Genomic DNA, 57,016 nt, shown 5'->3' on the forward strand with positions numbered 1-57,016 from the left:
AGCGTCTGCTGATCGAAAGTTCGCCCAAGGGCCTGGCATCCGACTGGCAACTCTGGAAAGCCGGTCAGGGTTGGGCCGTGGACAGTCAGAAGGGCGGTGTTGGAAGCTATGATGCCATTCGCGTCTACCTCTGGCTGGGCATGCTGGACAAAGGTGCGCCGGGGCGCGCCGGGTTGATCGAGCACTTCAAACCGATGCTGGACCTGACGACGCGGCTGGGCCATGTGCCGGAAAAAGTCGACATCACCACCGGCCTCGACAGCGGCACCGCCCCGGTCGGCTTCAGTGCCGCATTGCTGCCGTTGCTGGCCGCAAGCCCGGACAGTGCGGGTGCCCTCAAGGCTGAGCGCCAACGCCTGCAACAACAGCCGCCCTTGGCGGATGCCTATTACAACCAGTCGCTGACGCTGTTCGGGCAGGGCTGGGACCAACAACGTTATCGCTTCGATAAAAACGGGAACCTCGTGCCAAACTGGACTGCCGCATGCGCAAAATGACCGGTTTTGGGCTGCTGTTGAGCAGCGTTTATGGGGTCGCCCTGGGTCAGCCTCTCAGTCCGCCCGACCAGCAGCAATGGCTGCTGGAGCAAGTCCGCATTGGTGAGGCTCTGTACCGCGAAGACCTGGTGCATGACTCGTTGGCTCGTCTGGAGCAGATCGCCCCGGACAATCCGCTGGTGAAAGTCGTTGAAGTCCGCCAGGCACTGCTGCAAAAGAACCAGCCGGAGGCCGAACGCCTGGTCGCCCAACTGCGCCAGCAGGCGCCAGGCACTGCGGCCCTGCGTCAGGCCGAGAGCTTGCTGAAAATGCACGGCACCGATGGTCAGAGGGCCCTGCAGGAGGCGCGTTTGCTGGCCGTCGCCGGCCGTTCCGAAGACGCGGTCAAAGCCTATCGGCAATTGTTCGGCGATGACATGCCGGATTTTGCCACGGCTTTGGAGTATCTGAACGTGCGTAGCGGCATCAAGGTTGAGCGCCCGGTCGTGATAGAGCAGTTGCGCGAATTGGACCGGCAGTATCCCGGTAATGCCTCGCTGCGCCAGACCTTGGTCGGCCTGCTGTTTGCCGAGAAACGTGATCCCGAGGCGCTGGACGTCCTGCATCAATTGGCTGGCGATCCGAACGCAAGCAACAATGCTGCCGAACGCGAATACAACTATTGGCTCAAGCAACCGGTAGGGCCCGAAACCGCGCAGGGCTGGCGGACTTTTCTGAAGTTCTATCCTTACGCCAGCCTGCACGCGGACGCGACCCGACAGTTGCAAGGGCAGGAGCAATACCTGGCTGATCCGGCCTGGCAAGCCGGAGTCAAAGGCAAGGCATTGCTCGAAGCCGGCGACAACGTCGGCGCTGAAGCCAGTTTGCGTCGGGCGATCAAGGGTTATCCGCAAGACTCCAGCCTGCTCGGTTCGCTGGGTATTTCGCTGATGCGCCAGAACAAGAACGAAACGGCCTACAACACGTTCGTCCAGGCCTCGGCCATCGAGCAGGACACCTACTGGATGACCAAGTGGCAGGATCTCAAGGCTGCCAACTACCAGTGGATGCTGTTGCAAAAGGGTGATGAAGCCCTTGAGCGAAAGGATTATCCCGCCGCGAAAAAATGGTACCGGCAGGCGGACAAAGCCAGGCCGAACGATCCTGCGTCGCTGATTGGCCTGTCCTATGTTGCCCGTGGCGAATCCGATGACATCACCGCAGAAGCCCTGTTGGTGCAGGCGCGCAAGCTCGATCCGAGCAACGCAAGCGTGGTGCGTGCGATGGTCCGCCTGTATCAGTCGCAATCAGCGGAAAAGGCCGAGCACTACCTCGACAGCCTGACGCCCAAGGAGCAGCAGGAGTTCCAAAGCGTGCGTCGGGGGCTGACGCTGGATCGCCTCAACGCGCAGGCCGATGACGCCACCCGACGCAGCGATTGGGCGCAGGTGACGGTAGCCTTGAGCAAGGCTCGAGTACTGGACCCGGACAATCCCTGGCTGGTGTACCGCTTGGCCAACGCCCAGCGCGAACTGGGCCTCAATGCCGAGGCCGATCAAAGCTTCCACTGGCTGTTACAACGTCAGGGCCAGAACACCGAGGCGCGCTATGCCCATGGGCTGTTTCTGGCCAATGCTGAACGTGACGGCGATGCCATGGGCAGTCTGCAACAGATTCCCCGTGCCGCCTGGAGCGACAACATGAATGAGCTGTGGGCACGTCTGCAGCGTCGCCAGTTGCTCGCGAAGGCCCGGACACTGCGCGACGGCGGCCATGAGGCTCAGGCCGAAGCGCTGCTGATGCGCGCGCCGACCACTGATGACTACCTGACCCTGGCCGACTGGGCCCAGCAGCGTGGCGACCTGGCGCAGGCCGAAAGCCGCTACCGCAAGGTGCTGGCCAGCGCGCCGAAAAATACCGAGGCCCAACTGGGCCTGAGCGAAGTTCTGATCGCCCGCGGTCAGCCGAACGCCGCCAAGGCCAGCCTTATGGCAGTGACTGCGCCAGTACCGGTCGATGTGTCGTTCCAGCGCCGCTTGGCCAATGCCTGGGCGTCGCTGGGCGACAAGACGCGTGCGAACGCGCTGTTCGCGCAGTTGCTCAAGACCCCGCAAAGTGATCCGCTGGTCTATCGGGATGCGGCACGTCTGCTGTCCCGAGAAGAACCGCAGCGGGCTCTGGATGACTATGCGCGCAGCATGGCCGCGGCAAAGATGATCGAGCCGCAACAGGCCGAACCACGTGACAACCGTGCCATGACCTTGGCCAGCCGTGCCAAGGACAGCGATGGCTGGTTGCAGCGCAGCATCCGCAGCGACGTCGACGAGCTGTACCAAAAGCAGAACCCGACGGTGAACCTGTACCATGACCTCGCCTGGCGCACCGACAACAGCTCATCGGGAGTCTCGGACCTGACCACCCAGACCACCATCCTGCGCATTGACGCGCCGGTGGCGCAAGGACAGGGTTTCGTTCAGGCCGAAGACATCAATCTGGATGTCAGCAGTTTTTCCAGCACCGACCAGTTCGGCTTGTGCGCGGTGGTGCAGGGTGGCTGTGCCACCGCTTCGCAGAGCGTACGCGGCACCCTGCTGGGCATGGGCTGGCACGATGATCGCTGGGCCTTCGACCTTGGCCATACGCCACAAGAATTCACGGTGTCCAACTGGGTGGGCGGTGTCACCTACAGCGGTGACTGGAGCAGCGTGGGCTATCGCCTCACGGCATCGCGGCGGCCCCTGACCAACTCACTGGTGTCGTATGCCGGTGCGGTCGACCCGGTCACCGGAACCCAGTGGGGCGGCGTTACGGCCAACGGTTTCACCCTGGGCCTGAGCCATGACGAAGGCGGCGCCGATGGCGTGTGGGCAAGCCTGAGCAGTCATTGGTTAATAGGCCAGAACGTTGAGAACAATCAGCGGCGCACAGCCATGGGCGGCTATTACTATCGCCTGGTGGAACGCGCCGACGAACGTCTGCGCACTGGCCTGACCCTGATGTACATGGGCTACGACAAGGACTTAAGCGAACTCACCCTCGGCGAGGGCGGATACTACAGCCCGCAGCAGTACTACTCGGTCAGCGTGCCGGTGAACTATGCCTGGCGCAACGCTGACTGGTCGGCCTTGCTCGAAAGCTCGGTGGGCTGGTCGTTCGCGAAAATCGACGGCTCCGACCTCTACCCTAAAGACAACCGCGAAGCCGACCTGCAAAACCTGCTGGCGCAATCGAATCGGACCCTGGCGGACAGCCCGTCGCTGACCAAGAGTGGCAGTAGCAGCAACGGCATCAACTTCCGTGTTCAGGGCCTCGTGGAGCGTCGCCTATCCGACAACCTGGTACTGGGGACCGGTATCACCTGGCAACACAGCGAAGGCTACGCCCCGAGCCGCGCCTTGCTTTACTTGCGCTACACGTTTGACCCTTGGCAAGGCAACCTGCCGCTACCGGTGCAACCGATCTCGCCTTATGCGGATATGCGCTAGGTGGAAAAATAACGCTGAAGATTGATTTTTCGCTCTGCGACTTTTCATGGGCGGATACCCGGTGGTGATTGCCGAGAAAGGCTACGGCATTCCTTTGCAGGTAGTAGTTGGTAAGAAATTTCTGATCGATGAGACAGAAACTTTTCCAAACTAACACCATAAGGAAGTGGTACGGGAGATCCCTGAAGTGGGATCTGTCGCACAGAAATGCAAAAAACGACTCAGAAACGAAAAAGCCCAGGGAAGGATCCCTGGGCTGTGCGCAGTATTTCAATTAACTGACGGTGATAAAAGGGTCCCAGCTGTTGGGTTGGCCGATCTGGTTCAGGTTACGGTCCAGCAGGATGAATGTGATGGTGTACCAGAGTTTCCCTCCGCTTTCGGCAGTGGCCTGCCAGAGGGTGTAGGTCACATCGGTTTTGGAGATGCCGTGGGGGGCACCTTTGTCCAGATAAGGCACCGGGATACCAGGGATGTTAAAGGAGTGCGGGGTCGATATGGAGCCCGGATACTTAGGGTCGTTTGGTGGATTGCCTTGGCGGACGCCGGTGATCAGTGCGACGCGGTCGAAGTTGCGCGACAGAGTAGTGGCACGCCAGCGAATGTTGTCGCCGGGATTGACGTCGATCCACAGTTCGTTGCCGCTGTCGGCGGTGCCGTCGCTGGTGGAGGCGTGGCTATCAATCTTGTCGCGACTCACCAGCATGGCGATCGCGCCGCCTACATCGTTGGGGTGGGCGCTCAGGTAATCGGCATCAACAGTTACAAGTACGTCAATGGTTTGGGTTGCTCCAGACATTTTGCTGCTCCTTGGTTGGTAATGGCAGTTGAGCACCGCGCCATTAAAGGGCGTCCGGGCCACCCGGTCCTTGGGTGCGGTCTCGGGGGGAAGAATGGATGACGGCCTTAGGGTGTCAAGTTTTGGGTTTTTGATGTTGACGAAGCGGTGGAGAAAGACGGCTGACGCATCTTTTTGATTTGTTTCGGATCCCGGCAATTTCGTACTTGGCGTCGGGTGGTTTTCCGTTGGTATCAATGGGAAAAGGCCTACAGCAGGTGTCAGCAATCACTTTCAATTTGGCTCAACCCTCAAGGTCAACTCCATCAGGGCCGCCTCTAGGCGAGCGCTTAGTGATTTTGGAACGCTTTCAATCCTCGCTGTACCGCGGGCCTGGCTTCGATCGCGTCGAACCAGCGTGATAACCGTGAAAGCACTGCCCAATCCAGCCGGTCATGAATTGATGCCGCAATGGTGAAAGCAGAGATGTCCGCCATGGAAAACTGATCTCCGGCCATAAAGTCTCCGGTAAGGAACCGTTCTGCATAGACAAGTTGTTCAATGACGCGCTGATCGATGACTGTGGCCGCATCAATTAATCCCGCTTGGCGCAGGAAAAATGCGGCATGGCTGGGCCCGATTACGTCCGTTACGAAAAAGAAGTAACGATCAAGTACCCGGTCGCGCTTTGGTCCACTATGCGCTGGTGCGAGCCGACCGGGAGCTTTCGCATCAGCGAACTGAATGATTGCGTTTGATTGGTTAATGACCAGCGGGGGTGTCGATGTATGGTCGACCAGGGTTGGGACTTTTCCTGCCGGATTGAGCGCCATACAGCTCTATTTTGGGGTTCATCAGGCACTCCTTGGAAATGAATGGATAATCATTGGATGCTAAGTGAAAAGCGGCGTATGCGTATGTCTTCAAGACCAGGCGCATACGCCCATAGTGATCACCCCTCGAACGCTTGCCGGTTAGCGCGCACGAAGTCACCCACCGTTTGAGGTGCTTGTCCGGTGATTTGGCCGATAACCCCGTCCTCACCGCTAAAGATTCCGTTCTGGTAATCGATCGCGACTGCAAGGAAGTGCTGGATCACAAACTCCGGCAGATCGCAGGTCTCCAGATGCTGGCGATACTCTTCCAGGGTCGAAGGGCTGTAGGTGATGGTGCGGCCTACGATGCCGCTGATTTCGTCGGCAATCTCTTGATGGCTCAGCTCGACAGGGCCGTACAGCGGATAGGTCTTCCCGATATGGCCAGACGGCTGTGAGAGAACGGCGGCAATCAGTCGCGCTTGGTCTTCAGCGGCGATTGGCGCATGTCGTCCGCTACCGTATGGCAGCGTGATCTTGTTCTCCTTCACGATCTGATCAAGCACCCAAGGAAAGATCAACCACTCGGAAAAGAACGTCGGGCGGATATGGACGGTGGGCACTCCAGACCAGTCGAGTACGCGCTCCGCGATCCAGTGGTCGCGCGCGGCGTGGCTCAATGAATCTTCCCGAGCAGAAATCTGCGACATTTCCACCACGACCTCGACACCGGCTCGCCGGGCGGCATCCGCAAAATAGGCGGTCGCCTGAATGTAGCCAGGACGCACGGGATAGCACAGGTATGCGCCTGTGATCCCCTCCATCGCACGAATGATGTCGTCATGTTCAAGGAGGTCGCCAACAAATATTTCGGCGCCCTCGCTCTGGAGCGCTGCACTGCGCTCGTCCTCCTGGTGCACAAAAGCCCGAACCGCATGGCCTCCGTTGAGAAGGTGGCGAATGGTGTAGACGCCAGTTTTTCCCGTAGCGCCGGTGACGAGGTATTTACGTTGCAGCATGGTGAATACTCCAAAGTAAAGGAACACACATTGCTTGCGCCGATATCACGTATCAGGCGTTACCAATTCACGAATGTTGCGCAGTAGTGCCATCTGGAGGTGCAGTCAGCTATCGAAAGGCGCGTGATCAATCAGGTCGCACACATTCGGGCAATCAAACCCGTGCACGTGACGACGTCCGACATCGGCGAGCCCAGTGCCTATCGCAGTGTGAGGTTTCTTCCTGGCCACTTCAGCGACCGCTTGGGTAAACGCGGCTTTCATTCCAATGCGGGGGTAGAGGGCCAGCGTATCCTCGACCAGTGATGGCGTGATTTCCTCCAGCCGTAATCCCATCACGTCGACATGGGCGCCCATGTAGATCAGGGCGATCTCTGGCTGTTTGCGGTCGGCGATGCCGGCGCTAGAGTGAAGTGCGATCGCATCCCAAACCAGCTCGGCTTTCGATTCCGAGTAACCGTTTTCCAGCAGGAAGCGGCTGGCAGCGTCGGCGCCGTCGACCTCAAAACGTTGGTCGGCTGCAAATTCGTACGTCAGACCCAGGTCGTGCAGCAGTGCGGCGAGATAGACTGCCTCGCGGTCGTATTTCATGCCTCGCTGCTGGCCGAGGAATTCGGCAAACCACCACGTGCGATGCACATGGTGCAGGAGCACTGTCGAGTGAACGCGCTCGACGAGGAAGGAGGCCTTGCGAGCGAGTTCGGAGTCTGGAGCGCTGAAGCCGCCGATGATCACAGGTGTACTCATGTTTGCTCCCGGGGGATGAAGTTGGCTTGCAGTTCATTCTAAATAGGCGTGAATGGCAGAATTGACTATTTTCAGATGATTTGTGCCAATGTGCGTGTCAGGTCAAGGCGGGAGATCGCGGTGAGAATTACGACGAAATCAAATCATTCCTTTATCGGCGTGGCGCAAAAACGAGTGGTGATTCTGGGTTTGCCGCCCGTGGATTCGCTTGATGTGATCGGCCCGGCAGAGGTGTTTGCCTATGCCAACAATCTGTACCGCGGTGACTCTGCGCCCTACGCACTCGAACTCGTTTGCGCGGGTGCCAATGAACACCTGGAGAGCAGCACCGGCATCGCACTTATGGCGCACAAGACGCTTGAACAGGAGCGTCTTGAAAACAAGGCGATAGATACGTTGATCGTGACGTCGGGCTGGAAAGCCATGGATCGGGTGGATCAGACCGCCATCGAGTGGATCCGCACGCGAGCCAGAAATGTCAGGCGTGTGTGTTCGATCTGTGTCGGGGCCTTCGCCTTGGCCGAAACAGGGCTTCTGGATGGTCGAAAGGCAACCACCCACTGGCGGATGGCACGCAACCTGGCCGATCGCTATCCCAACGTGCGGGTGGATCCCAACCCGATTTGGGTCAAAGACGGCAACCTGTACACCTCGGCAGGCATATCGGCGGGAATCGATCTTGCGCTCGCATTGGTCAGCGAAGACCTGGGTGACGACATCGCTTTGGAAATCGCGAAAAATCTGGTTCTGTTTCTGCGACGTCCAGGCGGTCAGGCACAGTTCAGCGTCGCACTCCAGTCGCAGCATGCTACAGGCTCGAACCTGGATGAGTTATGCGTGTGGATCAGTGAACATCTACATTCGGAGCTTACGGTCGAGATACTTGCAGACAAGCTCGCCACAAGTGTGAGGACCTTGATTCGCATGTTTCAGAGGGAATTCAAGACAACGCCTGCGAAGTACGTCGAGGACGTCCGGGTCGAAGCGGCCTGTCGGCAAATAGAGCTGGGAAGGCGGTCGATGGAGGAGGTTGCGCGCCGATGCGGCTACCGCAGTGTCGACGTGCTCAGAAAAGCCTTCGTGCGACGCATGGGGGTGAGTCCAAAGGAGTACGCACAACGTTTCGCGCCAGTTAACGAGCCCGCTTAGGCATGTGCCCTATGTTCCTGATTCAAAGTCGCGGGTGCATGTTCGAACCATCATCGGGGCCTTACGTGAAGATAGTCCATCCCATCGTTTCCGGGCGTACTCTGCCTATCGCTTCCTCGATGAACATTGGCAAGTAAAATGTAAACGCTGCTCAGCACTAATGTGACTTGTAATGGTCAATAAATCCCGCACGACCGTCCGTGGTCGTACTGCTCGGAGCCAACCGGATCCGCATCTGCATTTTGATCAAGGACAGTGTAAACATGCTCGCCGCAATATAATCAGCAACCGCCTCCACCTGGTTCCGTGAATCGGGACTCGCCGTACGTTTACCCCTCAATCCAACTCAAAGATTCCAAGCATGAACCTACGCAAAATAGCAGTGGGGCTGTCGTCCCTTGTTTTGTTCTCGACCGGTGCGGCAGAAGCTCGCAACCTTCTGGATTTCCTCAAACCGCCCAGCCAGCATGAGGAGCAAGGGCACCGTTCAGGCTCAATCAGCCAGAACGCGGCGATCGAGCTTTACTCAAGCAAACAGACGCAGGCATCGTTTGATGGGTGCGCAGACCTGTTCCCGGCAGCCAGGCCGATCAGCATGGCCAGTGTGCCGGCAACGATGAAGCCCTTGGCCCTGTGTTCCGACAACTTTGCGGTGCTGTACTCGCAAACCAGCAAGACTCCGTTGGTTGTGGTCGAGCGTCTGAATTCAGCTCTGCTTGAGGATGCCAAGGGGGAAGAACGAACCAATCAGTTCTATCCAGACCCACGCATTCCCAAGAGCGGGCGGGCAGAGTTGAGCGACTACCGTGGCCAACATCCGGCAGTGGATCGCGGCCATCAGTCCCCGGCGGCCGATGCACCGAGTCCACATGCAATGGCCCAGTCCTTTGCGCTGTCGAACATGGTGCCGCAAAACCCGACCAATAACCGGAAGATCTGGAGCAAGGTCGAATCTGATGTCAGGAAGTTCGCGAAGCGCGCCGATGGCAATGTCTTTGTCTTTACCGGCCCGCTCTTTGACGCAGGCCATGCCACCATTGGCGACAACAAGGTCTGGGTACCTGACCGCCTGTTCAAGCTGGTCTACGACGCTTCGTCCAAACGTGCCTGGGCGTATGTGCTACCCAACGCGGAAACCCGCATTGAGAAGCCGGTGGACTACGAGACTTTCGTGAAGATCACGGGACTCAACCTGCTGGGCAATCTACCGGTCTCGGGTTCAGTGGTTCGATCCTGATCGACGAAAGTCCGCTTCCCTGACGGGAGTGTGGAAAACAGCCTGACTGTCGTAAAAACGACCTGTTTACGCTGAACGCGAACCCCTGTGACTTTTCTGTTGAACGACTGTTCAGCTTCGTCTATGTTCGTTCCACCTTCTCCCCCGGCTGGTTGCGGGCTTGCGTTTCTTCTATTCGAACGAGGCACTGGCATGCGGTTTTCACCCTTTGTTGAGCGGATCTCAGGCCAAGGCGTTGCAGCCTGGGATATTCACAATGCGGCGTATGAAGCCCAGTGCCGGGGCGAGGATGTGATCATCCTGAGCATCGGCGACCCGGATTTCCCTACTCCAGACTTCATCACCGATGCCGCCATTCACGCGCTGCGTGAGGGCGACACTCACTACACCGAAATCGCCGGTCGCCTGGCCTTGCGCGAAGCCATCGCCGCCCGGTACAGCCAGCTGTTTGACCGTGAGCTGCAAGCATCAAATGTCATCAATGTGGCGGGAGCGCAGAACGCGCTGTTTATCGCCTCGATGTGCCTGCTCACTGCCGGCGACGAAGTGATTGCTCTGGACCCGATGTACGTGACCTACGAGGCGACGCTCAAGGCCTCCGGTGCGACGCTGGTGCGCGTGCCCTGCGCGGCGGATTCGGGTTTCAGGCTCGATGCCGCCGTGCTGGCCAAGGCCATCACCCCGCGCACCCGGGCGATTTTCCTCTCCAATCCGAACAACCCCACCGGGGTGGTGCTCAACCGCGAAGAGCTGCAAGCCATCGCCGACCTCGCCATTACCCATGACTTGTGGGTCGTGGTGGACGAGGTCTATGAGAGCCTGGCGTTCGAACGCGAGCACCTCAGCCTGGCGGCCTTGCCGGGCATGGCCGAGCGTTGCGTGGTGATCGGCAGCCTGTCGAAATCCCATGCCATGACCGGCTGGCGGATCGGCTGGATCGTCGCCGATAAATCCCTGGTGGCGCATGCCGAAACCCTGATGCTGAGCATGCTCTACGGCTTGCCGGGATTTGTCATGGAGGCTGCGCTCAAGGCAGTGCAAGCCCATGAGGATGTGACCCACGGCATGCGCGAAATCTATCGCCGTCGTCGCGATCTGGTGGTGGCGAGCCTGTCTGATTGTCCGGGGATTTCAGTACTTAAGCCCGATGCCGGCATGTTCGTGCTGGTGGACGTGCGTGGCACCGGTTTGTCCTCTCTGGAATTCGCCTGGCGTCTGTTGCGCGAGGCGGGCGTATCGGTCCTCGATGCAGCTGCTTTCGGCGAGCCGGCGCAAGGCTTCGTGCGGCTCTCGTTCACGCTGGGTGAAGAACGACTGGCCCAGGCCTGCCAGCGTATTCGCGATTTTGTCCTGGTGTTGAAGGGCGAAGCGCCGAGGCCGGCGATCACCCGTGTGACCAGCGAAGCGGCCGTTGAGCCGGTCGCGGCCAAGACCATGATTGAAGTCGATGGCCTGCATAAACGCTTCGGCAACATCGAGGTCCTCAAAGGCGTCTCCCTGACCGCCCGCGAAGGCGATGTGATCTCGCTGATTGGCGCCAGCGGCTCGGGTAAAAGTACCTTGCTGCGCTGCATCAACATGCTCGAAGTGCCGGACCAGGGGCGCATTCTGGTGGACGGCGAAAGCATTCATCTGAACCACTCGCGTCCCGGCGCGCCGCTGGTATCCGACGCCAAGCAGCTGGTACGGATCCGTTCGAGCCTGGGCATGGTGTTCCAGAACTTCAACCTCTGGCCCCATCGCACGGTGCTGGAAAACCTCATCGAAGCGCCGACTCAGGTCCTGCGTGAAAGCCGTGCGGAGGCCACTGAACGGGCCGAAGCCTTGCTTGAACGCGTGGGGCTTTCAGCCAAGCGCAACGAGTACCCGGCGTTTCTCTCCGGGGGACAGCAACAACGGGTGGCCATCGCCCGCGCCCTGGCCATGCGGCCCAAGGTCATGCTGTTCGATGAACCCACCTCGGCACTCGACCCGGAACTGGTCGGAGAAGTGCTGCGGGTGATCCGCTCTCTCGCCGAAGAAGGCCGGACCATGATCCTGGTGACTCATGAGATGGCTTTTGCACGTGATGTCTCTTCCAAAGTCGCCTACTTGCATCAAGGGTTGATCGAGGAAACCGGTTCGCCGGACGAAGTGTTCGTACACCCACGCAGCGAGCGTTGTCGGCAGTTCGTCAACGCTCATCAGACTCGCTAATAACATAAAAAAAACGGGGAACAATCATGGGAAATCGACGTTTGGCAAACTGGTTAACCGGCGTGGCCTGCGTAATGCTGGCCGGCATGAGCGCGGCTCAGGCCCAGCCGATCAGGTTCGCGGTCGCAGCAGAACCCTATCCGCCGTACACCGAGAAGCAGGCCAACGGTGAATGGAAAGGCTTTGAAGTCGACCTGATCCACAAGCTGTGCAGCGAAATGAAAGCCGAGTGCGAGATCAAGGAAGTGGCGTGGGACGGGATCATCCCGTCTCTGCTTGCGAAGAAGATCGACGTGATTTTCTCCTCCATGTCCGTGACCGAAGAGCGCGAAAAACAGATCGCGTTCAGCAAGGCCTACTACGATTCGGCAATCGCGGTTGTCGGGCCCAAGGGCACTGCGGTGAACAAGTATCCGGATGATCTCAAGGGCAAGATCATCGCTGTGCAGAACTCGACGGTGAGCGCCAGCTACCTGAAGGCTTACTACGAGAAAATTGCTGAAGTGAAGTATTACGACACCCAGGACTCGGCCAACGCCGACCTGATTGCCGGTCGTGTCGACCTGATGATGGCGGATGGCACGGCCATGGCGGCATTCGTCAAGACGCCCGATGCCAAGGACCTGGCCTACCTGGGCACGGTGCCTTATGACCCGATCTTCGGCAAAGGCGTGGGCGCCGGTCTGCGCAAGGATGACACTGCGCTCAAGGCCAATCTCGACAAGGCGATCCAGAAGTTGCTGGCAAGCAAGGACTATGACGACCTCTCCCAGAGCTACTTCGGGACCAGCGTGAAACCCGCGTTCTGACCGCAATACCGGACGTCGGCCACCCGAATGAAAACGGTGCGCCGACTGCCCTCTGTGGGAGCGAGCTTGCTCGCGATGGACGTCAGTGCGCTGCGGTTCATCTGAAGGCCCGCGTTATCGTTAGCGTTTTTTCGCGAGCAAGCTCGCTCCCACAGGGATCGCGGCAGGCGGTTGGTTTGCGATAACGGGAGAGTGAAATGCCAGCAATGTTCGAGTTGATCGATTTCAGCGAACAAGGATGGGGCGGTGCGCTGTTGAAGGGGCTCTGGATGACCCTGCAGATATCGGCCGGGGCCTTTGTGGTCGGGCTGTTCATCGGACTGGTGGTGGCCTGCCTCAAGTTGAGCGCCCCCAAACCGATCGCGGCGCTGATGCGCGGCTACACCACGTTGTTCCGGGCGGTTCCGGAACTGTTGCTGATCCTGTTGCTGTACTACGTCGGCTCCATGCTCCTCAATTCGCTGATGGCCCGGATGGGTTACTCCGCTGTCAATGTCAGCGGCCCTCTGGCGGCAATCCTGGTGCTGGGCTTGGTGCAAGGCGCCTATGCATCGGAGATTTTTCGGGCGGCGATCCAGGCGATTCCCTTTGGCCAGATCGAGGCGGCGAGGGCGTTCGGCCAGAGCGGGTTCGGGCTGTTCCGGCGGGTAACGCTACCGATCATGGCGCCCTATGCGATGGCCGGGATGGCCAACCTGTGGATCAACCTGATCAAGGACAGTGCATTGATCAGCGTGGTCGGCACTAACGAGCTGTTGTACACCGCCAAGCAAGGGGCGGGTTCGACGCGTCACTACCTGTTGTTCTACCTCACGGCCGCGGCGATGTATTACGCGGTGACATTGGTGTCCAACTATCTGTCGGGACGGCTTGAGCGACGCACTCGTCGCTGGATGCCCTTGGCTGAGTGAATGAAATGATTCCAGCGTGGATAGTTGAATACGCGGCGCTGTTGGGCCGAGGGCTGCAAACGAGCATCACCCTTCTGTTGATTGCCAGTGCATTCGGTTTAGTGCTCGCGGTGCTGGTGGCGCTGGCCCGGATCTCGAAGAATAAAGTCATCGCCAAGGCCAGCCTGTTCTACACCAGCGTGTTTCGCGGTACACCGTTGCTGATCCAGATCTACATCTTCTACTACGGGCTGGGCAGCCTGTTTGCGCAGTTTCCGCTGATTCGTGGCAGTTTTCTCTGGCCTTATCTGCGTGACGGCTATTGGTACATCGTGTTCGCCCTGGTGCTGTCGGTGGGCGCCTATGTTGGCGAAGTGATTCGCGGCGGCCTGTTGGCAGTGCCAAAGGGGGAAATGGAGGCCGCCTCGGCCTTTGGCATGACCCCGCGTCAGTCCCTGCTGCGGGTGCGCTTGCCCCGGGCCATGCGGTTGCTGTTGCCGACATTGGCCGGGGAGACCGTAATGTTGCTGAAGTCCACGGCACTGGCCTCGACCATCGCGGTGATCGACTTGCTGGGCGCCGCCAACGTGGTCCGTGCCCAGACCCTGCAAGTCTATCAACCGTTGCTGCTGGTGGCTGGGGTGTATGTCTGCCTGACGTTCCTGATCGAGGCGCTGTTCGCCTTTGCCGAGCGGCGCGGGACGCCGCTGCGCAGGTCGGTGTAATGAGCGCGCCACGGGTTGACCGGTCGTTACAGGGCATTGGCCTGTGCACCTTGGGTTACGCGTTCCTGTCTTTGCAGGATGCGGGCATCAAGTGGCTGGTGGCCGACTATTCGGTGATCAGCATCCTGTTCTGGCGCGGCCTCGTGGTAGTGCTCGCCTGTCTGCTGGCAGGGCGCCTGCGGCTGGTTCAGCGGGCCTGGCGCTCGCCGAGCCGGCGCTTGCTGGTGGTGCGCGGGCTACTGTCGATTGTTGCCTGGCTGCTGTATTACACGGCTGCCCGGGACCTGACGCTGGCAGAGATGACCACGCTGTATTTTTCAGCACCGATCATGGTCACGGTGCTGGCGGTCGTCATCCTCAAGGAGCGTGCCAGCGGCTGGCAGTGGTTCACCCTGATCATCGGCTTTGTCGGCGTGATCATTGCCTGTCGCCCCAGCAACATGGCCGACCCGTTGCCGATCGTTCTGACGCTGTTGGCGGCGATGTGCTGGGCGTTCACCTACATCCAGTTGCGGCAGGTGGATGACCAGACTTCAGTGTTGGAGCAGATGCTGATCACCAATGTGGTGTTTGTCATTTGCATGATGCTGGCGTTGCCCTGGACCCACACCCCATCGCCGACCTTGGCCTGGCTGGGGATGCTTGGCGCCGGGCTGGTGGGCGGTATCGGGCAGTTTCTGCTGTTCGCCAGTTTTCAGCGGGCCACGGCGATCTTGCTGGCACCGTTCGAATATACCGGGTTGATCTGGGCATTCGCGCTGTCGAACCTGGTCTGGGGCACGCTGATGGATGTGTCGCTGATGATCGGTGCCGGGTTGATTGCAGTCAGCGGCACCCTGGCGATGATCTTTGGCCGCCACCCGTCACAGGACGTCGTTGGCGCTGAATGCTCCGTGACGCAACCCCTTTATCCAGCAACGACAGATAGGGAGGCCGTTGGCGGGGCTGAAGGTCTCGGGGTTCAGGCACCCTTCGATCCAGAGTCCGTCGAGCATCGGGATCAATGGTCATGAGGGGAGGGCAAGTGTATGGCGCAGGATATTTCGTTCAGTGTCCGGAACAATAATGGCGACGCGGTGCGGGTCGGCGCCTGGCGTTTCGAGGGTGATGGCAGCGGGCCGAAGGTGCACTTGCAGGCGGGGGTACATGCCGATGAAATCGCCGGGATGCTGGTCCTGCATGTGCTGATGCAGCGGCTTCAGGTCGCCGAGGCCGAGGGCCGCCTCAAGGGCCGTGTGACGGTGGTGCCGCAGGCCAATCCCCTGGGCATCGGGCAGTTTCGCCAAGGGCGAATTCTCGGTCGGTTTCACGACGCCACCGGCCATAACTTCAACCGTTCGTTCGACCAGTCGACAGCAATGGCTCGACCTTCGACCAATGTCCAGGAATGGCAAAAAAGCCTGGTACAACTGGCGGCCACGGCGGATCTAATGCTCGACCTGCACACGGATGACGAGGCAATACCGTACCTCTACGTTCACCGCAGTTTCTGGCCACGTGGCCGCGAACTGGCGGCGGCGATGAAGATGGATGTGGCGATCATCTGGGATGACGGTGGCGATGGCTCCTTCGAGGAAACCATCATTGCGCCCTGGCTGCGCGATGGCGTCACCGATCAGCGCATGGCCGCGACCCTGGAATTGCGCGGGCAGGGCGATGTCAGCGATCGGCTTGCCGAGCAGGATGCTGCGGGCCTATACGCCTGGCTTTGCGCGTGTGGGGTCATCGATGAGGCGCTGTCGCCAGGCGATTGGCCCGTCGAGGCAATGCAAATGGGCCATATGGAGACCATTCTCGCCCCACAGTCCGGGGTACTGATCTTTGAAAAAGCGCTCGGCGATTTCGTCGAAGAAGGGCAGCGGTTCGCACGGATTCTGGGGCGGCCGGGTGATCGGTCTTCCGAAGTGGTGCTATTTGCCGAGCAGGCGGGGCGAATGGTGACACGCTATCGGGACCGGCTGGTGCCTCAGGGCATGGTGGTGGCGAAATTCACCGGAACCCGGGTGTCGCGCAACTGGAGCGGCGGATTGTTGGACCCGAACTAGCACTGGCCAAGGAGCCGATGGCCCTCGAACCGATTGTCTTGGGAACTGACGCCATTATGAAACTTCGACTTCAGCTCTGAGCGTTCAGAAACAGTGAGAACAGCTCGGACTGAGATTTAATGCCGAGTTTGCTGTACATGTGCTTGCGGTGGACCTTCACAGTCTCGGCGGAAATCGCCAGCTTGCGCGCGATCTCCTTGTTTGAGCAGCCGCTGAGCATTAGCCGGCCGACTTCCAGTTCGCGGGCGGAGAGCGGGGTATCCAACTGCTGGTCAGTGGAGTCCAGCCAGCTCTGCCAGCTTGGCGTCGCCGACGCGTTCTGCTCCAGCACCTCCCGCTCGAATGCCATGCGCTGACGCATCAGGGCGGCAACCCAGGACTGGATGAGTGTGAGCAGGGCTATCTGCTCTGGACTGAAGAGACCCTCACTTCCCAGCGACAGGCTGAGGGTGCGTTCCGCGTCGAGTTGGACGTTGATATGTACTTCGTCGGCAACGACATTGAGGCGGAAGTAGCGTTGGTAGTAGTCGGTGTGTTCGAAGCACTCCGGCGCCACATCGGCTAGCCACAACAAACCGTTCTGCGGTGCTTCTCGGTTGGCCAGGTAAAAGGGGTCAAGTAGATACAGGCCTTTGAGGTAATCCTGAAAGAGCGGGTCCGGCCCGCCATCCTTGCCAGGGCATTCTGCGAGCACCTGCGGCCGGCCATTGCTGAAAATCAGCACGACCCAACTGTCCACCGGTATGTATCTATCCAGCAGACGCACCAGGGCCAGCCAGAAATCAGGACGGTCAAGTGCCTCAATCAGCCTGCCAATCGCCTGGTGCCAGGCCATATCCTGCAATGTAATGCTCACGTTTCTACCCATACGGGGTTACCCCATCGATGTGATTACTTTCCGTTTTATGGCTCTCCATACTCCATCCAGCCCTGGCGGGTGCTGTTCAGTTTGGCGATTGCGAGCCCACATACACGTGAAAGGATCACCGATGAAGATTGAACTCGTACAACTTACCGGTCGCGATGGCGATACCGCTTATAACCTAGAGCGTACCTTGCAGGCCATCGCTACCTGCGCAGTGGATACCGATCTGCTGATATTTCCAGAGACCCAGTTGATGGGATTTGCCAGCGCGCAACAGCTCGCCGAAGTTGCCGAGCCCCTGAACGGGCCAAGTGTGCAGGCCGTGCAGCGCGCCGCACGCGAACGGAACGTCTCGGTGGTGGTTGGCATGGCTGAGAACGACTCCGGCATCTTCTACAACACCTCCCTGCTGGTAACCCCACAAGGGATTGCCTTGAGCTATCGCAAGACTCACCTTTGGCCGTCGGAACGCGGCCTGTTCCAGCCGGGAGACCGCTATGCCACTGCGCTCTGGAAGGGAGTCCGTGTCGGCATCCTGATTTGCTACGACATTGAGTTGCCGGAAAGTGCTCGAGCCCTCGGCCAACTCGGCGCCGAGCTGATCCTGGTCACTAACGGCAACATGGATCCCTACGGCCCTGTCCACCGCACCGCGATCATGGCTCGCGCTCAGGAAAACCAGGCATTCGCGGTGATGGTGAATCGAGTCGGCGACGGCGATGAAGGCCTCGTTTTTGCCGGTGGGAGTGCAGCGATCGATCCCTTCGGGCGCACCCTATTCGAAGCTGGGCGCGCAGAGTGCCGTCAGGTGGTAGAGCTGGATCTCGACCTGCTGCGCACCGCTCGCCGCGACTATGACTACCTCAGTGACCGCCGCCTGCTCCTGACCGGCGAGCAGATTGAGCACGGTGATGGTCGACGTGAACTACTGATCCCCTGAACCAGGCGCGAGGGGTATACCACACCACAGCGATTGTTCCGTCTTGATTCCGATTTCGACCCTGCCACAACAATAATTCACACACTAGCAGGAGCAGTGCTCGTGTCCATGGACCCGACGCTAACGCTCTGGAGCATCCCGATGAAACCGACTCGTTACATGCAATTCGTGCTGGTCACGCTTTTCAGTGTAGGCCTGGTCTGCGCCGAGGCCGACGAGCCTGCCACACCCAGCGTGCACATCTACAACTGGTATGACTACATTGCCCCGAACACGATGAAAGACTTCCAGAAAGAAGCGGGCATCAGCGCTGTATACGATGTGTTCGACAACAGCGACGTCATGCAAAGCAAACTGATGGCCGGCCGCAGTGGCTATGACGTAGTGGTTGCCAGTGGCGACCTGCTACCGAATCTGATCAAAGCGGGTGTGCTCAAAAAACTGGATCGCTCAAAGTTGCCCAACTGGTCGCACCTCGACCCTGACATCCTCGCCAAGTTGCAGAACAACGATCCCGGAAACAGCTATGCGGCCCCTTATCTGTGGGGTACGACTGGCATCGGCTATGACGCGGACAAGGTTAAATCGATACTCGGCCCAGATGCGCCAGTTAATTCTTGGGACCTGATTTTCAAGGAAGAAAATCTGGCCAAACTGAGTCAATGCGGTGTGGCCATGCTGGACGCCCCTAGCGAGGTCATTCCCATCGCGTTGCACTACCTTGGACTGCCCTACAACAGCCAGAACCCGGAGGATTACAAAAAAGCCCAGGAGCTGCTGCTGAAACTGCGTCCCCATATCGTCTACTTCGATTCTTCCAAGTTCATCTCTGATCTAGCCAATGGCAACATCTGCGTCGTGCTGGGCTGGGCTGGTGGTGTCGCCGATGCGCAAAAGGCCTCCGAGCTGGCTGGCAACCATCGCAACCTCGTCTATAGCATTCCACGCGAAGGTGCCCCGGTGTGGGTGGAGAGTCTGGTGCAGCTCAACGATGCGCCGAACCCGGAGCAAGGGTTGGCCTTCATCAACTACATGCTGCGCCCCGAAGTCATCGCTGAGTCATCCAACTACCTGAGCTATCCGAACGCCAACAAGGATGCCACCGCGCTTGTCGAGAAAAAAGTCCGCGACAACCCCGGGGTGTATCCGTCCAAGCAAGTCCTTGACACGCTATTTCCGCTAGAACCACTCCCGCTGAAGACGGAGCGCGTGCGCACCCGTGCGTGGAACACGATCAAGACCGGCGCTTGATTGGCTGACTCGGCTCTGCTGATGACAAGCCACGCCCCTTCATGCAACAAATCAAACATGAGAGAGATCATGAAAGAGACGATGAAACCACGTGCCCGCGACCTGAACATTCAGTTCGGCCAACTGCAACCCGGCCCCCTCAATGCCATCACCGATGTGCCCGGTGTACGGGTCGGCCACAGTAATGTGCGAGGACGCACCGCCAACGGCCGCGACATCCTGACCGGCGTCACCCTGATCGAACCGCGTGCCGGTTCCACCAGCCAGCAACCGTGCTTTGCCGGCGTCCATGTGTTGAACGGCAACGGCGACGCCACCGGTCTGGAATGGATTCGCGAGGCGGGTCTCTTGACCAGTCCCATCGCCTTCACCAACACCCACAGCCTGGGCGTGGTACGCGATGCGCTGGTTGTGCTGGACCGTGAACAGCAGCCGGATGACGGGCGCCTCTACTGGAACATGCCGGTGGTGCTGGAGACCTTCGACGGCCTGCTCAACGACATCAACGGCTTCCATGTGAAGATTGAACATGTGGCCGAGGCCCTGCGTTCGGCCAAGAGCGGGCCGGTAACGGAAGGCTCCGTCGGGGGCGGTAGCGGCATGATCTGTCATGAATTCAAGGGCGGCATCGGCACCGCATCACGGCGTCTGAGCAGTGCTCAGGGCGGCTGGACCGTTGGGGCCATCGTCCAGGCCAACCACGGCATCCGTAATGAACTGCGCGTCGACGGCTACCCGGTCGGACGCTACATGGAACAGGCCGACTCGCCGTTCCTCAAGGCGTCGCTGCCGTACCCAGGCATGGGCTCGATAGTCGTTTGCCTGGCCACCGACGCGCCGTTGCTGCCGCACCAATGCACGCGCCTGGCGCAACGTGCCAGCCTCGGCCTCGCCCGCACCGGCGGCGGCAATGAAGACCACAGCGGCGACATATTCATCGCCTTCGCCACCGGCAATCAGCATGTGCCGCCGGCCGCTTACGAGAGTAAGCGTGCGCCGACTACCGATAACCTGAGCATGGTCAACAACGACCACATCAGCGAGTTGTTCCTGGCCGCCACCGAAGCGGTGGAAGAAGCCATCATCAATGCCTTGCTGGCCGCTGACACCACCGAAGGCAACGGCCATGCCGTGCCGGGCCTGGATTCCGAGACGCTGCTCAAAGCCTTGCATCAGGCCGGCTGGCCGGGAGCCGCTCATGGCGAACGTTTTGAATGACTGCTGTTGGTTGTGGATTCAACCGGTTGAATCCACAACCCAAACTGGTCATACATGACAGGCAGAAAACGGCCGAAGGCCGACCCGGTAGGGTCGGCCCGCTGCCATAAGTCGCACGTTGCCGCACAGGCAACCGCCGGTGAATCGGTGCCTGCTGCGTCTCGTCCGAAATCCAGCGGCCGGAATGTCGACCGGCTAACCTGCGAGTGCCGCTTCGATTGCCGCCTGCTTGATCCCCGACCCCCCGTTCAACCCGAGGCAAGGGATGCCCATCACCGTGAACTCGACCGTTATGACATCGCCTTGCTTGCCCGCCGGATAGTCGCCAGGCGCGTGATGGACGGCGACTACCGCGCTGTCGGGGAATGTCTGGGCGTAGAACTCTGCAGCATCCTGCGCAGAGCCGTCGTACCAGAGGCAAATCGTGTTTTTGCTGACCATTTTGCGTCTCCAGAATCAGGTCTGATACCTTCATTCCAGCCGCACAGTCAGCCGGGCTGAACGTTGGCAAATCAACAGGCAAACCCCAAGTATTGTACAAAGCGCCGGTTTTTCAAAAATCGGCCAAAGGAGATCCTGATGGCCACTGCACATGTTTTCATCGCCACCAGTCTGGATGGCTTCATCGCCCGACCTGATGGTGACATCGACTGGCTGTTGCAGCGCGATGATCAGACCGAGGATCATGGCTACTCAACCTTCATCGCCGATAAGGATGTGATCGTGATGGGGCGGGGAAGCTATGAAAAGGCGCTGACCTTCGACACATGGTTCTACGACCGGCCTGTAGTGGTGCTGTCAGAACAGCTGGCCGATTCGTCGGTGCCCGAGGCGCTGAAGGGCAAGCTGCGTTTTTCCAACCTCAAACCCGGGGCCGTGATGGAGGAAATGGCGAGGCAAGGCGTGCGTCGGGTCTATGTCGATGGCGGGCAGTTGGTGCAATCATTCCTGCGCGATGGGTTAGTCGCCGATATGGTGATTACCACTGTTCCTGTGCTGATCGGGTCGGGAAGGCCATTATTCGGGGCCCTTCAGCAGGACATTGAATTGAAACTGGTATCCAGCCGCTGCTTTCCTTCGGGTTTGGTGCAATCCACCTATCGGTTGACCCCATGACCCGCCCGCGTGGACGTCCGATCCAAGGACACATACAGACGAAATATCGAAGGTCGTCGCACAAATTGGATTCGAGTTTGACGTGCGCGCTGACGTTCTGAGAATTTGGGGATACTTCCCAAAATCGTATGAAGACTTTCCGCCTGTATGACAGTCTGGGATCGGCTGTCTGCTAAACCCTTCGCCCCAGTAACTACAATATCTAACCTCGACACGGGGGGCGCTTTGGGTCGTTGCGTCCACCGGTTGAATCCACAACCCAAAGCAGTCATCGAGAAGAGACCGATAGGGATACGCTAAAGTTATGCGGGGCGTCGATCAATTTTGATCCACTGTTCGTGCTGCTTCCGTCCCTGGAGGGCCCAATGCGGCCTATCACCACGTGCCTGGTGGCGCTGTTTGTTCTTTGCCTGACTCTTGAAGTGCCAGCCCAGACCAACGACTGCCCAGCTGGCGAGAAACAAGTTTGCCTGGACGGCTGTATCTGCCTGCCAGGTCTGGGGCAGATGCCTGATGGCATCTACCAGATCGCGGCACCTGCCCTGGCGCTGTGGCTAACCCAAGCTCGCGCTGAAGCAGCCAACGCCGACATCCAGCCCATTCCACCGCACATCCGGGAGCAACTGCTGCGTTGGTACGCCCCCAGTGTCCTTGATGCCGCGCGCTACAAAGTTAGCGACAACGGCCAATTCAGCACCGCCACAGCCATGCTGCAAAACCCCGATGTCGGTGCCGTGACGCTGATCGACATCATCCTCTTCCGGGACGCTCAAACCGCAGAACAGGACATCGCGCTCTGGGCTCACGAACTAAAGCATGTGCAGCAGTATCAGGAATGGGGGGTGGAAGGATTTGCCCAGCGGTATACACAAGATTTCAATGCTGTGGAGGTGCCAGCTTATGCCATACAGTCTGAGGTCAGACGGTCGGTGCGGGAAGGGACTCACTGAATATTGCCAAGTTGAAGAGGGGCAAATCCCGCGTCTTGTCCGCAAGCACTGTGTGTGGTCACCACCCACTCTGACTTCACGCTTGGAGGATGGGGTGGTAAAAAATGATACTGGTCGCGGTGGCCGATGCAGCGGGAACTTCAGGGTACGAGTCAGGTCCATTGGCAGCCTGTACCGGAGATGCCGAGCAGCGCTGTGGCCTGTTTTACAGCAGTGCCGTCCGAGATCAGTCGAGTCCGCCCCCTGATGCCAACCAAGAGTTTTATGCCGGGTCTCATCCTGGTGTTCTGCGCCGTCGCGTCGCTTTGTTCGGTTGCTGCCGAGCGAAGTTCGCCCTCGCAAAGTAACAGCGCATCAACCACCCTGATCGAAACGGCCTCGCGGCAGTATGGAAATGGCCAGTTGGACCAAGCCGCTGCCACGCTGGAGCGTGCCCTGCATATCCAGCCGAACAATCCCGCGACACTGCATTACCTCGGTGTATTGCGTCTTCAGCAGGGTCAGTACCAGCAGGCTGAAACGTTGGCGGTGCGCTCGAACTTGGGGGTTGGTCGCAACGTCGCGTTACGCAACCGCAACTTCCAATTGATCCAGGCGGCGCAGCAGGCCCAGTCTTCGAGTACCCCGGCCAACGCCAAAGAGGATCTGGTCACAGTACAGAAGGGGCTGGAAGAGGAGACCCCAAGGCGCCGCGAAGCAGAAATGGCCGTTGCTGAACAATCCACTCTGGATACTGGGCGCGACACTGGCAGACCTCGGCCCGAAGGAAGATTGCAAATGGCTTCCGTCGAGCCAGAGCCCGCGTACGACGAGGTTGAGATTCCCCGCGGCCATTTGCCGCCTCCGGGTAAATGCCGAATTTGGTTTCCTGATCGCCCGCCGGGGCATCAGCCCGCACCCGGCAGCTGCAAGAAGCTGCGATATCGGGTTCCGTTAGGAGCCTACTTGGTGCGCGGTTGAGTTTCTGAGTATCCACCTCTGAACGACTTAGCCAATCTGTTGCATCGACCGGTTGAATCCACAGTCCCCTTTTCATTCAGTGCACCGCATCGGGCGTTTTGTATTCCTGGATAACCGAGATATCAGCTGTCACCGCCATGCACCGATTCCCGGCAACTTGTTACCTAATCTCTCGCCGTGGTGCAAAAAAATACCTCAGGACTCACCAGTCCACAGATCGGCTGGGGGGCTGTTTTTTCGCTTTTTTATATTTGATCCCGTGTGTTGTGCGACTTTCAGGCGTTTTGGAGTACCTGGACAAAGGCGGATGGAGAGTGGTTGGCCACAAAGTTGCATACATGTATGTACAAGTCTATATGCCCGCCATAGATGGATATTAAAAGGGAACACCCGATAAAGCTGGGGGGCATTCATGATGCCGGCGTGTCCGCGCCATAAAGATCCGAGAGCAAACTGTTATGAAAACCAAAGTATTTCCAGGATGGTACGTAGTGTTCGCGGCACATTTGCTGCTGGCACTTATCTTTGGCGGCGCCTACTCCTTCGGGGCGTTTTTTTCGCAGATCCAGTCCAGCTTCGATGTGGGGCGTTTTTCCGTGGCATCGGTGTTTTCACTGACGGCCTTCATCTACTACGCGGTCGGGGTCTTCTCCGGATCTCTGGCGGATCGCATCTCGACCCGGGTCGTGGTCTGCGCCGGCATCATCTTGCTGGCGCTCGGTTTTTTTCTCGGTAGCCTTGCCTCCGGCTCGTTGCAGCTGTTCCTGGTGTGCTTCTGCTCCCTGGTCGGATTGGGGGTCGGTCTGGTGTATGTACCGACGGTGGCAGCGGTCCAGCGCTGGTTCATCAAGAACCGCAGCAAGGCTTCGGGCATAGCGTTGGCGGGAACCGGTGTCGGGACTTTTGTTGGACCGACAGCTTCCGGGCTGCTGATGCAGCATTTTTCCTGGGAGTCGACGATGCAGATCTTCGCCGTGGCCATTCTTGTCGTTGGCCTGCTGGTGGCGTCGCTGGTGAGGAGCAATCCCCAGGAGCTGGGCCTTTTGCCCGATGGTCTCGCCCCCTCTGCAAGCGGCGGGCGTCAGGCGGCACCCAGCGGTATGCGCTTGGCCGAAGCGGCGAGTACGGGGCGATTCTGGTGGTACTTCGGGGCGATTTTTTTGGGCTCGGTCGGGTTGTTTCTCGCGCTTGTGCACATCAATCCCTACGCCCGCCAGTTTGGCATTTCCGCCACCCAGGCCAATCTGTTGATCGGGCTTATCGGTGTCGGCAACGTAGCCGGCCGGTTGTTCCTGGGGAGTATCGGTGACCGGATGGGCGCGCGTCGCCTGTTGATCGTTCTGACCTTCGCGCTGGCGCTGCTTAATCTTCTGTGGCTCGGAGCCCATACATTCGTCACGCTGGCGCTGTTCGCTATTGGTTTCGGTGTGGCCAATGGTGGCTGCATATCCCTCTATCCGTCGGTGGCTGCCAACTGGTTCGGCACGGCGAATCTGGGGGCGATCCTGGGCGCGCTGTACATTTCGGTCGGGGTGGCCGCCCTGATCGGAGGGAGCGTCGCAGGGCTGTTGTTCGATCTTTACCAGAGTTACGCGGCATCGATCATGCTGGGGGCGCTCTGTGCGCTGCTGTCAGTGGTGTTCATTCTGATTGCCGGTCGCCAGTTGCCTCAGATTGCTGTCCGGGCCCCCTCGGCAGGGTCTATTTAACCGCATACACCTTGCGCACATACCGCGTACTTTTCCAGGCGCATGGCGCACCTTGGGGCACGAATACGCTGTCACCGGTGTTGACCGTCAGGCTCGTTCCGTCGGGACCCAGCAGGGTGACGCTGCCTTCAATCAGGTGCATCAGCTCATTGAGTTTATGCGGCCGGCCATGGCGTTCGTAGGGTGTCGAATCCCAGACACCGACGCGCAGGTCGGTGGTGCTGTCTTCGAAGGCATTGCGTGACCGGCACTGCGGGGTAGGTCCGATCAATATTTGTGGCTCCGGTGCGGCCGATGGCGAGAGCATCGCCAGTGGGTCGAGCAGGGTCAGGCCGGGAGTCGGTTTCACGGTGTTGACGGCACAGAATGCCCAGCGTGTGCCGGGTTGCGCGTCAACTCGCAGTGCCGTCCCGCGACCGATCACCGCGCTGGCGCCGACACCCAGTTCCAGCGTCTGCTCTTGGGTTTTCAGCGTGACGTGGCCGATGTGGACCACGACCACTTCGGTGTGCGGGAAATCATCACAGTCAAACACTTCGCTTGCATCGACGATACCGGCAGACACGCCATCTGCGCCGGTATGAGCGACCTGACGAGCGTCCATAAATGGATCGGCAGCACTCAAGGACGTTGCTTTGAAAGAGTTGGCAACACGGCTGCCGTCGGCGCGAGCCAACAGCAGAACGGTAGGCTGGGACATACGGGTGACGCTCCATGGAAATGGGGTATAGAGGGAGTTGGATAGCGCTTGCTTGATCGAGCGCAGTGGTCAGCCGATAGCTTGGGTGACGAGCGCGAACTGCCGGATGCCGTTGACCGAATGCGGCGGTGTGCCCCGGGCCATTTGCGCCACAGTGTCGACCTGCTTGAGGCCGACCGACGCCAGCCACTCGCTCAAGCCGCTGTCTGCCGGAATATCGATGCGCACGAAGGCATCCGGTACGTGGGCCAGTAACTCGGCGATCAGGTGTTTGGCCTGTTCGATGTTCTCGGCGACCACGGGGCCGATACCGCGACCACGGCCATAGGGGCGCAGCAAGGCGAAGGCGCACACCTGGCCATCGCGCTCGATGACAACCGAATGCTCGACCACATTGAACAGGTCGTTGAGAACCGTTTGCCGGTCCAGCCCGGTGCCCGCATTGGCCAGTTCCAGCACGCGGGCCTTATCGGTGTCACGTAGCGGGCGACAGGTTTCACCGTCAGCCAGCGGCACAGGTGCAGGGGCTTGCGCCGGGCCCTGGTGTTGCTGAATCCGACCGAACTCGACAAAGCCCTGACTCGCGTAAAGCGGTGCACCGGCGAGGGTCGCGTTGAGTACCGGGGTGCGTGACTGGCAAGCATCAAGTGCCTGCTCCATCAGCTTGCGACCGATGCCCTTGCCTTGATAGTCGTCGCTGACGATCACCAGGCCGATGGTGGCGAAACCGCCTTGGGGACAGGCGAACGCCGTACCGATCAGACGCTCGCCATCGAGCGCTACAAAGCCGTCGCTGATTCTCAGCACCATGGCCCAGTCGTCCAGCCGATGGGGCCACTTCAATTGCACGGACAAGGCATGGGCCGAGGGCAGGTCGGCGGTTGTCATCGGGCGATAGACATAAGCAGAAGGGTGCGGGGCGGACATGGCGAGTCTCCGTTGGACAGTGTGCGCGATCAACCGCTTTGCGGCGCGATGGTGCCTGTATCCCATCTGCGTGAAGGCCTGACAAGAGGGGGCCGAACATTCGGCAGATTCCGCACGCGCAAGGCCCACAGACCACACTTACTACTAAATTGCCCGGCAAGGTCGGCAGCAAATGCTTGGGCTTTTTTTCTACGATGGAAGCCTGAGTTCACGACTCTCCGTCCCTTTTTTGGAGTGCTCCATGGATAGCTTCGATCCTCGCCTTATCGCTGTGCGCAGCGCTCATTTCATTGCCGGTCAATACCGCGATGCTCAACCGGGGCTTGAGGTGGTGCGGCCGTCGGATGGCCAGGTCTACGCCCAGTTGCCGATTGCCGATGCTGACTTGGTGGATGAAGCGGTCAACGATGCCTGGCAGGCTTTCCATCGCAGCGATTGGGCCAGCCGCCCACCCCGGGAGCGGGCGCGGGTCATGCGTCGCTGGGCCGATCTGATCGAAGCTGACGCGGCCGTCCTGGCGCCGCTGGAATCAGTGGGCTCGACCCGTCCGCATAAAGATGTGATCGCCTGGGATATTCCCTACGTCGCCGAGGGCATTCGTTTCTTTGCCGAACTGGCGGACAAGCACGGCGGCCAGGTTGCCGCCACCCAGACCGATCGACTGGGCATGCAAATCGCCGAACCTTACGGCGTGATTGCCGCCATCGCGCCGTGGAATTTCCCGTTGAGCATGGCCTCCTGGAAAGTCGCGCCGGCGCTGGCCGCAGGCAATGCCGTGGTGCTCAAGCCTTCAGAGCTGACGCCGTTTTCCAGTCTGCGTTTTGCCGAGCTGGCGTTGCAGGCGGGGATGCCGGCGGGGATTTTCAACGTGATTCAGGGCGATGGCCGGGTCACGGGCGATGCCTTGTGCCGTCATCCACGGGTGGGCAAGGTGACCTTTACCGGTTCCACTGCGACCGGTTCGAGCATCATGTCCACCTGCGCGCTGGTCGGTCCGAAACCGGTCACCCTGGAGCTCGGCGGCAAGAGTCCGCAATTGGTCTTCGCCGATGTACCGGATATCGCCAAAACCGCTCGCACGGTGGCCTTGGCCATTACCGGTAATGCCGGGCAGGTGTGCGTGTCCGGGTCTCGGCTGTTGATTCAGCGTTCGATCATGGAACCGTTTGTCGCACACTTGCAGGCGTATTTCGAGGAGCTGCGCCCCGGCCCGACCTGGTCGTCCGAGAGCACGCTGTCGCCGATCATTTCCCGGCAGCAGGCCAGCCGCATCGATGGCATCGTCCAGCGCTCGCGTCAGGCCGGTGCCGAAGTGCTCACCGGCGGCGGGCTATTCGAAGGTCTCGGTGGCGCCTATTACCAGCCGACCTTGCTGACCGGGCTGGACAACCAGAACCCGGCGGTCTGCGAAGAAATCTTCGGCCCGGTGCTGACGGTGCAGGCGTTCGATGATGAAGAGCAGGCGCTAAGTCTGGCGGCGCATGCGACTTACGGCCTGGCGGCGGGTGTGCATACGGCCGACATCAATCGCGCCTTGCGCCTGGTTCGGCGGCTGGAAGCGGGGACCGTGTGGGTCAATCGTTACGGACGCAGTAACGACTACATCCTGCCGACCGGTGGCTACAAACGTTCCGGTATTGGCAAGGATCTGGGGCGCGAAGCGTTCGAAGCCAATTTGCGCTTCAAGAGTGTGCTGATCGATATCGTGCAGTAACGCGCCGGTCATAAGCCCCCGACGCAACCCGTAGCAGCTGCCGAGCCTGCGAGGCTGCGTTCGGCTGCGGAGCAGTCGCAAAATCAGAACTCGCGGTACATCAGACAGATCCTGCACACCGGGTTTACGACTGCTCCGCAGCCGAACGCAGCCTCGCAGGCTCGGCAGCTGCTACGGGGTGTACAAGTAAGCCGCGAACTGCACCCAAACGGGCGCTTCCTCAGGGAAGCGCCCGTTTTCGTTCTGCCCGGCGCAGGTTCTGCGGTGAATCGGTGTGCGCTTGAGCCTTGCGGCGTTATAAAGGCCCATAAGGGCGCATGAATACGGGGTTTGCCCAAGGCTGGAGCGCCCCGCAAAGTCTGCTGAGGGCGGGCGCTAAAACGGTGGTTTGTATCGAGCAGAGGTCGCTTTTAACGCCATCTGCTGATTTCACGGTGGTGTAATGACGGTGTGCTGCAGCGTTGCATCACGGCTCCCGGAACGGAGCGAATGCTTGTCACGCCATGACCTCAACGAACTTCAGGACCGCACTCAATGAGCTTTCTTCGCCCCAAATTCATTACGTTCGACTGCTACGGTACGCTGACCAATTTCCACATGGGTACGATGACTCGCGAACTGTTCGCCGATCGTGTGGTGCCCGAGCAGATGGAGCAGTTCGTCAAGGACTTCTCGGCCTATCGCCTGGACCAGGTCATGGGTGACTGGATGCCGTATGACGAAATCCTCAAGACCGCCCTGGCGCGGACCTGCAAGCGTTGGGGTATTGAATACCGTGGCGAAGGCCAGCTGTATTACGACGCCGTGCCGACTTGGGGCCCGCACCCGGACGTACCGGCCGGCCTGTCGAAAATCGCCGACAAGATCCCGCTGGTGATTTTCTCCAACGCCAGCAACAGCCAGATCATGTCCAACGTCGATAAGCTCGGCGCACCGTTTCACAAGGTTTTTACCGCCGAACAGGCACAAGCCTACAAACCGCGCCTGGCCGCGTTCGAGTACATGCTCGACAACCTCAACTGTGGCCCGGAAGACATCTTGCATGTGTCGTCGAGCTTCCGTTACGACCTGATGCCGGCCCACGACATGAAGATCAAGAACAAGGCCTTCGTCGCCCGTGGTCACGAAGTCCCGGCCAACGCTTTCTACGAGTACCGGCAGATCACCGACATCGGTGGACTGGCGGCGCTGGTCGGTCTCTGAATCGTCATCGTAACGGCACTCTTTTTGGCATAAGGCGGGTTAGACATGGGCAGTGAATCCTACTGGCTCGACACTGCACCGGCGTTCACCGGTGCTCAGTCCGGCGCGTTGCCCGGGCAGGTCGACGTGGCCATCGTCGGGGGTGGTTTCACCGGCCTGGCGGCGGCTCGGGCGCTGGCCTTGAAGGGCGCCAGTGTGGTGGTGCTGGAAGCCGGCAGGGTGATCGGCGAAGCCTCGGGTCGCAACGGCGGTCAGTGCAATACCGGCGTGGCTCAGGATTACGCCGGCCTGAGCGCCAGCCTCGGCGCCGACAAGGCGCGGGCCTATTACAAGGCTTACGAGAGTGCCGTGCACAGCGTGGTTTCGCTGGTGGAGCAGGAGCAGATCGCCTGCGACCTCAAGCGTAACGGCAAGCTCAAGTTGGCCGCCAAGCCGATGCACTACGAGGGCCTGGCGCGGACCTGCGAATTGATTCGCCGGGAAGTCGATGCCGATGTCGAGTTGCTGTCTGCCGAACAGATACGCGCTGAAGTCGACTCGGCCCAGTTCCACGGAGGATTGCTGCAGCGCAACGGCGTGCAGATGCATGTCGGGCGCTTCGGCGTCGGTCTGGCCGAGGCGGCGGCACGTCACGGTGCGTTGATCTATCAAGACACGCCGGTGACGGACTGGAAAGCCCAGGCCGGCGGCTATCGGGTCAACACCGCCAAGGGTTCGCTGCACGCCGGGCAAGTGCTGCTGGCGACCGGCGCCTGTCAGCACGGCGGGTTGGGCTGGTATCGGCGGCGGATCGTGCCGGTGGGCAGTTTCGTGATCGCCACCGAGGTCCTTCCCCAGAGCCTGATCGACCAGTTGTTGCCCGGTCGGCGGGCCTATGTCACCAGTCGGATGATCGGTAACTACTTTCGCCTGACCCCGGACAACCGTTTGCTGTTTGGCGGCCGTGCGCGGTTCGCCATGTCCGACAGCGTCTCCGACGCCAAGAGCGGCAAGGTGCTGCGGGCGGCGATGGTGCAGATGTTCCCGGCGTTGGCCAAGGTGAAGATCGATTACTGCTGGGGCGGATTGGTGGACATGACCTCCGACCGGCTACCCCGTGCCGGTCAGCACGGTGGGGTTTATCACTCCATGGGCTACAGCGGCCATGGGGTGCAGATGTCGGTGCACATGGGCCAGGTCATGGCCGAAGTGATGGCCGGCAAGGTCGAGGCCAATCCCTGGCGCGAACTCGACTGGCCGGCGATTCCCGGGCATTTCGGCAAACCGTGGTTCCTGCCGCTGGTGGGCGCTTATTACCGGTTCCAGGACTATTTGCATTGAGTTGAAGTTGTGGCGTCACCGTCGTTTGCGTTTCAAAACGCTCCGGACAACCGCGAGCATGAGCCTTCTCATTATCGACAGGTACAGCTTAAATGAATGATGACAAGATCGACTCCAAACTGATCTCCGGCCAGGAAAGCCTGAGAGTGTTCGAAGGCCTCAATCGCGGCATGTCACGCCGCAACGCGTTGCAATTGCTCGGTGTCGCCGGGGTGGCTGCAGCGGGTGCCGGTAGCCTGTTCGGCGCCGCCGGCAAACTGTTTGCCGACGAAGCCGCGAGCCCCGGCAAAGGCAAGCCGGGCGGGCGGATTCGTGTCGCCGGCATGTCCAGCTCCACCGCCGATACCCTGGACCCGGCCAAAGGTGCGCTGTCCACCGACTACGCACGCCATTATATGTTCTACAACGGCCTGACCCGTTTCGACAGCCATCTGGTGCCGCAACTGGAGCTGGCCGAGCGTATCGACAACACCGATGCCACGCTGTGGACCATCACCTTGCGCAAGGATGTGACCTTCCACAACGGCAAAACCCTGAGCGCTGCCGACGTGGTGTTCTCGCTGTCGCGGCACAAGGATCCGTTGACCGGTTCCAAGGTCATGCCGCTGATGGAGCAGTTCGCCGAGATCAAGGCCACTGGCCCCAACGAAGTGCAGATCCGCCTGAGCGCACCGAACGCCGAACTGCCGTCGATCCTCGCGGTATCGCACCTGCTGATCGTTCCCGAAGGCACCACCGACTTCAACCAGGGCATCGGTACCGGGCCGTTCAAGGTCAAGGAGTTCAAACCGGGTGTGCGTTCGATTGCCGCGCGCAATACCGGCTACTGGAAACCGGGCCTGCCTTATCTGGACGAGATCGAGTTCATTGCCATTGCCGACGAGCCGTCGCGGATCAACGCGCTGCTCTCGGGCGACGTGCACATGATCAACGAAGTCAACCCGCGCTCCACCACGCGAATCAAGGCCAGCGCCGGTCACCGCGTCGTCGACGCGCCATCGGGCAACTACACTGACTTGATCATTCGTCAGGATCAGATGCCCGGCAAAAGCGCGGAATTCACCCAGGCCATGAAGTACCTGATGGACCGCGAGCAGATCAAATCCGCGGTGTTCCGTGGTTATGCAGTGGTCGGTAACGACCATCCGATTGCCCCCGGTTCGCGCTACTACAACGCTGACTTGCCGCAGACCGTCTACGACCCGGAAAAAGCCAGGTTCCTGTTGAAGAAGGCCGGTATGGACAGCATCAACATGCCGCTGGTGGCATCACCTGCCGCCACCGGTTCGGTGGACATCGCGGTGCTGCTGCAGCAATCGGCGAAACAGGCCGGGCTCAAGCTCGACGTCAACCGTCTGCCCAGCGATGGCTACTGGTCCAACCACTGGATGAAACACCCGTTGAGCTTCGGCAACATCAACCCGCGGCCGAATGCCGACGTGATGTTTTCGCAGTTCTTCCAGTCGAGCGCGCCGTGGAACGAATCCGGCTGGAAGAACGACCAGTTCGACCAGTTGCTGATGCTCGCCCGGGGTGAAACCGACGACGCCAAGCGCAGCAAGATGTACGCGGACATGCAGACCCTGGCGCATGACCACTGCGGTATCGGCATCCCGGTGTTCATCAGCAACATCGATGCGGTCGACCAGCGCGTCAAAGGCTATGGCAGCAACCCGTTGGGCGGCTTCATGGGCTACATGTTCGCCGAGCAGGTCTGGCTGGATGCTTGATGGGCCGATGATGTTTGTGCCGCCGCGACATTGCAGGAGAACAGGGCGATGAATAGCAACACACTGTGGTTGATCGGCCGGCGTATGGGCGCCGCGATCGTGACCTTGTTGATCGTGTCCATGGTGGTCTTCGCCATCACGGCGGTACTGCCGGGGGACGCGGCGCAACAGGCTCTGGGGCAGTTCGCCACGCCGGAACAGGTGGCGGCGCTGCGCCTGAAACTGGGGCTGGATCAGCCCGGTGTGTTGCGTTACCTGCATTGGTTGATGAGCCTGCTGAGCGGCGATATGGGGCAGTCCGTCTCCAACGCCATGCCGGTCAGCGACTTGATGGCCGGTCGGGTGCCCAACACCTTGATGCTGGCGGCCGCCACGGCGCTGGTGTCAGTGCCGGTGGCGCTGATTCTGGGGATCGGTTCGGCCATGGGCCGGGGCGGGCGCATCGACAGCTTCCTCAGCTTTGTCACCCTGGCGATGGTTGCCGTACCGGAGTTTTTGGTAGCAACGCTGGCGGTACTGATTTTTGCGGTGAACCTGGGCTGGCTGTCGGCGTTGTCCTATGCCAGCGACATCACCTCACCGCTGCAATTTCTGCGCACTTACGCCTTGCCGGTGATGACGCTCTGCTGCGTGATCGTCGCGCAAATGGCGCGCATGACCCGGGCCGCGGTGATCGACCAACTCGATAGCCCTTATGTGGAAATGGCCCGGCTCAAAGGCGTGAGCCCGGTGCGGATCGTCCTGCGCCATGCCTTGCCCAATGCCATCGGGCCGATTGCCAATGCCATCGCCTTGAGTCTGTCCTATCTGCTGGGCGGGGTGGTGATCGTCGAGACGATCTTCAACTACCCCGGCATCGCCAGCCTGATGGTCGATGCGGTGACCAACCGTGACATGGCGCTGGTCCAGGCCTGCACCATGCTGTTTTGTACGGCGTACCTGGGGTTGGTGCTGATTGCCGACCTGTGCGCGATTCTTTCCAATCCAAGGCTGAGAAACCAATGAACAAGCTCATTGTGAAATCGACGCCTGTGACCCCCGACCTGTCGGTTGGCAAGGTGTCTCATGGGCCGTCCTGGCTGGGTCTGGTCGGGGCTGCGATGTGTTTTATCTGGTTGCTGGTGGCGGTCTTCGGCCCGTGGCTGGCGCCGCACCCGGTCGGCGAAGTGGTCTCCGACAATGTCTTCGACAGCCTGAGTGCTGCGTACCCGTTCGGCACCGATTACCTGGGCCGCGACATGCTCAGCCGGATCCTCGTCGGCGCACGTTTCACTGTCGGCCTGGCGCTGGTCGCGGCGGTGCTGGCCAGCGGTCTGGGCACCAGTTGCGCACTGCTGTCGGTGGTCTCGCCGAAATGGCTGGATGAAATAATCAGTCGCCTGATGGACGCTTTCATTTCGATCCCAAGCAAGATGCTGGCGCTGATCATGGTCTCGGCCTTCGGCTCTTCGGTCACGTTGCTGATCTGCACGGCGGTGCTGAGTTTCACCCCCGGCGCGTTCCGCATTGCCCGCAGCATGGCGGTGAATATCGAAGCGCTGGAGTATGTACAAGTGGCCCGAACCCGTGGCGAGCGACGGCTGTATATCGCGTGTGTGGAAATCCTGCCAAACATGCTCAACCCGGTGCTGACCGACCTGGGGCTGCGCTTCGGTTTCATTGTGTTGTTACTGAGCGGCATGAGTTTCCTCGGTCTGGGCGTGCAACCGCCGGATGCCGATCTGGGGTCTCTGGTGCGCGAAAACATTGGTGGTCTCAATCAGGGCGCGCCGGCCATCGTGATTCCGGCTCTGGCCATCGGCACCCTGACCATTGGTGTAAATCTGTTTATCGACAGGCTGTCGTCCCGGCGTAGTCGACGTTCGGGGGGGTATTGAGATGAGTGAATTAATTCGAGTCCAGGACCTGCGCGTGGTCGCCTGTGGCGAGCGCGGCGAAGTAGAAATCGTCAAGGGTGTGAGCTTCTCCCTGGAAAAAGGCGAAGTGCTGGCGCTGATTGGTGAGTCGGGCTCCGGCAAGACCACCATCGCCCTGGCGCTGCTCGGTTACGCCCGGCGCGGTTGCCGGTTGGCCGGCGGCGTGGTGCAAGTCGGCGAACACGACATGCTGGCGTTGAGCGAACGCGAACTGCAAGGCCTGCGCGGTAACCGTGTGTCGTATATCGCGCAAAGCGCTGCGGCGGCGTTCAACCCGGCGAAAAAGCTCATCGACCAAGTGGTGGAGGGCGCGCTGATTCATGGTCTGGGCAACCGGACCGTGCTCGAAGCCAAAGCTATCGAGCTGTTCCGCGACCTGGCTCTGCCGGACCCTGAACACATCGGCCAGCGCTACCCGCACCAAGTGTCTGGCGGGCAATTGCAGCGGGTGATGGCGGCGATGGCGCTGATCAGCGATCCGCTGCTGGTAGTGCTCGACGAACCGACCACTGCGCTCGACGTGACCACTCAAATCGACGTATTGCGCGCTTTCAAACGGGTGGTACGTGAACGTGGGGCGACGGCGGTCTACGTCTCCCACGACCTGGCCGTGGTGGCACAAATGGCCGATCAGATTGTCGTGTTGAATGGCGGCCAGATCTTCGAACAGAGCGCCACCGCGCCCTTGCTCAAAGGCCCGGCCCATGAGTACACCCGCAGCCTGCTGGCGGCGGCACGGCCGGATACGACGATTCGCCCGCCCTGCGGTATCGCCGAAGACCAACCGTTGTTGACCATCAAAGGTCTGACCGCCGGCTATGGCAACAAAAACACCCAAGGCATGCCGTCGATTCGCGTGCTGGAGGACATTGACCTGACGGTGCGCAGAGGCCAGGCCATTGGCGTGATCGGTGAATCAGGTTCGGGTAAGTCGACCCTGGCGCGGGTGGTGGCCGGGTTGCTGACGCCGGCGTTGGGTAGCCTGACCTTCGATGGTCAGCCACTGGGCGGCAGCCTCTCCGAGCGTACCGATGAACAGTTCCGCCGGATTCAAATGGTCTTCCAGAACGCCGACACCGCGCTCAATCCGATGCACAGCGTCAGCACCATTTTGAGCCGACCGCTGAAGATGTATTTCGGCCTCAAGGGCGCCGCATTGCGCGAGCGCATCGGCGAATTGCTGGACCTGGTGCGCTTGCCACGGGGCATGGCTGAGCGTCGGCCGAATGAACTCTCTGGCGGGCAAAAGCAACGGGTCAACCTGGCGCGGGCGCTGGCGGCCAAGCCGGACCTGATTCTGTGCGACGAGGTGACCTCGGCGCTGGATACGGTGGTCGGCGCGGCGATTCTTGAACTGCTGCGCGACCTGCGTCAGGAGCTGGGAGTGTCGTATCTGTTCATCAGCCACGACATCTCCACCGTGCGCGCGCTGTGTGACGACATCGTGGTGATGTACAGCGGCTACAAGGTTCAGGAGGGCAGTCGGCAGTCGTTTGCCCAGGCGCCGTTCCATCCTTACACCGACCTGTTGATTCATTCGGTGCCGGAGCTGCGTCAGGGCTGGCTGGAGAACTGCGGCACCACCTGCGGCACGCTGCCGCCGATCGGTGCGAAGGCCAACGTGCCGGAGTTGTGCACGTTCCTCAATCGTTGCCCGGTGCGGGTCGACGGTCTGTGCAATCACACTGCGCCGAACCGCCGGACGATTGTCGGCGGCAGTGAAATCCTCTGTCATCACGACAGTGCCGAGTTGTTGAAAACCCAGCAGGATTTGAACAGCATGATCCAGGGAGCCTATGCATGAAAGGGCGTTTTGTGAGGCTGGCCGAGCAGGGCCGGCCGACCGTCAAATTGAGGGTGGACGGCGCACCCATCGAGGCGTTGCAGGGCGACACGCTGATGGTCGCGTTGCTGACCCAGGGTTCGGCGCTGCGTCAGTCGGAGTTCGACTCGGGCCGGCGTGCCGGTTTTTGCCTGATGGGCGCCTGTCAGGATTGCTGGGTCTGGACCCGCAGCGGCGAACGTTTGCGCGCTTGTTCCAACGAAGTCCGTGAAGGGCTGGATATCGTCACTACACAACCGGAGGCGATATGGCCACTGCACGGCTGAGCGCTCATCGAGTGGTGATCGTCGGCGCCGGACCGGCTGGTGTTCGCTGCGCCGAAACCTTGCTGGCGGCGGGCTGCAAGCCGATCCTGATCGATGAAAATCGCCGGGATGGCGGGCAGATCTACCGTCGCCAACCGCAAGGCTTTACCCGCGATTACGCCACGCTGTACGGCACCGAGGCCGCCAAGGCCCAGGACCTGCACCAAAGCTTCGACCGCTTGCGCGGGTTGATCGACTACCGCCCGGACACGCTGGTATGGAACCTCACGCCGGGGCAACTGTGCTGCGTCAGTCAGGGCAAACACTCGACGGTGGATTACGACGCACTGATCCTCTGCACCGGCGCCACCGACCGCTTGATGCCGATTGAAGGCTGGCAACTGGCGGGCACTTACAGCCTCGGTGGCGCGCAGATCGCGCTTAAGTCTCAGGCGGTGTCCATCGGTCATAGCGTGGTGTTCATGGGCAGCGGGCCGTTGCTGTATCTGGTCGCCAGTCAATACCTCAAGGCCGGCGCCAACGTGGCGGCGGTGCTCGACACTTCGCCGCTGGTCAAGCGCATCGGCGCCTTGCCGAAACTGCTGGCGCGCCCCGGATTGCTGTTCACCGGGATGAAACTGTTGGCGCAGCTGTACCGGGCGAAGATCCCGGTGCACCTGGGGATTTCTCCGCTGCAAGTACTGGGCGATGCGGTCAGCGGTGTCAGCGGTGTGCGGGTGCGTACGGCGGCAGGGGTGACCTTGACCGTGGAGTGCAATGCCGTGGCCTTGGGTTATCACCTGCGCCCGGAAACCCAACTGGCGGATCTGGCCGGTTGCCGTTTGCGTTTCGATGAGGCGTCCAGCCAATGGTTGCTGGCCACCGATGAAGAAGGTCGGACTTCGGTGAGCGGTGTGTATGCCGCCGGTGATGGCTCGAAAATTCGCGGGGCGGATGCCGCCGAACACGCCGGGCGCTTGGTCGCCATGGCGTTGCTGGAGGATTTGCACCAGCCGGTGGATGCCGGGTTGCGCGACAAACAACGCCACGCCTTGGCGCTGATGGACCAGTTTCGTCTCGGCCTGGCCCAGGCGTTTCCCTGGCCGTCGGCGCAAGCCAAAGCCTTGCCGGACGCCGCCATTGTCTGCCGCTGCGAGATGATCAGCGCCGGCGAATTGCGTCGCACCGTCAGCGAAAAGGGCGCCTGCGAAGTCAATCGGGCCAAGGCGTTCAGCCGGGTCGGCATGGGCCGGTGCCAGGGCCGTTATTGCTCCCAGGCGGGTGCCGAGGTGATTGCCGCTGCGGCGGGCGTCAGTGTGCAACAGGTCGGCCGCCAGCGCGGCCAGGCACCGGTCAAACCGCTTTCGATGCTCACCGAGGAGGTGTCGCCATGACGGTACAGAAAGCCGATGTGGTGATTGTCGGCGGCGGCCTGATGGGCTCGGCGGCGGCGTTTTTCCTGCGCCAGCGCGGGCAGTCGGTGATCCTGCTGGAGCGCGACCAGATCGGTCAGTACGCCAGCGGCGTGAACTTCGGCAACGTCCGGCGTCAGGGTCGGTTCCTTGGCCAGCTGGAGTTGGCCAACCGTTCCTGGGCGTTGTGGAAACGCTTGCCGGAACTGATCGACGACGACCTCGAATTCATCGCCAGCGGACACATGCGGGTGTGCTACCGCGAAGATGAAATCGCTGAACTTGAGGCCTACGCTGCCGCCCCCGAGGCTGCGCAACTGGACCTGAAAATTTATCGCGGCGCCGAACTGCACCAGCGTTTTCCGTTCCTCGGGCCGGACGTGAAGGGCGGCTCCTACGCGCCCCACGATGGCCACGCCAACCCGCGTCTGGCGGCCCCGGCGTTTGCCCGGGCAGCGCGGCGCCTGGGGGCGCGGATCGAAGAGCAGACCGAAGTCGCGCAAGTGCAGAAGGTTGGCGGCGAGTTCAACATCACCACCACCGATGGTCGCCAGTTCAGCGCCGAACGTTTGCTGATTACCGCCGGTGCCTGGGGCCAGAAGCTTTCGGCGCAGTTCGGCGAGCCAGTGCCGCTGGATACTCACGGCCCACAAATGGCCGTGACCGAGCCAGTGCCGTACGCCTTGCCGACGGTGATCGGCGTGTACACCAAAATTCCCGAGGAGGTGATTTACTTCCGGCAGATCCCGCGTGGCAACATCGTCATCGGTGGCGGCTACCGCAGTAAGCCGGACATGCTGACCCGTCGGGCTCAGGTCGAGCCGCGCAGCATCCTCAACCAGATTCAGCAGATGCGTCGCCTGCTGCCGGGTGTCGGCAATCTGAACATCATCCGCGTCTGGAGCGGCATCGAAGGTTACTTGCCGGACTCCCTGCCGGTGATGGGCTCCAGCGGCACGGTCGACGGGCTGTTCTACGCGTTTGGCTTCTGCGGTCACGGTTTCCAGCTCGGCCCAGGCGTCGGCGACGTCATGGCCGAACTGATCAGCACCGGCAGCACCAGCACTTCGATTGAGCCGTTCTCCATCCGCCGGTTCGCCACTTTATCCGAGCAACGGAGCAAGGCCTCATGAAACCCCGTGTACTGGAAATTCTCAAACGCTTGATGGCCTTCGATACCGTGTCTTCGGAGTCGAATATGGCCTTGATCGAGTACGTACGTGACTTGCTGCAGAGCAAGGGCATCGAGTCGCTGATCGTCAAGGATGACACCGGCAAAAAGGCCAACCTGTTCGCCAGCACTGGCCCTAAAGAATTGCCAGGGATTCTGCTGTCCGGGCACACCGACGTGGTTCCGGCAGCGGGCCAGGCCTGGACCTTTCCGGCGTTTCAGGCGACGGTGCAGGAGGGGCGGATTTACGGTCGCGGCAGCTGCGATATGAAAGGTTTTATCGCCCTGGCGATCGACGCCATGCTCGACGCCGCTGACCATTCGTTGAGTCGACCGCTGCAACTGGCGCTGTCCCATGATGAAGAGACCGGCTGCGTCGGCGTACGGCGTTTGCTGGACGTGTTGCACCTGGCGCCGGTACGGCCATTCCTGTGCCTGATTGGCGAACCGACCAACATGCAGTTTGTGCTCGGGCACAAGGGCAAGGGCTCTTACCGCACGTACTGTCGGGGGCTGGAGGCTCACTCGTCACTGGCACCGCGCTCGGTCAATGCGATTCACGTGGCCTGCGATTTCATTGCGGCACTGCGTCAAAGCCAGCAGCAATTGCAAGAGCAGGGCGCTCGGGATGCGGACTACGACGTGCCTTACAGCACCGTGCATGTCGGGCAGATTGTTGGCGGCAAGGCGCTGAACATCGTGCCGAACCTGTGCACCCTGGATTTCGAGGTGCGCAACCTGCCGGCAGACGATCTGGATCAATTCCTGGAGCAGATGCAAGAGCGTGCCGAGGTGATCGTGCGCGAGGCCAAAAAGCTGTCCAGTGTGGCGGACATCGAGATCGAAACCCTCAACGTTTATCCGGGGCTGGAAACGCATCCGAGCGTTGAAGCCGTGCGCTTTCTGAAGAACTTCGCCGCGCCGGATACCGGCACCGCCAAAGTCTCGTTCGGCACCGAAGGCGGGTTGTTCAAGCAGCGCCTGGATGTGCCGGTGGTGGTCTGCGGGCCGGGCTCGATCGAACAGGCGCACAAGCCGGACGAGTTTATCGAGATCAGCCAGATGGAGGCCGGTGAGCGGTTTCTTGAAGGGTTGCTCGGTTCCTTGAAATTGTAGAACTGTGGTGTTGATAGGTTGTAGGGCAAACAGAGATCAAATGTGGGAGCGAGCTTGCTCGCGATGGCGTCCGTCCAGTCGATATTGATGTTAGCTGACACACCGCTATCGCGAGCAAGCTCGCTCCCACAGGGTTGTTCATTTACCTGTCAGGCCCTGAACCCCCTCGGTAGAGCCTGCCGTCCCACCGCAAATTTCAGCATCCGACACTGCCCTCAAGGCGCTTTCAGCATCCTCATCCGTGGCACCTCCCTAGACTGGCAAGTGTCTCGGATCAGGACCTCGACCATGCTCAAGAATCGTTTGAAAGACCCAAGCCTGTTGGCAGAACTCGCCTACATCGATGGGCAGTGGATCGGCGCCGACAACGCCGCGACGCTCGACGTCATCGACCCGGCCAACGGCCAGTTGCTCGCCCGCGTACCGGCGATGCAAGGCACGGAAACCCGCCGCGCCATTGAAGCGGCCGAAAAAGCCTGGCCGGCGTGGCGCGCACGTCCGGCGGCCGAGCGTGCGGCGCTGCTGGAATGCTGGTATCAGGCGATGATCGACAACCTCGACGATCTCGCGTTGATCATGACCTGCGAGCAGGGCAAACCGCTCAACGAAGCCAAAGGTGAAATTCGCTACGGCGCCGGTTTCGTCAAATGGTTCGCCGAGGAAGCTCGGCGGGTTTACGGCGAAACCATGCCGGCCCCCAGCGGCGACCGCCGACTGCTGACCCTCAAGCAACCGGTCGGGGTTTGCGCCGCGATCACCCCGTGGAACTTCCCCAATGCAATGATCACCCGCAAGTGCGCGCCAGCCTTGGCGGCTGGCTGTCCGATCATCGTCAAACCCTCGGACCTGACGCCGTTGTCGGCTCTGGCCCTTGCGGTGTTGGCCGAGCGGGTCGGCATTCCGGCCGGGGTGTTCAACGTGCTGACCGGGATGCCGGTGGGGATCGGCGAAGAGCTGACCGGTAACCCGAGCGTACGCAAGATTTCCTTCACCGGCTCGACGGCAGTCGGCCGGTTGCTGATGCGCCAGAGCGCCGAACACATCAAACGCTTGAGCCTGGAACTGGGCGGCAATGCGCCGTTCATTGTGTTCGACGACGCCGACCTGGAGCAGGCGGTGGCGGGCATCATGCTCAGCAAGTTTCGCAACGCCGGCCAGACCTGCGTCTGCGCCAACCGGATTCTGGTGCAGGACGGCATCTACGAGCGCTTCGCCCAGCGGCTGGTGGAGGAGGTGGGCAAGCTCAAAGTTGGCAACGGCCTGGATGCCGACGTCACTATCGGCCCGCTGATCAATCCGGCGGCGGTGAGCAAAGTTGCCCGACATATCGACGATGCCCTGAGCCAGGGCGCGCGTTTGCTCTGCGGCGGTGTTCCCGAGGGCGATAGCCAGTTTGTCCAGCCAACGGTACTCGGCGATACCCACGCCGGCATGCTGCTGGCCAACGAAGAAACCTTCGGCCCGGTGGCGCCGCTGATGCGCTTTACCGATGAGGCCGAAGCACTCGCGTTGGCCAATGCCACGCCCTATGGCCTGGGCGCCTACTATTTCACTCAGGATTTGCGCCGCTCATGGCGTTTTGGCGAGGCGCTGGAGTTCGGCATGGTCGGCCTCAACACCGGAATCATTTCCATGGAAGTCGCTCCGTTCGGCGGCATCAAGCAATCGGGGCTGGGCCGTGAAGGCAGCAAGTACGGCCTGGATGAGTACCTTGAAGTCAAAGCCTTCCATATCGGTGGGCTGTAATTCACAGATACGGGGAGGCACGATTGATGAGCAAGACATTCAGAATCGCCGCGATTGCCGGCGATGGCATCGGCAAGGAAGTCCTGCCCGAAGGGCTGCGAGTCCTGGAGCAGGCCGCGAAGAAATGGCAGCTGGATTTGAGCATCGAGGTGCTCGACTGGGCCCATTGTGATTATTACCTGGAACACGGGCAGATGATGCCCGACGACTGGTTCGAACAGCTCAAGGGTTTTGACGCGATTTACTTCGGCGCCGTGGGCTGGCCAGACAAAGTGCCGGATCACATATCCCTCTGGGGTTCGTTGCTCAAGTTCCGTCGAGACTTCGACCAGTACGTGAACATCCGCCCGGTGCGGTTGTTTCCCGGCGTGCCGTGCCCATTGGCCGGGCGCAAACCGGGGGACATCGATTTTGTGGTGATCCGCGAGAACACCGAGGGCGAGTATTCCTCGGTCGGCGGCAAGATGTTCGAAGGCACCGAGCATGAATTCGTGTTGCAAGAGTCGGTGTTCACCCGGCGTGGCGTGGACCGGATTCTCAAGTTCGCCTTCGAGCTGGCCCAGACCCGGCCGCGCAAACGCCTGACGGCGGCGACCAAGTCCAACGGCATTTCCATCAGCATGCCGTACTGGGATGAGCGCACCGCATTGATGGCTGCGCAGTACCCGGATATCACTTGGGACAAACAGCACATCGACATTCTGTGCGCGCGTTTCGTGCTGCAACCGGATCGCTTTGATGTGGTGGTGGCGTCGAACCTGTTCGGCGACATCCTCTCCGACCTCGGGCCCGCGTGTGCCGGGACCATCGGTATTGCGCCGTCGGCCAACCTCGATCCCGAGCGGCGCTTTCCGTCGCTGTTCGAGCCGGTGCATGGCTCGGCACCGGATATCTATGGGCAGAACATCGCCAACCCGATTGCGATGATCTGGTCCGGGGCGTTGATGCTCGATTTCCTCGGTAACGGTGATGAGCGTTATCGCGCGGCGCATGACGGGATTCTGCAGGCGATCGAGCGGGTGATTGCCGACGGGCCGATCACGCCGGACCTGGGCGGGAAGGGCTCGACTCAGGAGGTGGGCAAGGCGATTGCCGACAGACTCTGAACCCACCACCGAACTACTGTGGGAGCGAGCTTGCTCGCGATGAGGGGCTGACATTCAACATTGATGTTGACTGACAGATCGCCATCGCGAGCAAGCTCGCTCCCACATTTGTTTTGTGTTTTATTCAGTAACCCTTATTGCGATCGATCTGGCCCACCATCGGCTTGCCACTTTGATGCCGCCGAATATTCTCCAGCAACACCCCGAACGCACTTTCCGGCTGGGTCATCGCCGCAATGTGCGGGGTTAGCAGAATCTGCGGATGATCCCAAAACGGATGGTCGGCCGGCGCCGGTTCTTCCTGTAGCACATCGAGTACCGCACCGCTGAGTTGCCCGCTGTCCAGTGCCTCAAGCAAATCACTTTCCACCAGATGCCCGCCACGACCCATGTTGATCAGCGCCGCGCCATGAGGTAGTTGCCGGAATAGTTTGCGGTCGAGAATGCCTTGGGTCTGTTCGGTCAGCGGCAGCACGCACAGCAGAATGTCGCACTGGCTCAGGAACGCTGGCAACTGCTCGGTACCGGCATAGCAATCGACGCCCGGGATTTGATGGACACTTCGCGCCCAGCCTGACAGCGCAAAACCCAAGGGCTGCAAGGTCGCCAGAATCTGCCGGGCCTGGGTACCGAGGCCCATGATGCCAACCCGACGCTTGGCCGCCGGTTGCAGCAAGTGGGCCTGCCAGCAGCGGGCCATTTGTTGCTGGCGATAGCGCAGCATGTCCCGGTGCAGGCTGAGCACCGCAAAACTGGCGTATTCGCACATGCCACGGGTGATGCCAGGGTCCAGCAGGCGCACCACCGGCAAGCTTGTCGGCAAGCGGTTCAAGTCCAGTTGATCGACCCCGGCGGACACCGCAAACAACACGCGCAGATTGGGCAGCAGAACATCGAGATCGTCAGGTGCCTGCCAGGCGGCCAGGTACTGAATATCCTTGGGGTCGCCGATGTCAGGCCAGGCGCGCCATTCGATATCCGGGGCGTGTTCGGCGAACAGCGCTTTCCACTGTTCGCCGCGCACAGGGTCAGCTTTATAAAGCAGGGCCATGGGCATTTCCTGAGGGAGGAGGTGCTGTCCATCATGGAGCAATGACAGCGCAGGATCTGTTGAAAGGGCCGGGTTAAACGCGTTGTGCCACGTTCTATCGACCACGGCCCGGCAGATTCGGCGGGCTGAAGGAATCTGCCGTTTGGCAGGGTGAAAACAGTCGATCCGAATTTCTCAGGGTGCAAGTTCGGCGTAGTTCGTTTCGTACAAGCCTTAACCTGAACAGCATCGCAACCACTTCCCGGTTGCCGGACTCACGATGGGAAATGCCATGAACAGCAAAGTCGACGAAACCCCTCATTTGCTCCGTCAGCGCGATCAATTCGTGCCACGTGGCCTGGTTACCGCTCACCCGTTGGTGATCGATCGCGCCCAAGGTGCCGAGTTGTGGGACGTGGACGGCAAGCGCTACCTGGATTTTGTCGGCGGCATTGGCGTGTTGAACATTGGCCACAACCATCCGAAGGTAGTCGCTGCGGTGCAGGCCCAACTGCAAAAAATCTCCCACGCCTGTTTCCAGGTGGTGGCCTATAAGCCTTATCTCGATCTGGCCCAGCGTTTGTGCGAAATGATCGGTGGCAATGAAGCGTATAAAGCGGCGTTCTTTACCTCCGGTGCTGAAGCGGTCGAAAACGCCGTCAAGATCGCCCGAGCCCACACCAACCGCTCGGCAGTGATCGCGTTTCGTGGCGGGTTTCACGGTCGCACGTTGCTCGGCACCACGCTGACCGGCATGAGTCAACCGTACAAGCAGAACTTCGGGCCGTTCGCGCCGGAGGTGTTTCATACACCGTATCCGAATGCCTATCGCGGCGTCAGCAGTGAGATGGCCCTCAAGGCACTGGACGAGTTGTTGGCCACCCAGGTCGCACCTGAACGGGTCGCGGCAATCATCATTGAACCGGTCCAGGGCGACGGTGGTTTCCTCTCGGCACCCGTGGAGTTCCTCCAGGCGCTGCGTGCCCTCACTGAAAAGCACGGCATCGTGCTGATTCTCGATGAAATCCAGACCGGTTTTGGCCGTACCGGCAAGTGGTTCGGTTTCCAGCACGCCGGCATTCAGCCAGACCTGGTGACCGTCGCCAAGAGTCTCGCCGGTGGTTTGCCGTTGTCCGGTGTGGTCGGCAAGGCCCGGATCATGGACGCGCCATTGCCCGGTGGCCTGGGCGGTACTTACGGCGGTAACGCCCTGTCATGCGCGGCAGCGCTGGCGGTGATCGAGGCCTACGAGCAAGAACAACTGCTGGCCCGTGGCGACGCCTTGGGCCAGCGCTTGCGTCAGGGACTGCTACGCTTGCAGGCCCGTCACCGGCAAATCGGTGACGTGCGCGGCAGCGGTTTCATGCTGGCGATCGAACTGATCAAGGATGACGCGGCCCGCACTCCCGATGCGGACCTGAATCAACGGCTGATCGACGAAGCCCGAACGGGTGGCCTGCTGGTGATCAAATGCGGCGTGTACCGCAACGTGCTGCGCTTCCTCGCGCCGCTGGTGACAACAGAAGAACAGATCGACGAAGCGCTGCAGATTCTTCAAGCAGCACTGGCACGAGTCTTGAACTGAGCTCATGCGTGCTCCGGGCGGTACCGCAAGGTATCTCCCGTGAGCATTCATGGAGCATGGATTGATGGAATGCATCATCGGAGGCTTTGTACACCATGGGGCTGACTGATTATCGAGCGCTGCTCATCGATTGCGATGAAGTCCTGGTCGATCGGGATTCGGGGGTCTGGACGGCACTGCAACCCCTGCTCGAAAGCCTTGGCGGTAACCCGGACAAGGACCGGATACTGGCCGAATACAGCGAGGTCGTGCGTGCGCTCTACCCGCGTTTCGGTGAGCTGGGCTTTAGTGGGTTGCTGTGTTTCGCCCATCGCCAGCTGGCTGAGCGCTGGGGGTTGAAAGCCAGTTGGGAGGAGGGCATGAGCTTTGCCCGTTCGGTCGCCAACTGGTCGCTGTTCGAGGACGCGCCCGGCGCGATGTTGTACCTGCGCAAGTTCTATCGTTTGCTGGTGCATGGCGATCGGGATGCCGAAGATCGAGGGCTGCTTTGTGAGCGTTTGGGGGTCATGCCCGACGACTTCATTTCACTGGCCAGCGATCCTTTGCTGGATCGGGATTGGTTACAAGCGAATGCGCTTGAAGCCGGGGAGATCCTGCAAGTGACCCGGCCCTCTGCCGGTCGGCAGGTGGCCACCAATGTGTGCCTGATCTGTCGCGGCCAGGCAAAACACCCATCGCCATGCGCGGCGGATTACTGCATCAACAGCATGGCTGATCTGGTGGCTCAGCATCAGCTGTCTTTACGGCGCTGATTTTGCTAGAAGATTGTCCTACAAACGACAATCAAGAGGTACGCAATGGAAGGTTTAGTGAAACTGGACCGGATCGACATCAGCATCTTGGTTGAGCTGCAAAAAGACGGGCGCATGACCAACGTCAGCCTGGCTGATGCTGTGGGGCTGTCGGCCAGCCCCTGTCTGCAACGGGTCAAACGACTTGAATCGGCCGGGTATATTTCCAGCTACAAGGCGCACCTGAATCTGGCGAAGATCACCGACTCGGTCACGGTCTTCACCGAGGTCACCCTGAGCGACCACAAACGCGAAGACTTTGCCAAGTTCGAATCCAATATCCGTCTGGTGGACGAAGTGCTCGAATGCCATTTGATCAGCGGTGGCTATGATTATCTGGTGCGCTTCATGACCCGCAGCATCCAGCATTACCAGGAAGTGATCGAAAGCCTGCTGGACAAGAACATCGGCATTTCCAAGTACTTCAGTTACATCGTCATCAAGTCTCCGGTGCTCAAGGACGGCGTGCCGCTGCGCAAACTGCTGCGTCACTGACCTTGACCGCCGGTGCTTATTTGAAACAGTGCATGTTCAGGATTCACTGCTGCGGCAAATAGCTCTTTTGTATGCGCGCCAGGGTACCGTCACTGCGAAGCGCTTCAACCGCTTTGCGCAAGTCTTGTACCCGTTGCGGGGAGCATTGCTTCGAGCAGGCCAGATAGAGCGTCGCGCTGTTCATGACGGGACTCATGAACAGTTTGCGTCGAGACACCTTCGGCCAGATGTATCGACTCTCCGGGATGCCGTTGAACCAGGCATCGATACGCCCCCTCAAGAGCATTTGCGCGGGGTTGTCACCAATGGTCAGCGGGTAGATCTGCTCGTTGCCGAAGCCTTGCGCGCGCAGGATTTCCTCTTGCGCGCTGCCCAGACCTACACCGATCACACGGTAGACCTTCCGGGCTTCTTCGAAGCTGTTCACTTGCTGCTCAAGGCTGAAAAAAGCTCGCTCCATGGGCATGATCGGAGCGATCCAGGTGTAGCGATTTTCACGTTCTGGCGTGCGTGACAAGGGGGCTATCAAGATGTCCTGATTCTCACTGACATGCTTTTGCGATCGGGCCCAGGGAAGCGCCTGTACATGAGCGACATAGCCGGCTTTGGCAATGGCCATCAGCACCAGATCTCCGACGATTCCGTGACCTTTGGAATCATCGACAAACGTCAGTGGGGGAGCGTCAGGGATAAACAGCTCAATCGGTAAGGGTGCGCTCCACGCGTTGTGGGTCATCAGCAGCGATACCGACAGATACAGTCTGCAAAGCGCCTTGGTACGGGTACTTGATACGCGTGTGATCCGGTTCATGATTGATATTTCAGGCATGGAAAGGAGAGGCTCGACTCAATTCATCGCCGACTCAAGGCGGCAAGCATCTTCCCATAGGCGCATGGGTTATGCGAAGGCAGTAATCCCGGGCGAGGCGTCTGCACCGGGTTTGTGCATCCGGGTTCCGAGGTCAGCTGATCGCTTGCGACCCGACGGAATAACTCGTCTGCGCTCTTGCAGACGGGAAAATCCCTGCTTAACTCTGAACCTCTGGTCAGTCAGTGACTGATCAGTCATGAATGCCGTCTGGGCAGTCGCTCATGCTGTGCGCTTAGTCCAATCTGTTCAGGGAAGAAAATGAAATGATGCCGAAGACTGCCATCGTCGAGATTTGCAAGAAGTACAAGGTTTATACCGAGCACTATCTCAACGCCGCCGCTGACAAAACGATCATTCTGGTCAATGGCTCGCTGGCAACTACCGCATCCTTTGCCCAAACGGTGCGTTACCTGCAGCCGCGATTCAATGTGGTGCTCTACGACCAGCCTTACGCCGGTCAGTCGAGACTACACAACCTCCATGGCCAACCGATTCGAAAGGAAGACGAGGCAGAGATACTGCTGGAATTGATCGAACACTTTTCGGTGCACCATGTGCTGTCCTTTTCCTGGGGCGGGGCGGCTACCTTGCTGGCGTTGGCCCAGCGGCCGCGACGAATCGAGAAGGCGGTGATCAATTCATTTGCGGCGCGGATCAATACGCCGATGCGCGATTACCTGGAGAGCGGCCTGAACTTTCTCCAGGCCTGCGATCGCCTCAATGTCGGACGCTTGATCAACAGCACCATCGGCAAGCACCTGCCATCGTTGTTCAAACGTTTTAATCACCGCCATGTCTGCAGCCTGGCTGAACACGAATATCGGCAGATGCATTTTCACGTCAATGAGGTCCTGACCCAGGACACTCACTGCTACGTTGCCTGTGCCGACGCCATCGAAGTCCCGTTGCTGTTTGTCAACGGTGAATGGGATGAGTACACCTCGGTGGAAGACGCCCGGCTTTTTGCCGCTCATGCCCGTCAGTCCCGGTTCCATACCATCAAGAACGCCGGGCACTTCCTCGATATGGAACACCCGGCGGCCTGGCATGACACCCGGCAGGCCTTGCTCGACTTTCTACAACCGGCTTCCAGGACGCAGGGCCAAGTCCGTAATCTCGCTTTTAGTAGCGAATCATCGCTGGTTTGAGGTGCCGGCGGCGCATCAAACGGTAGGCTGCCGGGATGACGAACAGGGAGAGCAAGGGGGCGGTGACCATGCCGCCAACCATAGGCGCGGCGATACGGCTCATCACCTCGCTGCCGGTGCCGCTGCCCAACAGGATGGGTAGCAGGCCGGCGATGATGACGGCCACGGTCATGGCCTTGGGGCGAACGCGTTGCACGGCGCCTTCACGAATCGCGGCGACCAGCCCGCGTTCAGTGCTGTCGCCGAGATCTTCACGTTCGACCCAGGCGTTCTTCAGATAGAGCAGCATGATCACGCCAAACTCGGCCGATACACCGGCCAGTGCGATAAAGCCAACACCGGTGGCCACCGACAGGTTGTACCCCAGCAGATAGAGGAACCATGCGCCGCCAGTCAATGCGAACGGCAGAGTGGCCATGATCAACACGGCTTCATCGAAGCGGGCGAAGGTCAGGTAGAGCAGTACAAAGATGATTAACAGAGTCGCCGGCACCACCAGTTTGAGCCGAGCGTTGGCCCTTTCGAGAAATTCGAACTGCCCCGAGTAGCTCAGACTCATGCCTGGCTGCAACTTCACCTGCTCACTGACGACCCGGCGCAGGTCGGCGACCACCGAGGCAATATCCCGGCCACGTACGTCGATATACACCCAGCCGGAAGGCCGGGCGTTCTCGCTCTTGAGCATCGGCGGGCCTTCACTGACCTTGACCTTCGCCACCGTGCCGAGGGTTATCTGGCTCCCCAGTGGGGTGTAGATCGGCAACTGTTCCAAGGCGCCAAGCGAGTCACGCCACTCACGGGGATAACGCACGTTGATTGGAAAACGAGCCAGACCCTCGATGGTTTCCCCAACGTTCTCCCCACCGATAGCACCGGCCACGATCGACTGCACATCGGCGATATTCAGTCCGTAGCGGGCAGCGGCCTTGCGGTCGATATCCACGTCGATATAACGGCCACCGGTCAGGCGTTCGGCCAGGGACGAACTGACACCGGGCACATCCTTGGCCACGCGCTCGATGGCCTGAGTCGCCGCATCGATCTCCGTCAGGTGGGTACCGGCAATTTTCACCCCGATCGGGCTCTTGATCCCGGTGGCGAGCATGTCGATACGATTGCGGATCGGCGGTATCCAGATATTGGTCAGCCCCGGAACACGCACCACCCGATCCAATTCTTCCACGAGCTTTTCCTGAGTCATACCGGGGCGCCATTGCTCGCGAGGTTTGAACTGGATAGTGGTCTCGAACATCTCCAGCGGCGCCGGGTCGGTGGCGGTTTCGGCACGACCGGCCTTACCGAAAACGTGCTCGACTTCGGGCACCGTCTTGATCAGGCGGTCGGTCTGCTGCAACAGCTGTGCTGCCTTCTGTGCCGACAACCCCGGCAGCGCCGAAGGCATGTAGAGCAGATCGCCTTCGTCCAGCGGTGGAAGGAACTCGCCACCCAACCGGGACATCGGCCATAGCGCGCTGAGAAACACCAGAAGCGCGACCAATAGGGTGATTTTTGGTCGGCGCAGCACCGCGTCCAGGGCCGGTTGATAGATCCTGATCAACCAACGGTTCAGCGGGTTCTGTTGCTCATTGGGAATCCGTCCGCGAATCCAGTAGCCCATCAGCACCGGCACCAGGGTCACCGACAATCCGGCTGCCGCCGCCATGGCGTAGGTTTTGGTGAAGGCGAGGGGACCAAACAGGCGACCCTCTTGCGCCTCCAGGGTGAATACCGGAATGAACGACAGGGTGATGATCAACAAACAGAAGAACAACGCCGGCCCGACTTCGGCCGCCGCTTCGGTCATTACGTGCCAGTGGTGTTCGCCCTTCAGCTCTTCCCCGGGATGGACCTTGTGCCAGGCCTCGACTTTTTTGTGGGCGTTTTCGATCATGACCACGGCGGCATCGACCATGGCACCGATGGCGATAGCGATCCCGCCCAGGGACATGATGTTGGCGTTGATCCCTTGGTGCCGCATGACGATGAAGGCAATCAGCACGCCCACCGGCAGCGAGATAATCGCCACCAGGGATGAGCGAAGATGCCAGAGAAAAATCCCGCAGACCAACGCAACGACGATGAACTCCTCGAGCAGTTTATGGCTGAGGTTTTCCACGGCGCGGTCAATCAGCTTGCTGCGATCGTAGGTGGTGACGATTTCCACGCCCGCCGGCAGGCTGCTTTTCAGCTCGTCGAGCTTGGCTTTGACCGCTGCGATGGTCTCGCGGGCGTTCTTGCCACTGCGCAGGATCACCACGCCACCGACAGTCTCGCCCTCACCGTCGAGTTCGCTGATACCGCGACGCATCTCCGGCCCCAGTTGGATCGTGGCCACATCGCCAAGGGTCACTGGCACACCACCAGCATCGAGCTTCAGCGGGATCGCGCGAAAGTCATTCAGTGTCTTCAGGTAGCCAGAAGCGCGGACCATGAATTCCGTCTCCGCCATTTCCAGCACAGCCCCACCAGTTTCCTGATTGGCCTTGCCAATCGCCTCAGTGACCTGCGCCTGAGTGATACCCAGGCTGGCGAGTTTGAGTGGGTCGAGCTGCACCTGGTACTGCTTGACCATTCCGCCCACAGTGGCTACTTCCGCCACATTGGGCAGAGTCTTGAGTTCGAACTTGAGAAACCAGTCCTGGAGTGCGCGCAATTGCGCCAGATCATGTCTACCGGTGCGATCCACCAGGGCGTACTGATAGATCCAGCCCACGCCGGTGGCGTCGGGTCCCAGGGCCGGTTTGGCGCTGGCCGGCAAGCGGCTTTGTATCTGGCTCAGGTACTCCAGCACGCGCGAGCGGGCCCAATACATATCGGTACCGTCCTCGAACAGCACATACACGAAGCTGTCGCCGAAAAAGGAATATCCGCGCACGGTTTTGGCGCCCGGTACCGAGAGCATGGTGGTGGCCAACGGGTAGGTCACCTGGTTCTCGACGATTTGTGGCGCTTGACCTGGGTAAGGGGTGCGGATAATCACCTGAACGTCGGAGAGGTCTGGCAGTGCATCGATGGGGGTGCTTTGAACCGACCAGACGCCCCAGGCGGTGACGAAAAGCGTGGCCAGCAGGACCAGGAAACGGTTAGCGACGGACCAGCGAATCAGGGCGGCGATCATGGTTGCTCCCCTGGTTGTTCCAGACGCTCACTTGCGACGATGCCCTTGAGGCTGGCCTCGGAGTCGAGCAGGAACTGTCCCGAGCTGACCACCTGTTGACCTTCTTGCAAGCCTTTCAATACCGCCGTCTTGCCGTCGTTTTCCTGCCCGAGTTGCACCTCTACCGGACGGTAGCGACCGGCGTCTTCGGCGAGCATCACCAGCGTGCGCCGGCCGGTGTGAATGACCGCTTCGCTCGGCACCCACAACACACTTTGCCCGGTCTTCTGGTTCAGGCGCACCTGCGCCGACAATCCGGGTCTCAGACGCCCGTCAGGGTTGGGAAGCTCGACGCGTACGCGAACGGTCCGACTGTCCCTATTCGTTTCGGGCAGAATCGCACTGACCGTGCCGTTGAGCACTGTCCCCGGGAAGGCTGGAAGGCGTGCTTCTGCCGTCTGGCCGACGACGATCGATCCGGTCTCCGACTCTGGAACGGCCACCGCTAGCCAGACGCTGCTCAAGCCATTGACCCGAGCCAGCGTCTCGCCGGCCGCCACGGTCATGCCCGTACGGACATTCAACTCTTGCAGCACACCACTGATGGGGCTGGTGAGGGTCAGGTTCGGCTGAATCTTGCCGCTGCGCTCTACCTGGGTAATCAGCGCTGCCGGCATCCCCGTGAGGCGCAGCCGTTGGCGGGCCGCTGCGAGCAAGTCGGCATCGCCATTACGTTTCAGTGCGAGGAATTCTTCCTGGGCTGCGGCCCATTCCGGTACCAGGATATCCGCCAATGGTGCATTGGCCTTGAGCACATCGCCGGGAGCACGGGCATAAACCCGTTCGACAAAACCGCCAGTACGCGCCTGGATCACGGCGACATCGCGCTCGTTGAACGTCAGCATGCCGACCACGTCCAGGCTGGAAGCGAGGACTCCACGGGTCACCGTGGCCAGACGCAGGCCGAGATTCTGGGTCAGGCTGGGGTCGATGCTGATGGCCGCGCTGTTCGTTGCCGCGTCGGCGTATTGCGGCACCAACTGCATGTCCATGAAGGGCGACTTGCCCGGTTTGTCGAACTTCTGCTGCGGGTACATCGGATCGTACCAATACAGGGCCTTGCGTTCGTCTTGCGTCTTGGGGCTCTGTGCGGCGAGTGCATCAGGCATGGCGTTCATGCGTTGCTGAGCGAACCAGTAACCGCCTGCAACCCCCAGGGCAACCGACACGCCAGTCAACACAGCGGTTTTCCAGATTCGAGCGCTCATTGGCTGGGTTCCCCATAATTGAAATACAAGCGTGCGTTGGTCAGGGCTCGCTGTTCTTCGACGTCGATCTGTTTGAGGCGGACCTCTATGAGCTCACGTCGGGCAGCGATGACTGCCGCCAAGTCACCTTTACCGGCGCGGTAGCTGGCCATGGTGAGTCCGACCTTTTCCCTGGCCAGGGGCACCAGACTGTCCTGGCTGCGCCGCACGGCCCGATTCAGACGCTCGTATTCGGCCAGACTGTCCTCCAATTGCTGGGTATGTTCGCGCACCCTATCTTCACGCTCTGCCTCCAGCTGATTGAGTTCGGCGTGTTTGGCGGCGATTTTTGGATTTTGTCGGGAGCCGGGAAACAGTGGCAGGTCGAACGAGAGCTGCACGCTGACCATGTCACCGAACTGACGGTCACGGTGTTGGTAATCGAGTTCCCAGCTCCAATCGGACTGCTTATCCGCTTCGGCTTCACGGACTTTTGCCTGCGCTTCGCGGGTCATCGGTTCGAAGGCCGCCAGAGCGGGGTGATGTTGCAGCTGATGGGTGTAGCCAGAGGCCTCGACGGGCCATTGCGGCAAACTGCCGGTGGGCGGGTCGTTGGCGGCCGGGCCAATCCAGCGCTTGAGCGCAGCTCGAGCTTGAGTGCGCAGGCGGACCAGGTCGTCCTGTTGATCCGCCAATTGAGCCGCTTCCTGCTTGGGCGTTACCGCATCGGCAGGCTGGGCTCGTCCACCGGCAATCTGTGCCCGCACGGTATCGCTCAACAGACGATTTTCTTTGTAAAAGTCCTGGAATAGCGCTTCCTTACGCTCGACGGAGTAGCTGCTGATCCAGGCCAGTGCTGTGGCTTGACGGACGTTCAGGCGCTCGACACGGCCTTCAGCTGCAGCTCGGTCAACGGCCGCATCGGCCACTTCAATACGTGCTTTGCGCTTGTCGCGGTTGGGCACTTCCTGCATGACCCCAACCATCTGCATGGTCATGGAGTCCTGGTTAATGCTCCAGCGTTCGGGGCCGCCAATCGGATAGTTCTGCACGCCGAGCTTTAACTTCGGGTCGGGTAGTTCGCCGGCTGGAATGGCAGCACTGCTGGCAGCCTGGAGTTTGGCGGCTTGGGCGGTCAGTGACGGGGCGTTGTTTTCGGCCAGTCGCAAGGCTTCATCGAGTGTCAGTGGGGCGGCCAGGCTCGGCAATGCCAGTACGCCTGCTGCCAGGCCGGCCATGAGGGGCCAGCCTGCGCAATAACGTAGGAAGTTCATGTTCACAATTCCTGTGATGAATCACTGCGCGTCTTTTCAGACATGCGCGCAGATAGGCCATCGCATCAAAGTGCGATGGGACTCAGTGCGGTACAGGAATCAAACGCGGGGCGGTCGCCACACCCCAGAAGGGGTTTGTGCTGGCAGGAAATCGCTGGAGAAGGAAGGTACAACAGGGCTGAACAAGGTAACAGGCGGCTTGATGATCGAGACTTGCAGCATGCCGCCGGTTTTGCATTCCTGACCCGGCTTGCAGGGTTTACCGTGCTCGGTGGGGCTTTTCATGTCGTGGCAACAGTCTTGCCCCATATCATCCATCGTCGCCATGCCCATGGTTTTCATTGGGCACGGTTCTGTCGGTGCCTGAACGCCCGCCATCCCGCTGAGGGGAAGCGCCAGGCTGATCAGGAAAATGAGCCAACACCGCAGATAGTGTTTCATGCGGGGGAGTCTAGTCGCTGGTGACGGGCTGTACAATTACGAATCTGTCAGCAAGAGCCTGTCGGATTGAGTCTGACGGTCAATAAGAACCTCAGGACGACTAATGTCAAAACGGCGTCTATAAACCGATGCTAGTCTTGATAGATACGTCGGTAGGGTCGACGTTGCTTGCGACTCCACTGGAGTGGCCCATCAACAACGGGGGATAGAGCCAACACATTTCGTGGTGGTCGGGGGGAATTCACCGGTACTTTACCGGCAGGGTAGGGCATATGAGTCGTCCCCAAACTATTCACCCGATCTGGCTACGGCTGACCCACTGGATCAACGTCATCGCTGTGGTCATCCTGGTGATGAGCGGTTGGCGTATCTATAACGCCTCACCGATTTTTTCCTTCCAGATTCCTGCCGGTATCACTTTGGGTGGTTGGTTGGCGGGGGCACTGCTGTGGCACTTTGCGGCGATGTGGATACTGTTCGTCAACGGCATTGTTTACCTTCTGCTCAATATCTTCTCCGGCCGCATCGTTTACAAATTTTTCCCCATCCGTCCCGGCGAGGTCTTTCATGATTTCCTGGCGGCCCTCAGAGGCAAGCTCGCTCATGCAGACTTGCGGCACTACAACACCCTGCAAAAGCTCGCCTACCTCTTCGTCGTGCTCGATCTCATTGTGCTGGTGCTGTCGGGCCTGGTGATCTGGAAGTCCGTGCAGTTTCCTTTGCTGAGGGAGCTGATGGGCGGTTATGACTCGGCGCGCATCGTGCATTTTGTCTGCATGGCCTTGCTGGTCGCCTTTACCGTGGTGCATCTGGTGATGGTGGCCCTCGTGCCACGCACCCTGATTGCCATGCTGCGCGGGCACTAACTCATGAACAGAAAGATTGGAAAAGATGGGCTGGATGAACCCGCCATCATCAAATCGGTGGCGCAGGAACTGGACCTGCCCGCGCGCAGACAATTTCTTCGCCATGCCTGGACACTGGGGGGGATTGCCTTGCTGACAGGCTGTCGCCTGGATGACAGCGACTCCGTAGAGTCCATGTTGAAAATGGTCTCGCGCTTCAATGACAAGGTTCAGGCGGCGCTGTTCGATCCGAACAGACTGGCACCGACTTACCCTGAGTCGATGATGACTCGCCCGTTTCCCTTCAACGCCTATTACGACCGCAACAGCATCCCGAACATCGACGGTGCTGGCTTCAAACTCGCGGTTAGCGGTCTGGTCCAGGATAAGCACAGCTGGACCCTTGCCGAATTGAACCAGCTACCGCAGACCAGTCAGGTCACGCGGCTGATTTGTGTGGAGGGCTGGAGTGCCATCGGCAAGTGGGGCGGGGTGACTCTTTCGACCTTTCTGCAACGTGTGGGCGCCGATACCAGTGCCAAATATGTCGGGTTGAAATGCGCTGATGACTATTACACCAGCATCGATATGCCCACAGCGCTTCACGCGCAGACACTGCTGACCCTGAGTTATGACGATCAGGTCTTACCGCCGGAATACGGC

Annotated in this window: 49 protein-coding genes and 3 pseudogenes (2 of these 52 cut by a window edge); 37 read left to right on the forward strand and 15 right to left on the reverse strand. The window is 60.1% G+C overall.

The genetic code is table 11. The annotated features are described in order from the left end of the window. Together bcsZ and bcsC are read left to right on the forward strand one after the other, a co-directional pair. Positions 1–497: the 3' end of a cellulose synthase complex periplasmic endoglucanase BcsZ gene (gene bcsZ, locus BK659_RS16220; RefSeq protein ID WP_123426012.1), read on the forward strand. The gene continues 619 nt to the left of window position 1, outside the view; the window shows 497 of its 1,116 coding nt (coding positions 620–1,116); its start codon lies off the left edge, out of view; the stop codon is at positions 495–497. Beyond that, positions 485–3,961 (forward strand): cellulose synthase complex outer membrane protein BcsC, encoded by a 3,477-nt coding sequence (bcsC, locus tag BK659_RS16225; RefSeq protein ID WP_123426013.1) that lies wholly within the window; start codon positions 485–487, stop codon positions 3,959–3,961. The genes bcsZ and bcsC overlap by 13 nt, the downstream gene beginning before the upstream one ends. Positions 3,962–4,235: 274 nt before the next feature. Here the strand turns inward: bcsC and BK659_RS16230 are convergent, their stop codons facing one another. The 4 genes from BK659_RS16230 to BK659_RS16245 form a co-directional block, all read right to left on the reverse strand. Further along, positions 4,236–4,760, reverse strand: a complete 525-nt coding sequence (locus tag BK659_RS16230; protein ID WP_123426014.1) for an AidA/PixA family protein — start codon at positions 4,758–4,760, stop codon at positions 4,236–4,238. Positions 4,761–5,089: 329 nt separating this feature from the next. Further along, positions 5,090–5,572 carry a glutathione S-transferase family protein gene (locus BK659_RS16235; RefSeq protein ID WP_259740268.1) on the reverse strand — a complete coding sequence of 161 codons (483 nt, stop codon included), beginning with the start codon at positions 5,570–5,572 and terminating at the stop codon, positions 5,090–5,092. 119 nt (positions 5,573–5,691) lie between these two features. After that, the gene (locus BK659_RS16240; protein WP_123426015.1) at positions 5,692–6,573 is read right to left on the reverse strand and encodes an NmrA family NAD(P)-binding protein; all 882 of its coding nucleotides are present in this window, start codon (positions 6,571–6,573) and stop codon (positions 5,692–5,694) included. 105 nt (positions 6,574–6,678) lie between these two features. Beyond that, complete coding sequence (locus BK659_RS16245) at positions 6,679–7,320, reverse strand: HD domain-containing protein (protein WP_123426016.1); 642 nt, start codon at positions 7,318–7,320, stop codon at positions 6,679–6,681. A 75-nt stretch (positions 7,321–7,395) separates the two neighbouring features. Here BK659_RS16245 and BK659_RS16250 point away from each other — a divergent pair, with 75 nt between their 5' ends. The 8 genes from BK659_RS16250 to BK659_RS16285 all read left to right on the forward strand — a co-directional run bounded on the left by BK659_RS16250 (position 7,396) and on the right by BK659_RS16285 (position 16,371). Continuing rightward, entirely contained in the window at positions 7,396–8,469 is a 1,074-nt protein-coding gene (locus tag BK659_RS16250; RefSeq protein ID WP_259740269.1) for a GlxA family transcriptional regulator, read from the forward strand. A 361-nt stretch (positions 8,470–8,830) separates the two neighbouring features. Further along, the gene (locus BK659_RS16255; protein WP_123426017.1) at positions 8,831–9,706 is read left to right on the forward strand and encodes a DNA/RNA non-specific endonuclease; all 876 of its coding nucleotides are present in this window, start codon (positions 8,831–8,833) and stop codon (positions 9,704–9,706) included. A 192-nt stretch (positions 9,707–9,898) separates the two neighbouring features. Further along, positions 9,899–11,902 (forward strand): aminotransferase class I/II-fold pyridoxal phosphate-dependent enzyme, encoded by a 2,004-nt coding sequence (locus BK659_RS28160; RefSeq protein ID WP_123426018.1) that lies wholly within the window; start codon positions 9,899–9,901, stop codon positions 11,900–11,902. A 26-nt stretch (positions 11,903–11,928) separates the two neighbouring features. Further along, the gene (locus BK659_RS16265) at positions 11,929–12,711 is read left to right on the forward strand and encodes a transporter substrate-binding domain-containing protein (RefSeq protein ID WP_123426019.1); all 783 of its coding nucleotides are present in this window, start codon (positions 11,929–11,931) and stop codon (positions 12,709–12,711) included. Between the two features lie 197 nt (positions 12,712–12,908). Then, positions 12,909–13,622: an ABC transporter permease gene (locus BK659_RS16270; RefSeq protein WP_123426020.1), complete on the forward strand. Its 714-nt coding sequence runs from the start codon at positions 12,909–12,911 to the stop codon at positions 13,620–13,622. Between the two features lie 5 nt (positions 13,623–13,627). Then, positions 13,628–14,326: an ABC transporter permease gene (locus BK659_RS16275; RefSeq protein ID WP_123426105.1), complete on the forward strand. Its 699-nt coding sequence runs from the start codon at positions 13,628–13,630 to the stop codon at positions 14,324–14,326. After that, positions 14,326–15,339 (forward strand): DMT family transporter, encoded by a 1,014-nt coding sequence (locus tag BK659_RS16280; protein WP_123426021.1) that lies wholly within the window; start codon positions 14,326–14,328, stop codon positions 15,337–15,339. The genes BK659_RS16275 and BK659_RS16280 overlap by 1 nt, the downstream gene beginning before the upstream one ends. 15 nt (positions 15,340–15,354) lie before the next feature. Further along, complete coding sequence (locus BK659_RS16285; RefSeq protein WP_123426022.1) at positions 15,355–16,371, forward strand: M14 family metallopeptidase; 1,017 nt, start codon at positions 15,355–15,357, stop codon at positions 16,369–16,371. A gap of 70 nt (positions 16,372–16,441) precedes the next feature. On the opposite strand, the gene BK659_RS16290 is transcribed toward BK659_RS16285, so the two are convergent. Then, entirely contained in the window at positions 16,442–17,227 is a 786-nt protein-coding gene (locus BK659_RS16290) for a helix-turn-helix transcriptional regulator (protein ID WP_123426106.1), read from the reverse strand. A gap of 133 nt (positions 17,228–17,360) precedes the next feature. On the opposite strand from BK659_RS16290, the gene BK659_RS16295 reads away from it, so the two are divergent. The 3 genes from BK659_RS16295 (at position 17,361) to BK659_RS16305 (ending at position 20,645) form a co-directional block, all read left to right on the forward strand. Beyond that, positions 17,361–18,176 (forward strand): carbon-nitrogen hydrolase family protein, encoded by an 816-nt coding sequence (locus BK659_RS16295; RefSeq protein ID WP_123426023.1) that lies wholly within the window; start codon positions 17,361–17,363, stop codon positions 18,174–18,176. Positions 18,177–18,317: 141 nt separating this feature from the next. Next, the gene (locus tag BK659_RS16300) at positions 18,318–19,427 is read left to right on the forward strand and encodes a polyamine ABC transporter substrate-binding protein (protein ID WP_123426024.1); all 1,110 of its coding nucleotides are present in this window, start codon (positions 18,318–18,320) and stop codon (positions 19,425–19,427) included. Positions 19,428–19,508: 81 nt separating this feature from the next. Continuing rightward, positions 19,509–20,645, forward strand: coding sequence for a DmpA family aminopeptidase (locus BK659_RS16305; protein WP_123426107.1), 1,137 nt, complete (start codon positions 19,509–19,511; stop codon positions 20,643–20,645). A gap of 54 nt (positions 20,646–20,699) precedes the next feature. On the opposite strand, the pseudogene BK659_RS28025 reads toward BK659_RS16305, so the two are convergent. Together BK659_RS28025 and BK659_RS16310 are read right to left on the reverse strand one after the other, a co-directional pair. Continuing rightward, positions 20,700–20,831 (reverse strand): annotated as a pseudogene (locus BK659_RS28025) (hypothetical protein); the annotation flags it as partial. 42 nt (positions 20,832–20,873) lie between these two features. Next, positions 20,874–21,086: pseudogene (locus tag BK659_RS16310) on the reverse strand (VOC family protein); the annotation flags it as partial. A 138-nt stretch (positions 21,087–21,224) separates the two neighbouring features. Here BK659_RS16310 and BK659_RS16315 point away from each other — a divergent pair. From BK659_RS16315 to BK659_RS16330, 5 genes and pseudogenes are all read left to right on the forward strand, one after another. Then, positions 21,225–21,761, forward strand: a complete 537-nt coding sequence (locus tag BK659_RS16315) for a dihydrofolate reductase family protein (RefSeq protein WP_123426025.1) — start codon at positions 21,225–21,227, stop codon at positions 21,759–21,761. A gap of 40 nt (positions 21,762–21,801) precedes the next feature. Beyond that, a pseudogene (locus BK659_RS28165) lies at positions 21,802–21,912 on the forward strand (DUF6678 family protein); the annotation flags it as partial. Positions 21,913–22,126: 214 nt separating this feature from the next. Further along, the gene (locus BK659_RS16320; RefSeq protein ID WP_123426026.1) at positions 22,127–22,711 is read left to right on the forward strand and encodes an eCIS core domain-containing protein; all 585 of its coding nucleotides are present in this window, start codon (positions 22,127–22,129) and stop codon (positions 22,709–22,711) included. A 246-nt stretch (positions 22,712–22,957) separates the two neighbouring features. Next, positions 22,958–23,671 (forward strand): tetratricopeptide repeat protein, encoded by a 714-nt coding sequence (locus BK659_RS16325; RefSeq protein WP_123426108.1) that lies wholly within the window; start codon positions 22,958–22,960, stop codon positions 23,669–23,671. 458 nt (positions 23,672–24,129) lie between these two features. Further along, positions 24,130–25,380: an MFS transporter gene (locus tag BK659_RS16330; protein ID WP_123426027.1), complete on the forward strand. Its 1,251-nt coding sequence runs from the start codon at positions 24,130–24,132 to the stop codon at positions 25,378–25,380. Here BK659_RS16330 and BK659_RS16335 read toward each other — a convergent pair. Together BK659_RS16335 and BK659_RS16340 are read right to left on the reverse strand one after the other, a co-directional pair. Then, positions 25,373–26,080, reverse strand: a complete 708-nt coding sequence (locus BK659_RS16335) for a cupin domain-containing protein (RefSeq protein WP_123426028.1) — start codon at positions 26,078–26,080, stop codon at positions 25,373–25,375. The genes BK659_RS16330 and BK659_RS16335 overlap by 8 nt on opposite strands. Positions 26,081–26,149: 69 nt before the next feature. Continuing rightward, positions 26,150–27,007: a GNAT family N-acetyltransferase gene (locus BK659_RS16340; protein ID WP_123426029.1), complete on the reverse strand. Its 858-nt coding sequence runs from the start codon at positions 27,005–27,007 to the stop codon at positions 26,150–26,152. 241 nt (positions 27,008–27,248) lie between these two features. On the opposite strand from BK659_RS16340, the gene BK659_RS16345 reads away from it, so the two are divergent. The 13 genes from BK659_RS16345 to BK659_RS16410 all read left to right on the forward strand — a co-directional run bounded on the left by BK659_RS16345 (position 27,249) and on the right by BK659_RS16410 (position 43,529). Beyond that, on the forward strand, positions 27,249–28,721 hold the full coding sequence (locus tag BK659_RS16345) for an aldehyde dehydrogenase family protein (protein WP_123426030.1): 1,473 nt from the start codon (positions 27,249–27,251) through the stop codon (positions 28,719–28,721). Positions 28,722–29,255: 534 nt separating this feature from the next. After that, a complete protein-coding gene (locus BK659_RS16355; protein WP_123426032.1) occupies positions 29,256–29,924 on the forward strand; it encodes a haloacid dehalogenase type II in 669 nt (222 codons plus the stop codon). Between the two features lie 45 nt (positions 29,925–29,969). Continuing rightward, positions 29,970–31,244 carry an NAD(P)/FAD-dependent oxidoreductase gene (locus BK659_RS16360; protein ID WP_123426033.1) on the forward strand — a complete coding sequence of 425 codons (1,275 nt, stop codon included), beginning with the start codon at positions 29,970–29,972 and terminating at the stop codon, positions 31,242–31,244. Between the two features lie 92 nt (positions 31,245–31,336). Then, on the forward strand, positions 31,337–32,974 hold the full coding sequence (locus BK659_RS16365) for an ABC transporter substrate-binding protein (protein WP_123426034.1): 1,638 nt from the start codon (positions 31,337–31,339) through the stop codon (positions 32,972–32,974). A gap of 48 nt (positions 32,975–33,022) precedes the next feature. Continuing rightward, complete coding sequence (locus BK659_RS16370) at positions 33,023–33,979, forward strand: ABC transporter permease (RefSeq protein WP_123426035.1); 957 nt, start codon at positions 33,023–33,025, stop codon at positions 33,977–33,979. Then, a complete protein-coding gene (locus tag BK659_RS16375; protein ID WP_123426036.1) occupies positions 33,976–34,851 on the forward strand; it encodes an ABC transporter permease in 876 nt (291 codons plus the stop codon). The genes BK659_RS16370 and BK659_RS16375 overlap by 4 nt, the downstream gene beginning before the upstream one ends. Position 34,852: 1 nt before the next feature. Beyond that, the gene (locus tag BK659_RS16380) at positions 34,853–36,694 is read left to right on the forward strand and encodes an ABC transporter ATP-binding protein (protein ID WP_123426037.1); all 1,842 of its coding nucleotides are present in this window, start codon (positions 34,853–34,855) and stop codon (positions 36,692–36,694) included. Then, entirely contained in the window at positions 36,691–36,999 is a 309-nt protein-coding gene (locus BK659_RS16385; RefSeq protein WP_123426038.1) for a (2Fe-2S)-binding protein, read from the forward strand. Before BK659_RS16380 ends, BK659_RS16385 begins: the two co-directional genes overlap by 4 nt. After that, a complete protein-coding gene (locus BK659_RS16390; RefSeq protein ID WP_123426039.1) occupies positions 36,981–38,372 on the forward strand; it encodes an FAD/NAD(P)-dependent oxidoreductase in 1,392 nt (463 codons plus the stop codon). The genes BK659_RS16385 and BK659_RS16390 overlap by 19 nt, the downstream gene beginning before the upstream one ends. Next, entirely contained in the window at positions 38,369–39,523 is a 1,155-nt protein-coding gene (locus tag BK659_RS16395) for an NAD(P)/FAD-dependent oxidoreductase (protein WP_123426040.1), read from the forward strand. Before BK659_RS16390 ends, BK659_RS16395 begins: the two co-directional genes overlap by 4 nt. After that, the gene (gene argE, locus BK659_RS16400) at positions 39,520–40,677 is read left to right on the forward strand and encodes an acetylornithine deacetylase (RefSeq protein WP_123426041.1); all 1,158 of its coding nucleotides are present in this window, start codon (positions 39,520–39,522) and stop codon (positions 40,675–40,677) included. Before BK659_RS16395 ends, argE begins: the two co-directional genes overlap by 4 nt. A 288-nt stretch (positions 40,678–40,965) precedes the next feature. Then, on the forward strand, positions 40,966–42,423 hold the full coding sequence (locus BK659_RS16405) for an NAD-dependent succinate-semialdehyde dehydrogenase (protein ID WP_123426042.1): 1,458 nt from the start codon (positions 40,966–40,968) through the stop codon (positions 42,421–42,423). A gap of 26 nt (positions 42,424–42,449) precedes the next feature. Further along, positions 42,450–43,529, forward strand: a complete 1,080-nt coding sequence (locus tag BK659_RS16410; protein WP_123426043.1) for a tartrate dehydrogenase — start codon at positions 42,450–42,452, stop codon at positions 43,527–43,529. A gap of 124 nt (positions 43,530–43,653) precedes the next feature. Here the strand turns inward: BK659_RS16410 and BK659_RS16415 are convergent, their stop codons facing one another. Next, positions 43,654–44,580, reverse strand: coding sequence for a 2-hydroxyacid dehydrogenase (locus BK659_RS16415; RefSeq protein WP_123426044.1), 927 nt, complete (start codon positions 44,578–44,580; stop codon positions 43,654–43,656). Between the two features lie 271 nt (positions 44,581–44,851). Here BK659_RS16415 and gabT point away from each other — a divergent pair, with 271 nt between their 5' ends. The 3 genes from gabT to BK659_RS16430 all read left to right on the forward strand — a co-directional run bounded on the left by gabT (position 44,852) and on the right by BK659_RS16430 (position 47,430). Continuing rightward, complete coding sequence (gabT, locus tag BK659_RS16420) at positions 44,852–46,144, forward strand: 4-aminobutyrate--2-oxoglutarate transaminase (protein ID WP_123426045.1); 1,293 nt, start codon at positions 44,852–44,854, stop codon at positions 46,142–46,144. 95 nt (positions 46,145–46,239) lie between these two features. Then, the gene (locus tag BK659_RS16425; RefSeq protein ID WP_123426046.1) at positions 46,240–46,896 is read left to right on the forward strand and encodes an HAD family hydrolase; all 657 of its coding nucleotides are present in this window, start codon (positions 46,240–46,242) and stop codon (positions 46,894–46,896) included. A 45-nt stretch (positions 46,897–46,941) separates the two neighbouring features. Continuing rightward, on the forward strand, positions 46,942–47,430 hold the full coding sequence (locus BK659_RS16430; protein WP_100943735.1) for an Lrp/AsnC family transcriptional regulator: 489 nt from the start codon (positions 46,942–46,944) through the stop codon (positions 47,428–47,430). A gap of 43 nt (positions 47,431–47,473) precedes the next feature. Here the strand turns inward: BK659_RS16430 and BK659_RS16435 are convergent, their stop codons facing one another. After that, positions 47,474–48,241, reverse strand: coding sequence for a substrate-binding periplasmic protein (locus tag BK659_RS16435; protein WP_123426047.1), 768 nt, complete (start codon positions 48,239–48,241; stop codon positions 47,474–47,476). A gap of 323 nt (positions 48,242–48,564) precedes the next feature. Here BK659_RS16435 and BK659_RS16440 point away from each other — a divergent pair, with 323 nt between their 5' ends. Next, the gene (locus tag BK659_RS16440) at positions 48,565–49,449 is read left to right on the forward strand and encodes an alpha/beta fold hydrolase (protein WP_123426048.1); all 885 of its coding nucleotides are present in this window, start codon (positions 48,565–48,567) and stop codon (positions 49,447–49,449) included. On the opposite strand, the gene BK659_RS16445 is transcribed toward BK659_RS16440, so the two are convergent. The 4 genes from BK659_RS16445 to BK659_RS16460 all read right to left on the reverse strand — a co-directional run bounded on the left by BK659_RS16445 (position 49,424) and on the right by BK659_RS16460 (position 55,508). Further along, on the reverse strand, positions 49,424–52,567 hold the full coding sequence (locus BK659_RS16445; RefSeq protein ID WP_123426049.1) for an efflux RND transporter permease subunit: 3,144 nt from the start codon (positions 52,565–52,567) through the stop codon (positions 49,424–49,426). The genes BK659_RS16440 and BK659_RS16445 overlap by 26 nt on opposite strands. Next, a complete protein-coding gene (locus BK659_RS16450; protein ID WP_259740270.1) occupies positions 52,564–53,814 on the reverse strand; it encodes an efflux RND transporter periplasmic adaptor subunit in 1,251 nt (416 codons plus the stop codon). Before BK659_RS16450 ends, BK659_RS16445 begins: the two co-directional genes overlap by 4 nt. Beyond that, a complete protein-coding gene (locus BK659_RS16455) occupies positions 53,811–55,067 on the reverse strand; it encodes a TolC family protein (protein ID WP_123426050.1) in 1,257 nt (418 codons plus the stop codon). The genes BK659_RS16450 and BK659_RS16455 overlap by 4 nt, the downstream gene beginning before the upstream one ends. A 99-nt stretch (positions 55,068–55,166) precedes the next feature. Beyond that, a complete protein-coding gene (locus BK659_RS16460) occupies positions 55,167–55,508 on the reverse strand; it encodes a hypothetical protein (RefSeq protein ID WP_123426051.1) in 342 nt (113 codons plus the stop codon). 272 nt (positions 55,509–55,780) lie between these two features. On the opposite strand from BK659_RS16460, the gene BK659_RS16465 reads away from it, so the two are divergent. Together BK659_RS16465 and BK659_RS16470 are read left to right on the forward strand one after the other, a co-directional pair. Further along, positions 55,781–56,374, forward strand: a complete 594-nt coding sequence (locus BK659_RS16465; RefSeq protein WP_123426052.1) for a cytochrome b/b6 domain-containing protein — start codon at positions 55,781–55,783, stop codon at positions 56,372–56,374. A gap of 3 nt (positions 56,375–56,377) precedes the next feature. Beyond that, positions 56,378–57,016, forward strand: the 5' portion of a protein-coding gene (locus BK659_RS16470; protein WP_123426053.1) for a molybdopterin-dependent oxidoreductase. It continues 135 nt past the right edge of the window; the window shows 639 of its 774 coding nt (coding positions 1–639); it begins with the start codon at positions 56,378–56,380; its stop codon lies beyond the right edge, outside the window.

Origin of the sequence: Pseudomonas brassicacearum, from assembly GCF_003732225.1 — a bacterium.
In the GTDB taxonomy this organism is placed as follows: Bacteria; Pseudomonadota; Gammaproteobacteria; order Pseudomonadales; family Pseudomonadaceae; genus Aquipseudomonas; species Aquipseudomonas brassicacearum_E.

Bases quoted from the DNA above. Each gene is read 5' to 3' on its own strand.
- BK659_RS16295 (WP_123426023.1), top strand. From the start codon at position 17,361: ATGAAGATTGAACTCGTACAACTTACCGGTCGCGATGGCGATACCGCT.
- BK659_RS16440 (WP_123426048.1), top strand. From the start codon at position 48,565: ATGATGCCGAAGACTGCCATCGTCGAGATTTGCAAGAAGTACAAGGTT.
- BK659_RS16320 (WP_123426026.1), top strand. From the start codon at position 22,127: ATGCGGCCTATCACCACGTGCCTGGTGGCGCTGTTTGTTCTTTGCCTG.
- gabT (WP_123426045.1), top strand. From the start codon at position 44,852: ATGAACAGCAAAGTCGACGAAACCCCTCATTTGCTCCGTCAGCGCGAT.
- BK659_RS16405 (WP_123426042.1), top strand. From the start codon at position 40,966: ATGCTCAAGAATCGTTTGAAAGACCCAAGCCTGTTGGCAGAACTCGCC.
- BK659_RS16415 (WP_123426044.1), bottom strand. From the start codon at position 44,580: ATGGCCCTGCTTTATAAAGCTGACCCTGTGCGCGGCGAACAGTGGAAA.
- argE (WP_123426041.1), top strand. From the start codon at position 39,520: ATGAAACCCCGTGTACTGGAAATTCTCAAACGCTTGATGGCCTTCGAT.
- BK659_RS16270 (WP_123426020.1), top strand. From the start codon at position 12,909: ATGCCAGCAATGTTCGAGTTGATCGATTTCAGCGAACAAGGATGGGGC.
- BK659_RS16315 (WP_123426025.1), top strand. From the start codon at position 21,225: ATGGCCACTGCACATGTTTTCATCGCCACCAGTCTGGATGGCTTCATC.
- BK659_RS16365 (WP_123426034.1), top strand. From the start codon at position 31,337: ATGAATGATGACAAGATCGACTCCAAACTGATCTCCGGCCAGGAAAGC.
- BK659_RS16300 (WP_123426024.1), top strand. From the start codon at position 18,318: ATGAAACCGACTCGTTACATGCAATTCGTGCTGGTCACGCTTTTCAGT.
- BK659_RS16460 (WP_123426051.1), bottom strand. From the start codon at position 55,508: ATGAAACACTATCTGCGGTGTTGGCTCATTTTCCTGATCAGCCTGGCG.
- BK659_RS16370 (WP_123426035.1), top strand. From the start codon at position 33,023: ATGAATAGCAACACACTGTGGTTGATCGGCCGGCGTATGGGCGCCGCG.
- BK659_RS16305 (WP_123426107.1), top strand. From the start codon at position 19,509: ATGAAACCACGTGCCCGCGACCTGAACATTCAGTTCGGCCAACTGCAA.
- BK659_RS16430 (WP_100943735.1), top strand. From the start codon at position 46,942: ATGGAAGGTTTAGTGAAACTGGACCGGATCGACATCAGCATCTTGGTT.
- BK659_RS16450 (WP_259740270.1), bottom strand. From the start codon at position 53,814: ATGAGCGCTCGAATCTGGAAAACCGCTGTGTTGACTGGCGTGTCGGTT.
- BK659_RS16410 (WP_123426043.1), top strand. From the start codon at position 42,450: ATGAGCAAGACATTCAGAATCGCCGCGATTGCCGGCGATGGCATCGGC.
- BK659_RS28160 (WP_123426018.1), top strand. From the start codon at position 9,899: ATGCGGTTTTCACCCTTTGTTGAGCGGATCTCAGGCCAAGGCGTTGCA.
- BK659_RS16330 (WP_123426027.1), top strand. From the start codon at position 24,130: ATGAAAACCAAAGTATTTCCAGGATGGTACGTAGTGTTCGCGGCACAT.
- BK659_RS16245 (WP_123426016.1), bottom strand. From the start codon at position 7,320: ATGAGTACACCTGTGATCATCGGCGGCTTCAGCGCTCCAGACTCCGAA.
- BK659_RS16385 (WP_123426038.1), top strand. From the start codon at position 36,691: ATGAAAGGGCGTTTTGTGAGGCTGGCCGAGCAGGGCCGGCCGACCGTC.
- BK659_RS16360 (WP_123426033.1), top strand. From the start codon at position 29,970: ATGGGCAGTGAATCCTACTGGCTCGACACTGCACCGGCGTTCACCGGT.
- BK659_RS16390 (WP_123426039.1), top strand. From the start codon at position 36,981: ATGGCCACTGCACGGCTGAGCGCTCATCGAGTGGTGATCGTCGGCGCC.
- BK659_RS16240 (WP_123426015.1), bottom strand. From the start codon at position 6,573: ATGCTGCAACGTAAATACCTCGTCACCGGCGCTACGGGAAAAACTGGC.
- BK659_RS16465 (WP_123426052.1), top strand. From the start codon at position 55,781: ATGAGTCGTCCCCAAACTATTCACCCGATCTGGCTACGGCTGACCCAC.
- BK659_RS16285 (WP_123426022.1), top strand. From the start codon at position 15,355: ATGGCGCAGGATATTTCGTTCAGTGTCCGGAACAATAATGGCGACGCG.
- BK659_RS16265 (WP_123426019.1), top strand. From the start codon at position 11,929: ATGGGAAATCGACGTTTGGCAAACTGGTTAACCGGCGTGGCCTGCGTA.
- BK659_RS16425 (WP_123426046.1), top strand. From the start codon at position 46,240: ATGGGGCTGACTGATTATCGAGCGCTGCTCATCGATTGCGATGAAGTC.
- BK659_RS16375 (WP_123426036.1), top strand. From the start codon at position 33,976: ATGAACAAGCTCATTGTGAAATCGACGCCTGTGACCCCCGACCTGTCG.
- BK659_RS16275 (WP_123426105.1), top strand. From the start codon at position 13,628: ATGATTCCAGCGTGGATAGTTGAATACGCGGCGCTGTTGGGCCGAGGG.
- BK659_RS16250 (WP_259740269.1), top strand. From the start codon at position 7,396: ATGATTTGTGCCAATGTGCGTGTCAGGTCAAGGCGGGAGATCGCGGTG.
- bcsC (WP_123426013.1), top strand. From the start codon at position 485: ATGCGCAAAATGACCGGTTTTGGGCTGCTGTTGAGCAGCGTTTATGGG.
- BK659_RS16455 (WP_123426050.1), bottom strand. From the start codon at position 55,067: ATGAACTTCCTACGTTATTGCGCAGGCTGGCCCCTCATGGCCGGCCTG.
- BK659_RS16255 (WP_123426017.1), top strand. From the start codon at position 8,831: ATGAACCTACGCAAAATAGCAGTGGGGCTGTCGTCCCTTGTTTTGTTC.
- BK659_RS16235 (WP_259740268.1), bottom strand. From the start codon at position 5,572: ATGGCGCTCAATCCGGCAGGAAAAGTCCCAACCCTGGTCGACCATACA.
- BK659_RS16345 (WP_123426030.1), top strand. From the start codon at position 27,249: ATGGATAGCTTCGATCCTCGCCTTATCGCTGTGCGCAGCGCTCATTTC.
- BK659_RS16340 (WP_123426029.1), bottom strand. From the start codon at position 27,007: ATGTCCGCCCCGCACCCTTCTGCTTATGTCTATCGCCCGATGACAACC.
- BK659_RS16380 (WP_123426037.1), top strand. From the start codon at position 34,853: ATGAGTGAATTAATTCGAGTCCAGGACCTGCGCGTGGTCGCCTGTGGC.
- BK659_RS16355 (WP_123426032.1), top strand. From the start codon at position 29,256: ATGAGCTTTCTTCGCCCCAAATTCATTACGTTCGACTGCTACGGTACG.
- BK659_RS16325 (WP_123426108.1), top strand. From the start codon at position 22,958: ATGCCAACCAAGAGTTTTATGCCGGGTCTCATCCTGGTGTTCTGCGCC.
- BK659_RS16445 (WP_123426049.1), bottom strand. From the start codon at position 52,567: ATGATCGCCGCCCTGATTCGCTGGTCCGTCGCTAACCGTTTCCTGGTC.
- BK659_RS16230 (WP_123426014.1), bottom strand. From the start codon at position 4,760: ATGTCTGGAGCAACCCAAACCATTGACGTACTTGTAACTGTTGATGCC.
- BK659_RS16435 (WP_123426047.1), bottom strand. From the start codon at position 48,241: ATGAACCGGATCACACGCGTATCAAGTACCCGTACCAAGGCGCTTTGC.
- BK659_RS16280 (WP_123426021.1), top strand. From the start codon at position 14,326: ATGAGCGCGCCACGGGTTGACCGGTCGTTACAGGGCATTGGCCTGTGC.
- BK659_RS16335 (WP_123426028.1), bottom strand. From the start codon at position 26,080: ATGTCCCAGCCTACCGTTCTGCTGTTGGCTCGCGCCGACGGCAGCCGT.
- BK659_RS16395 (WP_123426040.1), top strand. From the start codon at position 38,369: ATGACGGTACAGAAAGCCGATGTGGTGATTGTCGGCGGCGGCCTGATG.